Here is a 57,080-nt window from a genome sequence, read left to right on the forward strand (position 1 = left end):
GCCAGCCGCCAGCAACAAGCGTAGTTCGCCCTGCTCCAGGCCGCTGAAGTCCAGCCCGGCAAAATCGTCCAGCAGCACGGCCTGCAGATCGGCGCCAAGCACGGTTTCCACCGCCAGCTCCCAACCCGGCTCCACGCGCAGGCCCTCCGCCAGGCGCGGGCGCTGCTCCAGGCCTTGCTCGCGCAACCAGTCGGCGGCGCCGACGCCCGGTTCCAGCGCGGCCTGCTGCAGCGCCTCCAACGAGGCCAGGCGACCACCGAGGCGCTGCAGGTCGCCCTGCTGCTGTTGCTGGGCACTGGTCGCTTGCTGCAGTTGCTCGCGCACGCTTTCCAGGCGCTCGACCACCTGCTCCTCCGACAACTGCAACTCTTCGAGCAGCATCTCGCTGCTGGCCAGTTGCTCGGAGAGATCGAGCAGAGCGGCATCCTGTGGCTCCACACCCAGTTGCTCGCCTTCCTCGACCAGCTTGCGCTGTCGCTCGGCCAGGCGCTCCAGGCTGGTTTCCAGCTGCTGCAGGCGCGCCTGCTGCACTTCGGCCTGGCGCCGTGGCTCGGCGGAGCGGGTATTGAAGCCGTCCCACTGCTCCTGCCAAGCGTGCATGCCCAGCTCGGCCTCTTCGAGGGTAGCGGCGGACTCCTCGGCGGCGGCCAGGGTCAGTTCCTGCTCCGGCTCGAGCATGGCCAGCTCTTCACCCAGGGTAGCCAGCAGGGTGCGGTCATGGCCCAGGTGCGATTCGGTTTCCTGACGGGTGCGCTCGGCTTCCTTGAGGTCATCCTGCAACTGGCGCAGGCGCTGCTGGCCGTGCTGGATGCTCTGCTCCACCCGGGCGATGTCACCGGCCACCGAATAGAAGCGACCCTGCACCTGGTTGAAACGTTCGGATAACTCATGGTGGCCGTCACGCAGGCGCTCGATGCTGGCATCGGCGTTGCGCTGCTCGGCAACCAGCGCCTCGTGGGCGATGTCCTGATCGCCGATCGCCGTCTCGCGCTGCCGCACCCGCTCGTCCAGGTCACGCCAGCGCAATGCCGACAAGCGCGCCTTGAGCTGGCGTTCCTGGGCCTTGTATTCGCGATATTTCTCGGCGGCCTGGGCCTGGCGGTGCAAGCGTTCGAGCTGGCGCTCCAGCTCTTCGCGCAGGTCGGTCAGCCGCGCCAGGTTCTCCTGGGTGCGGCGGATGCGGCTTTCGGTCTCGCGGCGGCGCTCCTTGTACTTGGAGATGCCGGCCGCTTCTTCGATGAAGTTGCGCAGTTCTTCGGGCTTGGCCTCGATCAGCTTGGAGATCATGCCCTGCTCGATGATCGAGTAGCTGCGCGGGCCCAGGCCGGTGCCGAGGAAAATGTCGGTAATGTCCCGACGGCGGCATTTGGTGCCGTTCAGGTAATAACTGTTCTGCCCGTCGCGGGTAACCTTGCGGCGGATGGAAATCTCGGCGTAGGCGGCGTATTCACCCAGCAAGGTGGTTTCGCTGTTGTCGAACACCAGCTCGATGCTGGCCTGGCTCACCGGCTTGCGGCTGGTGGAGCCGTTGAAGATGACGTCGGTCATCGACTCGCCGCGCAGGTTCTTCGCCGAACTCTCACCCATCACCCAGCGCACGGCGTCGATGATGTTGGACTTGCCACAGCCGTTGGGGCCGACCACGGCCGCCATGTTGCTGGGGAAGTTGACCGTGGTCGGGTCGACGAACGACTTGAACCCGGCCAGGCGAATGCACTTCAGGCGCATCGGTCAGCCCCGGGCCAGCGCCGCCAGCACCAGTTCGCAGCTGCGCTGGCCATAAGCGGTGAGCACCTCGCGGATGCGCGGCAGGTCACGGGCAACCACGGCTTCGAGCAGGCGGGCGAACAGGTCGAGATAGTCGTCCATGTTGGCCTGGCGCTGGTCCAGGGCCAGGTAATAAGCACGGCTCATGGCTGGCTGCAGGTTTTCTACGGTTTCCTGCAGGTAAGGGTTGTCAGCGAAGGGGTAGGCAGCGCGCATCACCGCAAAGCTCTCGGCGACGAACACCTTGATGTCCTGGCGATCGCGGGAATGCTGCAGACGCTGCTGGATGTCCAGAAACGGGCGCAGGTCGGCTTCCAGGCGCCATTTCTGGGCAACGGCGTTGCCGAGCAGGATATAGAACTCGCCCATCAGAGTGCACAGGCTGCGCACGCTGCGCTCGTCCAGTTCGGTGACATGGGCGCCACGTCGCGGCAGGATCGCGATCAGATGGCGACGTTCGAGGATCAACAGCGCTTCGCGCACCGAGCCGCGGCTGACGCTGAGGGCCTGGGTGACCTTCTGCTCCTGGATCCGCTCACCGGGCGCAAGCTCGCCACGAATGATGCGTTCGGCCAGGTAGTCGGCAATCTGCTCGGAGAGGCTGTCCGGCGCCTTGAACGTCATGGTTTTCCTTCAAAATCATTGAACTGGGCACAAGGGAGCGATTGTAGCGCACTTGCCCAGCCCACGCGCAGAGGGGCATGGCGCTTTATTTGAGCTGCCAGACAGCCAGCCACACGGCGCGATCTATGCTTGTGATAGGGGCACTGTGTTCGGCTGGGCGTCGACATACGCATTTTCCTGACCTTTGAGTCAGAAAAATATTGACCACTGCGACAGGTCTGCTTATTGTCCGCCCAACAACAATAAAACCATTGCGAGGCCATCCCCGTGATCCAGTTTCTCGTCAACCAGGAGCTGCGTAGTGAGCATGCCCTGGACCCGAACATGACGGTGCTGCAGTACCTGCGTGAGCACCTGGGCAAACCCGGCACCAAGGAAGGCTGCGCCAGTGGCGACTGCGGCGCCTGCACCGTGGTGGTCGGCGAGCTTGTCCAGAATGAAGACGGCGAGGACAGCCTGCGCTACCGCAGCCTGAACGCTTGCCTGACGTTCGTTTCCTCCTTGCACGGCAAGCAACTGATCAGCGTCGAAGGCCTCAAGCACAACGGGCAACTGCACAGCGTGCAGCAGGCCATGGCCGATTGCCATGGCTCGCAATGCGGCTTCTGCACCCCCGGTTTCGTCATGTCGCTGTTCGCCCTGCAGAAGAACAGCCAGGGCGCCGACCTGCACCAGGCCCAGGAAGCCCTGGCCGGCAACTTGTGCCGTTGCACCGGTTACCGCCCGATCCTCGACGCCGCCGAGCAAAGCTGCCGCCTGCCCTGCCGCGACCAGTTCGACGCTCAGCAGGGGCAGACCATCGCCCGCCTCAAGGCCATCGCCCCGACCCAGACCGGCGAGCTCAACAGTGGCGACAAGCGCTGCCTGGTGCCGCTGACCGTAGCCGACCTGGCCGACCTGTACAGCTCGCACCCTGAAGCCCGCCTGCTGGCCGGTGGTACCGACCTGGCGCTGGAAGTCACCCAGTTCCACAAGACCCTGCCGGTAATGATCTACGTCGGCCATGTCGCCGAACTCAAGCGGATCGACAAGACCGCCAGCCACCTGGAAATCGGCGCCGCCACCCCGCTCACCGACTGCTACGGCGCACTCAACGAGGAATTCCCGGACTTCGGCGACCTGCTGCACCGCTTCGCCTCGCTGCAGATTCGCAACCAGGGCACCCTCGGCGGCAACATCGGCAACGCCTCGCCCATCGGCGACTCGCCACCCCTGCTGATCGCCCTCGATGCGCAGGTGGTGCTGCGCCAGGGCGAGCGCCAGCGGGTCATGCCGCTGGAAGACTACTTCATCGACTACCGCATCACGGCCCGCCAGGACAGCGAGTTCATCGAGAAGATCATCGTGCCACGCGCCAGCAACGACTGGGCTTTCCGTGCCTATAAAGTGTCCAAACGCCTGGACGACGATATCTCCGCCGTGTGCGGCGCCTTCAACCTGAGCATCGAAGACGGTGTGGTCAGCGGCGTGCGCATTGCCTTCGGCGGCATGGCGGCCATCCCGAAACGCGCCCGTGCCTGCGAAGCCGCCTTGCGCGGCAAGCCGTGGAACCAGGCCAACGTCGAACGCGCCTGCCAGGCCCTGGCCGAAGACTTCACCCCGCTCAGCGACTTCCGCGCCAGCAAGGAATACCGCCTGCTGACCGCGCAGAACCTGCTGCGCAAGTACTTCATCGAACAGCAAACGCCCTACATCGAGACCCGGGTGACCGACTATGTCTAACCATCACGTAGCCAAGAGCCAGGCCGAGATGGCCGAACTGTTCAGCCAGGACCTGACCACCGGGGTCGGCCGCAGCGTCAAGCACGACAGCGCCGACAAACATGTGTCGGGCGAAGCGCTGTACATCGACGACCGCCTGGAATTCCCCAACCAGCTGCATGTCTATGCGCGCACCGCAGACCGTGCCCATGCGCGCATCCTGCGCATCGACACCACGCCCTGCTACGCCTTCGAAGGCGTGCGCATCGCCATCACCCACGAAGACATCCCGGGCCTGAAGGACATCGGCCCGGTGGTCGCCGGCGACCCGCTGCTGGCCATCGACAAGGTCGAGTTCTTCGGCCAGCCGGTGCTCGCCGTGGCGGCCCGCGACCTGGATACTGCGCGCCGTGCGGCCATGGCTGCCATCGTCGAGTACGAAGACCTGGAGCCGGTGCTGGACGTGGTCGATGCCTTGCGCAAGAAGCACTTCGTGCTCGACAGCCACACCCACCAGCGCGGCGATTCGGCCGCCGCCCTGGCCAGCGCCCCGCACCGCCTGCAAGGCACCCTGCACATCGGCGGCCAGGAGCACTTCTACCTGGAAACCCAGATCTCCTCGGTGATGCCCACCGAGGACGGCGGCATGATCGTCTACTGCTCCACGCAGAACCCCACCGAAGTGCAGAAGCTGGTCGCCGAAGTACTCGACGTGCCGATGAACAAGGTGGTGCTGGACATGCGCCGCATGGGCGGCGGCTTCGGCGGCAAGGAAACCCAGGCGGCCAGCCCGGCCTGCCTGTGCGCAGTGGTCGCGCGCCTGACCGGCCAGCCGACCAAGATGCGCCTGCCACGGGTCGAAGACATGACCATGACCGGCAAGCGCCACCCGTTCTATGTAGAGTACGACGTCGGCTTCGACGACGATGGCCGCCTGCACGGCATCAACCTCGACCTGGCCGGCAACTGCGGCTACTCGCCCGACCTGTCCGGCTCGATCGTCGACCGCGCCATGTTCCACTCCGACAACGCCTACTACCTGGGCGATGCCACCGTGCACGGCCACCGCTGCAAGACCAACACCGCCTCCAATACTGCCTACCGGGGCTTCGGCGGCCCGCAGGGGATGGTCGCCATCGAACAGGTGATGGACCACATCGCCCGCCACCTGGGCCGCGACCCGCTGGCCGTGCGCAAGGCCAACTATTACGGCAAGACCGAACGCAACGTCACCCACTACTACCAGACCGTCGAGCACAACATGCTCGAGGAGATGACCGCCGAACTGGAAGCCAGCAGCGACTACGCCGAGCGCCGCGAGTCGATCCGCCGCTTCAACGCCAACAGCCCGGTCCTGAAAAAGGGCCTGGCGCTGACGCCGGTCAAGTTCGGTATCTCGTTCACCGCCACCTTCCTCAACCAGGCCGGTGCGCTGATCCACATCTACACCGACGGCAGCATTCACCTGAACCATGGCGGCACCGAGATGGGCCAGGGCCTGAACACCAAGGTGGCACAGGTGGTGGCGCAGGTGTTCCAGGTCGATTTCAGCCGCATCCAGATCACCGCCACCAACACCGACAAAGTGCCCAACACTTCGCCGACCGCCGCTTCGAGTGGCGCCGACCTGAACGGCAAGGCTGCCCAGAACGCTGCCGAGATCCTCAAGAAGCGCCTCACCGAGTTTGCCGCACGGCACTATCAGGTGACCGAGGAAGACGTCGAATTCCGCAACGGCCATGTGCGCGTGCGCGACCAGATCGTCAGCTTCGAGCAACTGGTGCAGCAGGCGTACTTTGCCCAGGTGTCGCTGTCGACCACCGGTTTCTACCGCACGCCGAAGATCTACTACGACCGCAGCCAGGCACGCGGCCGGCCGTTCTACTACTTCGCCTTCGGCGCTGCCTGCGTGGAAGTGATCGTCGACACCCTGACCGGCGAGTACAAGATGCTGCGCGCCGACATCCTGCATGACGTAGGCGATTCGCTGAACCCGGCCATCGACATCGGCCAGGTCGAAGGCGGCTTCATCCAGGGCATGGGCTGGCTGACCACCGAAGAGCTGGTGTGGAACGCCAAGGGCAAGCTGATGACCAACGGCCCGGCCAGCTACAAGATCCCGGCGGTGGCCGACATGCCGCTGGACCTGCGGGTGAAGCTGGTGGAAAACCGCAAGAACCCGGAAGACACCGTGTTCCACTCCAAGGCCGTGGGCGAGCCGCCGTTCATGCTTGGCATCGCTGCCTGGTGTGCGCTCAAGGACGCCGTGGCCAGCATCGCCGACTACCGCGTGCAGCCACAGGTGGATGCGCCGGCGACGCCGGAGCGGGTGTTGTGGGGATGCGAGCAGATGCGCAAGGCGGTGGCTGCAGCGCAGCCGACTCAACAGGAACTGGAAATCGTCACTCAGTAACACCGTAGGACCGCTTTTTTGTGGGAGCGGCCTTGCGTCGCGAAAGGGTCGCGAAGCGGCCCCGGGATGTGTGCTGCAACATAGAGTTTTGGGGCTGCTGCGCAGCCCTTTCGCGACGCAAGGCCGCTCCCACACAAAGCGGGCCGTGTTGATCTGAAGAGGATCTGAATCATGCACCAATGGATCAACGCCCTCGCCGACCACCAGTCCCGCGGCGAAGCCTGCGTGCTGGTGACCATCATCGAGGAGCGCGGCTCGACCCCGCGCAACGCTGGCTCGAAGATGGTCGTCAGCGCCACCGGCCTGTTCGACACCATCGGCGGCGGCCACCTGGAATACAAGGCCCTGCACATCGCCCGGCAGATGCTCGAGGAACACCGCAACACCCCGCACCTGGAGCGCTTCAGCCTCGGCGCCAGCCTCGGCCAGTGCTGCGGCGGTGCCACCGTGTTGCTGTTCGAGCCGATGGCTGCGGTGCAGGCCGAGATCGCCGTGTTCGGCGCGGGCCATGTCGGCCGTGCTCTGGTACCCTTGCTCGCCGCGCTGCCCTGCCGGGTGCGCTGGATCGACTCGCGTGAACAGGAATTCCCCGAACTCATCCCCAACGGGGTGAGCAAGGTCGTCAGTGAAGAACCGGTCGACGAAGTCGCGGACCTGCCGCCAGGCAGCTACTGCATCGTCATGACCCACAATCACCAGCTCGACCTGGAACTGACCGCCGCCATTCTCAAGCGCAACGATTTCACCTGGTTCGGCCTGATTGGCTCGAAGACCAAGCGGGTCAAGTTCGAGCACCGCCTGCGCGAGCGCGGCTACGACGATGCCGTGCTGGCGCGCATGCGCTGCCCGATGGGCCTGCCCGAGGTCAAGGGCAAGCTGCCGATCGAGATTGCCGTGTCCATCGCCGGCGAAATCATTGCCACCTACAACGCCTGCTTCGGCCAGCACGACGCTGCCGCCAACGCTGGCCCCATTGCCCAGTTGCTGCCGCCCTCCCGGCGCAGCCAAGCCATTTGACGAGTGTGTTATGACCGTTACCCGCAAAGCCTACCGTGCCGCCATCCTGCACAGCATCGCCGACCCGGCCGAGGTAGGCCTGGACGCTTCCCATGAGTACTTCGAGGACGGCCTGCTGGTGATCGACGATGGCCGCATCAGCGCCGTTGGCCCGGCCAGCGAGCTGCTGCCGAGCCTGGCAGCCGACATCGAGGTGGTGCATTACCAGGACGCACTGATCACCCCGGGCTTCATCGATACCCACATTCACTTCCCGCAGACCGGCATGATCGGCTCGTACGGCGAGCAACTGCTGGACTGGCTGAATACCTACACCTTCCCTTGCGAAAAGCAGTTCGCCGACAAGGAGCACGCCGACAAGGTGGCGAAGATCTTCCTCAAGGAACTGCTGCGCAACGGCACCACCACCGCCCTGGTGTTCGGCAGCGTGCACCCGCAGTCGGTCAACGCCCTGTTCGAAGAAGCCGAGCGCCTGGACCTGCGGATGATTGCCGGCAAGGTGATGATGGACCGCAACGCCCCGGACTACCTGACCGACACCGCCGAGTCCGGTTACACCGAAAGCAAGCAGCTGATCGAGCGCTGGCATGGCAAGGGCCGCCTGCACTACGCAGTGACCCCACGCTTCGCCCCGACCAGCACGCCGGAACAACTGGCCCTGGCCGGTCAGTTGCTGAAGGAATACCCGGGCCTTTACCTGCACACCCACCTGTCCGAGAACCTCAAGGAAATCGACTGGGTGAAAGAACTGTTCCCCGAGCAGAAAGGCTACCTGGACGTCTACGACCACTTCGAGCTGCTCAGCGAGCGCTCAGTGTTCGCCCACGGCGTGCACCTGTGCGACAGCGAATGCCAGCGCCTGGCGGAAACCGGCTCGGCCGTGGCCTTCTGCCCGACCTCCAACCTGTTCCTCGGCAGCGGCCTGTTCAACCTGCCCCAGGCCGAGCGCTTCAAGGTCAACGTGGGCCTGGGCACCGACGTCGGCGCCGGCACCAGCTTCTCGCTGCTCAACACCCTGAACGAGGCGTACAAGGTGATGCAGCTGCAAGGCGCGCGCCTGCACCCGTATAAGTCGCTGTACCTGGCCACCCTCGGCGGCGCTCGCGCCTTGCGCCTGGACGACCGTATCGGCAGTCTGCGCCCGGGCAACGATGCCGACTTCGTGGTGCTCGACTACAAGGCCACGCCGCTGCTGGACTACCGCATTCAGCAGTCCAGCAGCATTGAAGAAACCCTGTTCGTACTAACCACCCTGGGCGACGACCGCACCGTGCGCGAAACCTACGCCGCGGGGCGTTGCGTGCACCAGCGCTAAGGTTCTTTCGCCAGCCCCCGGTACAGCGCGCCGCCGATCGCAGCCCCGATCAGCGGCGCCACCCAGAACAGCCACAGCTGCTGCAAGGCCCAGCCGCCGACGAACAAGGCCGGCCCCGTGCTACGTGCGGGGTTGACCGAGGTATTGGTCACCGGGATCGAGATCAGGTGGATCAGGGTCAGGGCCAGGCCGATGGCAATCGGCGCGAAACCTGCCGGGGCACGGGCGTCAGTGGCGCCCATGATCACCACCAGGAACATGGCGGTCATCACCACTTCACTGACAAAGCCCGCGCCCAGCGTGTAGCCGCCAGGCGAATGGTCGGCGTAACCGTTGGACGCCAGGCCCGAGGACAGCTCGAAGCCGGCCTTGCCGCTGGCGATGAGATAGATCACGCCAGCGGCCAGGATGGCGCCGATCACCTGGGCGATCACATAGGGCAGCAGCTCTTTGGCCGGGAAGCGGCCACCGACCACCAGCCCGAACGACACGGCGGGGTTGAGATGACAACCGGAGATATGACCGATGGCAAAGGCCATGGTCAGCACGGTAAGACCGAAGGCGAAGGCGACACCGAGCACACCGATGCCGACGGGAGAACTGGCTGCGAGTACGGCACTGCCACAACCACCAAGAACCAACCAGAAGGTGCCGATCAGCTCGGCCCCCATCCGTGTACCCAGAGACATGGTCATCGACCTTTCCTCAAGTAGTGGAACGCAATGGATGCGCAAGCCCAACTGCTTGATGAAGGTTTGCTCACAAGAATTTAGCAGAGGTTTGGCTATTGGCCAGTAACGACGAAGGGCTGCAAATGCAGCCCTTCGGTCACATCAGGCAAACGATCAACCCTTGGCCGACACCTTGGGCTTTTTCAGCAGGTGCGAGAACACGGCATGCAGGTCGTCCGAGGCGCTTTCCTCGTCCAGGTTCAGCTTGCTGTCGATATGGTCCATGTGGTGCATCATCAGGCTCACCGCCTGCTCGGCATCACGCGCCTCAATCGCATCGATCAGCTGCATGTGCTCGTCATACGAGCAGTGCGAGCGGGTGCCAGTTTCATACTGGGCGATGATCAGCGAAGTTTGCGACACCAGGCTGCGCTGGAAGCTGACCAGCGGGGCATTGCCAGCGGCTTCAGCCAACTTCAGGTGAAACTCGCCGGACAGGCGGATACCGGCGCCGCGGTCGCCACGGGAGAAGCTGTCGCGCTCCTCGCGCACCATCTGACGCAGTTCGTTGAGCTGCTCCAGCGTCGCGTGCTGCACGGCCAACTCGGTGATGGCACGTTCGACCATGCGCCGCGAGAAGAACACCTGACGTGCCTCTTCAACCGTCGGGCTGGCCACCACCGCACCGCGATTGGGCCGCAGCAGCACCACGCTTTCATGGGCCAGGCGCGACAGGGCGCGGCGGATGATGGTGCGGCTGACGCCAAAGATCTCGCCCAGCGCTTCCTCGCTCAACTTGGTGCCCGGCGCCAATCGCTGCTCGAGAATCGCCTCGAAGATGTGCGCGTAGACGATGTCGTCCTGGGTACCACTGCGGCCGGCCTTGCCAGTACGCGCAGGTTTTTTCAGAGGTTGCAGCTGTTCGTTCATGGGCTCTCGAGGCACGAAGAGAAAGTATGGCGCCATTGTACACAGGCTGAGGCGATTCCGCAGGGGGCGTTTTACCTATATAGCCGTTGTACGACGCATTGCGCACACAAAAGATAAAACATTATTTGCATTCTTTGTACACAAAAGCATAATCCATCGGGCAACATCTTGACCCGTGAGTCAACAAAACGCGTCAGACGTCTGCCTTCCCTCGCGGAGCCACCAAGTGCATTGCTCAGGACCCTGGCTCCAACAACAACAAGAAAGACTTGAGGAGTACTCGCTGTGGAAAGCCGCAAATCCGAAGCCCCTACGCTGGATCTCGCGCCGCCGCTCGAAACGAGTTGGCTGGAACGGATTTTCAAACTCAAGCAACACGGCAGCACTGTCAAAACCGAGCTGATCGCCGGGGTGACCACCTTCATCACCATGGCCTACATCATCTTCGTCAACCCTAACATCATGGCCGACGCCGGCATCGACCATGGTGCCGCCTTCGTCGCCACCTGCATCGCCGCCGCACTGGGCTGCCTGCTGATGGGCCTGTACGCCAACTGGCCGGTGGGCCTGGCGCCGGGCATGGGGCTGAATGCCTTCTTTACCTACACCGTGGTCGGCACCATGGGCTACAACTGGGAAACGGCGCTGGGGGCGGTGTTCGTCTCGGGCGTGCTGTTCATGTTCCTGACCTTGTCAAAAGTGCGCGAATGGCTGCTCAACAGCATCCCGGTCAGCCTGCGCCATGCCATGGGGGCCGGCGTCGGATTGTTCCTCGGGCTGATCGGCCTGAAGACCGCCGGCATCATCGTCGACAGCCCCGCCACGCTGATCAAGCTGGGCTCGCTGCATGAGCCGGGGCCACTGCTGGCGGCGCTGTGCTTCCTGCTGATCGCCATCCTCAGCTACAAGCGGGTGTTCGGGGCGATCCTGATCAGCATCATCGGCGTCACTCTGGCGGGCTGGGGCCTGGGCCTGGTCAAGTTCGGCGGGGTGATGTCGATGCCGCCGAGCCTGGCACCGACCTGGATGGCCATGGACGTGGCTGGCGTGTTCAACGTCAGCATGATCAGCGTGGTGCTGGCCTTCCTGTTCGTGCACATGTTCGACACTGCCGGCACCCTGATGGGCGTGGCGCAGCGGGCGAACCTGGTGGCACCTGATGGCCGCATCGAGAACCTGTCCCGTGCGTTGAAGGCCGACAGTGCTTCCAGCGTGTTCGGTGCTGTGGTCGGCGTGCCACCGGTGACCAGCTATGTAGAAAGTGCCGCTGGTGTAGCAGCAGGTGGCCGTACTGGTCTGACTGCAGTGGTGGTGGGCATTCTGTTCGTCGCCGCGATGTTCTTCGCGCCATTGGCTGGAATGATCCCGGCTTACGCAACTGCCGGCGCGCTGATCTACGTGGCGATGCTGATGATGGGCAGCATGGCGCACATTCATTGGGACGAAGCCACCGACAGTATTCCGGCGATCGTCACGGTAATCATGATGCCGCTGACCTTCTCCGTCGCCGACGGTATCGCCCTGGGCTTCATCAGCTATGTGGCATTGAAGGCAGGGACCGGCAAGTACAAGGAGATCTCGGCCAGCCTGTGGGTGCTGTGCGCGATCTTCATTGCCAAGTTCGTGTTCCTCTGACCCTCACCGCACCAACCAAGGGCGCTTCGGCGCCCTTTCTTTATTTCTATAGCCTGTACCGGCCCTTTCGCGGGCAAGCCCGCTCCCACAGGAGTTCTTGTGATCCTGTGGGAGCGGGTTTATCGAGGCGTCGAACCGCCGCGAAGAGGCCAGCACAGCTACGACAAAACCAGCAGACGAAAAAAAGCCCGCCAGTGTGGGAGCGGGCCAAAGGACCTACGAAGATTCTTCTAGCGACCAACTAGCTTCCGCGATAGGTCGAATAGCTGTACGGCGAGATCAGCAGCGGCACGTGGTAGTGCTCCTGCTTTTCATCAATGCCGAAACGCAGCACGACAACATCCAAAAACGCCGTGTCCGGCAGCTGCACGCCGCGGGCACGGTAATAGGCGCCAGCGCTGAACTGCAGCTGGTAGACGCCGGTACGGTAATCGTCACCCTGCAGCAGCGGCGCGTCGACACGGCCATCACTGTTGGTCAGGGCAGTATTCACCAGCTCCAGCTGCTGGCCTTCGACGCGATACAGCTCGACCTTGATCGAGCTGCCTGGGCAGCCATGCGCGGCATCCAGTACGTGTGTGGTCAAACGTCCCATCTGCTTGTCGCCTCTTGTTCAATCTATGGGCAAAAAATACACAGCCAACGCCCCAACTTAGGGCCTGCGATGTGCGGGAATGACGCCATTAAGACATTTCACCGCCAGATTGTACACAATTTTTTAATCCCTTCCGTCGCAGCCCCGGCAAACCGGCCATCAGTCGCAAATACAGACGCTGTGCAGAGCCTGATGTCATTAACTGACCATTCAGGCAGGTTTCTTGCAACACGTTCTCATGCGACAAAAGGGAAGAAATGCGGAAAAACAGGCTTACAAAAGATTTCAGAAGTTGTATACAATCAGCCCATCCGGTGGTGCGACATCCCGACGCGGCCCGCCCACCCCGCACCAACACACAAGAAGGAAGACTGCAGTGAGTGCTGACTACCCTCGCGACCTGATCGGTTACGGCAACAACCCTCCTCACCCGCAATGGCCGGGCAACGCTCGCATCGCGCTGTCTTTCGTCCTCAACTACGAAGAAGGCGGCGAACGCAACATCCTGCACGGTGACAAAGAGTCCGAAGCCTTCCTGTCCGAGATGGTAGCCGCCCAGCCTCTGCAGGGTGCGCGCAACATGAGCATGGAATCGCTGTACGAGTACGGCAGCCGCGCCGGCGTGTGGCGCCTGCTCAAGCTGTTCAAGGACAGCGGCGTCCCACTGACCATCTTCGCCGTGGCCATGGCCGCCCAGCGCCACCCCGATGTGATCCGCGCCATGGCCGAAGCCGGTCACGAGATCTGCAGCCACGGCTACCGCTGGATCGACTACCAGAACATGGACGAGGCCCAGGAGCGCGAGCACATGCTCGAAGCCATCCGCATCCTCACCGAACTCACCGGTGAACGCCCAGTGGGCTGGTACACCGGCCGCACCGGCCCGAACACCCGCCGCCTGGTGATGGAGGAAGGTGGCTTCCTCTATGACAGCGACACCTACGACGACGATCTGCCCTACTGGGAACCGAACAACCCGACCGGCAAGCCGCACCTGGTGATCCCGTACACCCTCGACACCAACGACATGCGCTTCACCCAGGTGCAGGGCTTCAACTGCGGCGAGCAGTTCTTCCAGTACCTGAAAGACGCCTTCGACGTGCTCTACGCAGAAGGCGCCGAAGCACCGAAGATGCTCTCCATCGGCCTGCACTGCCGCCTGGTCGGCCGCCCGGCGCGCCTGGCTGCGCTCAAGCGCTTCGTCGATTACGCCAAGAGCCACGACCAGGTCTGGTTCGCCCGTCGCGTGGACATCGCCCGCCACTGGCACGCCACCCACCCGTACAAGAAAGAGAACGCCTGATGACCGCCTTCAAAACCCTCAAGCCATCCGCCCTGGACCGTGACGCTTTCGTCAAGGTGTTCGCCGACATCTACGAGCACTCGCCGTGGGTCGCCGAAAAAGCCTACGACCTGGGCCAGCTGGGCGAACTGGACGAGATCGAGGCGCTGCACCAGCGCATGAGCGACATCCTGCTCAGCGCCAACCATGCCGACCAGCTGGCGCTGATCAACGCTCACCCGGACCTGGCCGGCAAGGCCGCCATCCAGGGCGAGCTGACCGAATCGAGCACCAACGAACAGGCCGGCGCCGGCATCCACGAGTGCACCGCCGAAGAGTTCGCCCGGTTCACCGAACTGAACGACGCCTACAAGGCCAAGTTCCAGTTCCCGTTCATCATGGCGGTCAAGGGCAGCAACCGGCACCAGATCCTCGCCGCCTTCGAAAAACGCATCCACAACGATACCGATGCCGAATTCAAGGAAGCCCTGGCGCAGATCAACCTGATCGCCCTGTTCCGCCTGCTGCAGCTGTAAGCACCAGCCGAACCCATATTCAGAAAAACGAACAATAGAAGAGATAACCGCATGCGCACCCTGATGATCGAGCCCCTGACCAAAGAAGCCTTCGCCGAATTCGGAGACGTGATCGAAACCGATGGCAGCGACCACTTCATGATCAACAACGGCTCGACCATGCGCTTTCACAAGCTCGCCACGGTCGAGACCGCCGAGCCTGAAGACAAGGCGATCATCAGCATCTTCCGCGCCGACGCGCAGGACATGCCGCTGACCGTGCGCATGCTGGAGCGCCATCCGCTGGGCAGCCAGGCTTTCATCCCGCTGCTCGGCAACCCCTTTCTGATCGTGGTCGCGCCCGTTGGCGATGCACCTGTATCAGGCTTGGTCCGTGCCTTCCGTAGTAACGGCAGGCAGGGCGTTAATTACCATCGCGGCGTCTGGCACCACCCGGTGCTGACGATCGAAAAGCGGGATGACTTCCTGGTGGTTGATCGCAGTGGTTCTGGCAACAACTGCGATGAGCATTACTTCACCGAGGAACAGATGCTGATCCTCAATCCCCACCAATAAGAAAAGGTCGGTCATCGTTCACGGTGATCGGCAGAGGTACATACTGTGGAAGCACACCTTCACGAATGGCTGAACCTGAGCATTCGCTGGGTTCACATGATCACCGGTGTCGCCTGGATCGGTGCATCGTTCTACTTCGTCTGGCTGGAGAACCACCTGAACCGAAGCAACCCGCGCGATGGGTTGTCGGGTGATCTCTGGGCGATTCACGGCGGTGGTATCTACCACCTGGAGAAATACAAGCTCGCACCCCCGAAAATGCCCGAGAACCTGCACTGGTTCAAATGGGAAGCCTACTTCACCTGGATGTCCGGTATCGCCCTGCTGTGCGTGGTGTTCTACTGGAACCCGAGCCTGTACCTGCTGGCACCCGGCAGCACCCTGAGCGGTGCCGAAGGCGTGGCCATCGGTATCGGTTCGCTGGTCGCCGGCTGGTTCATCTACGACTTCCTGTGCGACTCGCCGCTGGGCAAGCACCCTGCCCTGCTCGGCGCCGTGCTGTTCGTCCTGATCATCGCCGCCTGCTTCGGCTTCAGCCTGGTGTTCAGTGGCCGTGGTGCATACCTGCACACCGGTGCGATCATCGGCACCATCATGGTCGGTAACGTGTTCCGCATCATCATGCCGGCCCAGCGCCAGCTGGTGGCGGCGATCGAGAACAACCAGACCCCGGACCCGGTACTGCCGGCCAAGGGCCTGCTGCGCTCGCGTCACAACAACTACTTCACCCTGCCGGTGCTGTTCATCATGATCAGCAACCACTTCCCGAGCACCTACGGTAGCCAGTACAACTGGCTGATCCTGGCAGGCATCGCAGTAGCCGCGGTTCTGATCCGCCACTACTTCAACACCCGTCACGACAGCAACAAGTACGCCTGGACCCTGCCGGTCGGCGCCCTGGCGATGATCTGCCTGGCCTACGTCACCGGTCCCAAGCCGATGGCCGTCAGCCCTGAGCAGGCCGCAGCCAAGGTCGAGTACCAGCCGCTGCCAGCCACCGCCGTCGGCGGCAAGACCGCTGCCGAGCTGCGCGCCGAGGAAGCCGCGAAGGCCGCCGAAGCCCCAGCCGCGCCAGCCGAGGCTCCGGCCCAGGCGACCGCACAGGCTGCCGGTGGCGACTTCGACAAGATCCACAAAGTCATCCAGGAACGCTGCAGCGTGTGCCACTCGTCGAAACCGACCAGCCCACTGTTCAGCGCAGCCCCTGCCGGCGTGATGTTCGACACCCCGCAGCAGATTCAGGCCCAGGCCGCGCGCATTCAGGCGCAAGCGGTTGCCAGCCAGATCATGCCGCTGGGCAACATCACCCAGATGACCGCCGAAGAGCGCAAGCTCGTCGGTGACTGGATCGCCAAAGGCGCCCAGGTCAACTGATCCATCGGGCGCCCCGCTCTCCCTGTGGGAGCGGGCTTGCCCGCGAAGAGGCCGGTAAACCCGGCCTCTGCTTCAAGACATACGCAACAAGCAAGCATCGAGCGTTCGACTGCTGGCGGGAAACCCGGGCTGCCTTGGCCTGCCGCTTGCGACCTGCGCTTGGATCCGAGAATAAAAACAAAACTCGAGGTGCTGCATGTCCGAGTCACGCAAGGCGTACATTCCAGTTGCGCCGCCGCGACAGCCTCTGCCCCTGTTCCAACTGTTCCTGGTTGGCCTGCAACATGTACTGCTGATGTACGGGGGTGCGATTGCCGTCCCTCTGATCATCGGCCAGGCCGCTGGCCTGTCCCGTGAAGAAGTCGCTTTCCTGATCAACGCCGACCTGCTGGTCGCCGGTGTCGCCACCATCATCCAGTCGTTCGGTATCGGCCCGGTCGGGATCCGCATGCCAGTGATGATGGGTGCCAGCTTCGCTGCCGTCGGCAGCATGGTGGCCATGGCCGGCATGCCGGGCGTGGGCCTGCAGGGGATCTTCGGCGCAACCATCGCTGCCGGGTTCTTCGGCATGCTGATGGCGCCGTTCATGTCCAAGGTCGTGCGTTTCTTCCCGCCACTGGTCACCGGTACGGTGATCACCTCGATTGGCCTGTCGCTGTTCCCGGTGGCAGTCAACTGGGCCGGTGGCGGCGAGAACGCCGCGACCTTCGGTTCGCCGATCTACCTGCTGGTGGCTGGCCTGGTGCTGGCTGTCATCCTGTTGATCAACCGCTTCATGCGCGGCTTCTGGGTCAACGTGTCGGTGCTGGTGGGCATGGGCCTTGGCTACATCCTGGCCGGTTCCATCGGCATGGTCGACCTGTCGGGCCTGGGCGACACGCCGTGGCTGCAAGTGGTGACCCCACTGCACTTCGGCATGCCGACCTTCAGCCTGGCGCCGATCCTGTCGATGTGCCTGGTGGTGGTGATCATCTTCGTCGAGTCGACGGGCATGTTCCTCGCCCTTGGCAAGGTGACTGATCGCGAAGTTACCCCTGGGATGCTGCGTCGCGGCCTGTTGTGCGATGCCGGTGCGTCGTTCATCGCCGGCTTCTTCAACACCTTCACCCACTCCTCGTTCGCCCAGAACATCGGCCTGGTGCAGATGACGGGCGTGCGTTGCCGCTACGTCACGATCACGGCAGGTGCACTGCTGATCGTGCTCAGCCTGCTGCCCAAGGCGGCCTTCCTGATCGCTTCGATTCCGCCTGCAGTACTGGGCGGCGCGTCCATTGCCATGTTCGGCATGGTCACCGCCACCGGGATCAAGATCCTCCAGGAAGCCGATATCGGCGACCGTCGCAACCAGCTACTGGTGGCAGTGAGCGTCGGCTTTGGCCTGATCCCTGTGGTCAAGCCGGAGTTCTTCGCGCAGATGCCGCAGTGGATGGAACCCATCACCCACAGCGGGATCGCCATGGCCACGGTCAGTGCCCTGGTGCTCAACGTGCTGTTCAACATCCTCGGTGGTGCCGAGCGCGCCGTGCATAACGACGCCTGCCACCAGCATTGAGCCACAGGCGGGGCGGCGCAGTTTGCCGCCCCTGCTCACTTTCCGCAGTAACCGCATCACCGTCGACCCGCCGGAATGGGCCGCTCGGGGCGCCTGCGCGCCGAAAAAACCGCCAACAAAAACAATAAGTCCGGGAATCACAACATGAAGCGCATCACCTCGTCCCTGCTGCTGGGCAGCAGCCTGCTGGCCACCCTCCCCGCCCATGCAGGCGATTGGCTGCTGTGGCACGGCGAAAGCCTGACGTACTTGTACGGCAAGGACTTCAAGATCAACCCCGATATCCAGCAGACCATCACCTTCGAACACGCCAACAAATGGAAGTACGGCGACACGTTCTTCTTCGTCGACAAGATCTTCTACAACGGCAAGGCCGACCCCGGCAAAGGCGAAGACACCTACTACGGCGAGTTCAGCCCACGCCTGTCGTTCGGCAAGATCTTCGACCAGAAGCTCGCCTTCGGCCCGATCAAGGACGTGCTGCTGGCGATGACCTACGAACGTGGCGAAGGCGACAACGAGGCCTACCTGATCGGCCCCGGCTTCGACCTGGACATTCCCGGCTTCAACTATTTCACCCTGAACTTCTACGTGCGCAACACCGAGGGCGACCGCCCCGGTGACAACGTCTGGCAGATCACCCCCGGCTGGTCGTACACCATTCCTGTGGGCAAGTCCGACATCCTGATCGACGGCTACATGGACTGGGTCACCGACAACGACCAGAACCACCGCGGCACCTACCACGCCAACCTGCACTTCAACCCGCAGGTCAAATACGACCTGGGCAAGGCCCTGAATATCGGTGCCAAGCAGCTCTACGTCGGCTTCGAGTACAGCTACTGGAAGGACAAGTACGGCATCGACAGCCGCGGCAACCTGGACAGCAATCAGAGTGTCGCCAGTGCGCTGATCAAGGTACATTTCTAAAAACCTGATCAAACGCCCAGGTTTGAATCACGGTGCTCCAGGACGGAGCACTTGAGGCGCGGCGCGCAAGCCAGTAATCTGCGCGCCCCCTCGATCACGGCAGGATGGATTCTGCCGGCGTTTACTGACCGCTCAGTCAATGAATTCGGGCGGTTGGCCAACGTGTTGCCAGCCTGAAACACCCATTTTCATCCGTTCAGAACGAGTCGAGCAGGAAGGTAGCAGCTAACCCCGAAAAGTTGGCGCAGCTCTTGCCAAACAACTGTGGCCAATCGAAAAAAGCTGACTCAAAAGACAAAAAAGCGCCGTCGAGCGCTGACAACAGATCAATCAAGGGAGCGACACTCGCAATGCGTACCATCAATAGCCTGATTCTCGCGGGCGGCCTGCTGGCCTGCGGCACCACCTTTGCCGGCGACCTGCTGCAGTGGCAGAACAACAGCCTGACCTACCTGTGGGGCAAGAACTTCAAGGTCAACCCCGATACCCAGCAGACCTTCACCTTCGAGCACGCCGATGGCTGGAAGTACGGCGACAACTTCTTCTTCGTCGACAAGATCTTCTACCAGGGCAAGAAGGACGCCAGCAACGGCCCCAACACCTACTACGGCGAGTTCAGCCCGCGTCTGTCGTTCGGCAAGATCTTCGACCAGAAGCTCGAGTTTGGCCCGGTCAAGGACGTGCTGCTGGCTGCTACCTATGAGTTTGGCGAGGGTGACGTCGAGTCGTACCTGATCGGCCCAGGCTTCGACCTGAACATTCCGGGCTTCGACTACTTCCAGCTGAACTTCTACAACCGCATGCCTGAAGGCAGCCGCGCGGGCAACAATGTCTGGCAGATCACTCCGGTCTGGTCCTACACCATTCCGGTCGGTGACTCCGATGTGCTGATCGACGGCTTCATGGACTGGGTCGTCGACAACGACGAGAACCGTCACGGTACCTACCACGCCAACCTGCACTTCAACCCACAGATCAAGTACGACCTGGGCAAGGCCCTGCACCTGGGCGAGAAGCAGCTGTATGTGGGTGTCGAGTACGACTACTGGAAGGACAAGTACGGCATCAAGGACAGCGATGGCTTCACCACCGACCAGAACACCATGAGTTTCCTGGTGAAAGTGCACTTCTGATCGGCTTGAACGTGAAAGCGCCGCCCTGGGGCGGCGCTTTCATAATCACGACTTGTAAGTTAAGGCTTACAACTTTTTAAGACCTATCTTACTTAAAACCAAAATTGCCTTATAAGTCAAAAACAGGGCCGATGGCAGTGCCATGCCAAAACCCATCAATATCAGCTCCACTTCCTGGTGCGGGATGACCCGGAAGATATCCAACACCAACACTCCTGCATTGATCACCAATGCCAGGCCGAACATCGCACAGCACTTGTAAAGCGCCTGAGCGTCGGCGCTACGCAGCAGGAAGCCAAAGCCCAGAGCCCCCCACGCCAGCGCCGTGAGCAGGTAGAGCGCCAGGTGGTAGGCGTCGTACGTCAGTACACCGAACATGTGGCATGTCCTCCCGATCAAGTCTGAAATGGCAAGTTACGACTATAAAGCCATCGCCTTCGCTTGCACTGCAAATTTTTGACATTATTTTTGCAAGTTTTCGACTAGACTCGTCGCCCTCGCACAACCAAGAAAGAAAACAGGCCAACTTGATGCGTACTCCCCTCGCCGCGCCATGGCGCTATCTGCTGCTACTCTGTTCAACCTGGTTCGGCATCTTCCTGCTGACACGTTTCATATTGCTGGCCACACACCTGGATGAGGTCAGCGGTAATTATTTCTCGATCTTCTTCGACGGTGCCCTCTACGACCTGAGCTTCCTCATCTACACCGCCCTGCCACTGGGCGTGTACCTGGTCCTGTGCCCGAATGCCTTGTGGCGTTCGCGTGCTCACCGCTGGCTGCTCGCCGGCTTGTGGGTGGTCAGCCTGTTCGTGATGCTGTTCGTCGCCGTGGCCGAGTGGCTGTTCTGGGACGAGTTCGGCGTACGCTTCAACTTCATCGCTGTCGACTACCTGGTCTATTCCAAGGAAGTGCTGGACAACATCCGCGAGTCCTACCCACTGCCCACGCTGCTCAGCAGCATCGCAGTGGCCGCGGTCCTGCTCGCCCTGGTACTGCGCAAGCCGCTGGCCCAGGCCCTCGCCGCCCCCGCCGCCACCTCGCGCCAGCGCTGGTCCGGGCTGGGCGTGCTGGCGGTGCTGGTCGGCCTGAACATCCTGGTGATCGACCAGCAGTTCCCGCGCGGCCAGGGCGGCAACGCCTACCAGCGCGAACTGGCCAGTAACGGCCCGTACCAGTTCTTCGCCGCCTTCCGTAACAACGAACTGGATTACACCCAGTTCTACGCCAGCCTCGGCGCCGGCGAAGTCGGCGCGCAGATGCACCAGGAGCTGGCCGAACCCAACGCCCGCTTCCAGGGCCAGGAGCCTCAGGACATCCGCCGCCACATCAGTGCCAGCGGTGAACAGCGCACCCCGAACATCATCCTGGTGACCATCGAGAGCTTCAGCGCCAAGTACATGGGCAGCAACGGCGATGCGCGCAACCTCACGCCAAACCTCGACGCCCTGCGCCGCGAGAGCCTGTACTTCAACAACTTCTACGCCACCGGCACCCGCACCGACCGCGGCCTGGAAGCCATCACCCTGTCGATCCCGCCGACCCCGGGCCGTTCGATCGTCAAGCGCATCGGCCGCGAAAGCGGCTACGCCAGCCTTGGCCAGCAACTCACCGCCAAAGGCTACGACGCCGTCTTCGTCTACGGCGGGCGCGGCTACTTCGACAACATGAACGCGTTCTTCAGCGGCAATGGCTACCGCATCGTCGACCAGAGCAGCGTCGATGAAAGCGAAATCAGCTTCAAGAATGCCTGGGGCATGGCTGACGAGGACCTGTACCGGCAGACGCTCAAGCTGGCCGATGCCGATTTCGCCCAGCAGAAGCCGTTCTTCCTGCAGCTGATGACCACCTCGAACCACCGCCCCTACACCTACCCGGACGGCCGCATCGACATCCCGTCAGGCGACGGCCGCGAAGGCGCGGTGAAGTACACCGACCATGCCATCGCCCAGTTCCTCAAGGAAGCCAAGGGCAAGCCGTGGTTCGACAACACCCTGTTCGTCTTCGTCGCCGACCACACGGCCGGCAGCGCCGGGGTCGAGGACCTGCCGGTGAACAACTACCAGATCCCGCTATGGATCTACGCACCGAAAATGATCGAGCCCCGCGAAGACAGCAAGCTGGCCAGCCAGATCGACCTGGCGCCGACCCTGCTGGGCCTGCTCAACTTCGACTACACCTCGACCTTCTTCGGTCGCGACCTGCTCAAGGAAGACGACCTGCCACCTCGCGTGCTGATCGGCAATTACCAGCACCTGGGGCTGTTCGACGGCAACAACCTGGCCATTCTCAGCCCGCGTGGCGGCATGCGTGTGCATGAGGATGCCCTGGGCAAGAGCCACGAAACCACAGTCGCCAGCGACAACCCGCTGATCCGCCGGGCGATCGCCTATTACCAGAGCGCGGCCTACGGCTTCAGCCAGGGCCTGCTGGCCTGGAAGCCCGAGCAGCAAGGTGTCGCAGCCGGCAAGTAAGCCTGGCCAATGTGGGAGCGGCCTTGCGTCGCGAAAGGGCCGCAAAGCGGCCCCAACAATCTATGCACCAACGCTGATATCTGGGGCCGCGCTGCGGCCCTTTCGCGACGCAAGGCCGCTCCCACAGGAACTGCGCAGCGCTTCAAGTAGCGGGCCGCAGCGCCCGCCACAGTTTCCCCGCAACAGCCACCACTGCCAGTACCACAGCCCCGGCCAGCACACCGGCCACGCCATTGAGCAGGCCGCTTGTCAGCGCCCCTCCGCGCCCTTCGCTGAACGCCTCGATCGCGTGATGCAGCGGCGCCACCCCATGTACCAGAATCCCGCCACCGACCAGGAACATCGCCGCGGTACCGATCACCGACAGGCTCTTCATCATGTAGGGTGCGGCCCGCAGGATGCCGTTGCCGATCGAACGGGCCAGCGCTGAAGATTTCTGGGTCATCCACAGCCCCAGGTCGTCAAGCTTGACGATACCGCCTACCAGCCCATACACACCGATGGTCATGACCACCGCGATGCCCGACAGCACGATGATCTGCTGCGTCAGCGGCGAGTCGGCGACGATGCCCAAGGTAATCGCGATGATTTCCGCCGAGAGGATGAAGTCGGTACGCACCGCGCCCTTGATCTTGGCTTTCTCGAACGCCACCAGGTCGACATTGGCATCGGCCACGGCCTCCTTGCGCGCCTCGTGCTGCAGTTCGTCCTCTTCCTTGCTGTGCAGGAACTTGTGCGCCAGCTTCTCGAAGCCCTCGAAGCACAGGTAGGCGCCGCCAAGCATCAGCAGCGGCGTCACCGCCCAGGGGATGAACGCACTGATCAACAGCGCCGCCGGCACCAGGATCGCCTTGTTCAACAGCGACCCCTTGGCCACCGCCCACACCACCGGAATCTCGCGCTCGGCGCGCACGCCGGTGACCTGCTGGGCATTGAGCGCCAGGTCGTCGCCCAGTACACCTGCGGTCTTCTTCGCCGCGACCTTGGTCATCACCGAAACATCGTCGAGCACCGTGGCGATGTCGTCGATCAGTACCAGTAGACTGCTTCCTGCCATGTTCGCTTGTATCCAAATTAGTCAATGTGCCGGATTCTAGCCCAAAGCCGCTGCCTTGAGCGTCCGTCGGGCGCGGTGCTACCATGCCCGATCCCTCTTAGAGGTGGCCATTATCGAGGAAGATCCCTGACCATGAGCACTATTCGCGAGCGCAACAAGGAACTGATCCTGCGCGCAGCCAGTGAAGAGTTTGCCGACAAGGGCTTCGCCGCCACCAAGACCAGCGACATCGCTGCCAAGGCCGGCCTGCCCAAGCCGAACGTGTATTACTACTTCAAGTCCAAGGACAACCTCTACCGCGAGGTCCTGGAGAGCATCATCGCGCCGATCATGCAGGCATCGACGCCGTTCAATGCCGACGGTGATCCGAAAGAGGTGTTGAGCGCGTACATCCGCTCGAAGATCCGCATTTCGCGTGACCTGCCCCATGCCTCGAAAGTGTTCGCCAGCGAAATCATGCATGGCGCACCGCACCTGTCGCCAAACCAGGTGGAGCAGTTGAACGAGCAGGCCCGGCATAACATCGAGTGCATCCAGCGCTGGATCGACCGCGGGCAGATCGCCCATGTCGATGCCCACCACCTGATGTTCAGCATCTGGGCCGCGACCCAGACCTATGCCGATTTCGATTGGCAGATTTCCGCCGTGACCGGCAAGGCCAAGCTGGCCGACAGCGATTACGACGCCGCGGCCGACACCATCATTCGCATGGTGCTCAAGGGCTGTGAGCCCGAGGCGGCCTGAGCCAGCTATGTAAGCCATTCGCGGGCACGCCCGCTCCCACAGGGATAGCGCTGTACCTGTGGGAGCGGGCGTGCCCGCGAATAGCCCAGAACAGGCAGTAGAGAATTAAGCCGCTACACCCGCATCAGCCTTCAACCCCACCTCTTCGATCGCACTGATCGCGCACTGCTCGTCGATATCCGACGTATCGCCGCTGATCCCCACCGCTCCCAGCACCTTGCCGTCCTGATCACGAATCAGCACACCACCCGGCGCCGGCACCACCGGCCGCTCGCCCAGGCCGTTCAACGCCGCGAAAAACGCCGGCCGCTGTTGCGCATCCAGTGCCAGCAGACGTGAGCCCTTGCCCAGGGCAATCGCACCCCAGGCCTTGCCGGTGGCCACTTCCGGCCGAATCAGGCTGGCGCCGTCCTCGCGCTGCAGCGCCAGCAGATGCCCGCCGGCATCGAGCACGGCCACGGTCAGCGGCGCGGCATTGATCTTGCGGCCCGCCGCCAGCGCGGCGTTCACCAGGCTGACAGCGACTTTCAGGTTCAAAGCGTTCATGGAAAGGTCCTCTTCTTGTTGTGAGAAGCCCTGAGGGCAGGTGAAAAAGCGATAAGCCAATAGAACACAACTGAATCTATTTTTGTATACAATAAATTGAAACGATCGTATGCGAGATCGCAAACCGCCGTTTTCACGGGCGCTCGAACGAAAGCCACCTTGTCCGACGAAAACCCGTTGACCTGAGCGGCCAGCCATGAATACACTCTGGCACAAAGCAAGTTGTATACAATTACAAAATCGATGAGGCACAAACCATGAGCAAAATGAGAGCAATCGATGCAGCCGTTCTGGTCATGCGCCGTGAAGGTGTAGATACCGCGTTCGGCATCCCGGGGGCTGCCATCAACCCGTTGTACTCGGCCCTGAAGAAAGTCGGTGGCATCGATCACGTCCTCGCTCGTCACGTCGAAGGCGCCTCGCACATGGCCGAGGGCTACACCCGTGCCAACCCAGGCAACATCGGCGTGTGCATCGGCACCTCCGGCCCAGCCGGCACCGACATGGTCACCGGCCTCTACAGCGCCTCGGCCGACTCCATCCCGATCCTCTGCATCACCGGCCAGGCACCCCGTGCCCGCCTGCACAAGGAAGACTTCCAGGCCGTCGACATCACCAACATCGTCAAGCCGGTCACCAAGTGGGCCACCACCGTTCTGGAGCCAGGCCAGGTGCCTTACGCCTTCCAGAAGGCCTTCTATGAAATGCGCACCGGCCGCCCAGGCCCTGTGCTGATCGACCTGCCGTTCGACGTGCAGATGGCCGAAATCGAATTCGACATCGACGCCTACGAGCCACTGGCAATCAACAAGCCGTCCGCCACCCGCGTACAGGCCGAGAAAGCCCTGGCCCTGCTCAATGACGCCGAGCGCCCACTGCTGGTAGCCGGTGGCGGCATCATCAACGCCGACGCCAGCGACAAGCTGGTCGAGTTCGCCGAACTGACCGGCGTACCAGTGATCCCGACCCTGATGGGCTGGGGCACCATCCCGGACGACCACGCACAGATGGTCGGCATGGTCGGCCTGCAGACTTCGCACCGCTACGGCAACGCCACCCTGCTGAAATCCGACCTGGTGTTCGGTATCGGTAACCGTTGGGCCAACCGCCACACCGGTTCCGTCGACGTCTACACCGAAGGCCGCAAGTTCGTGCACGTGGACATCGAACCGACCCAGATCGGCCGCGTGTTCACCCCGGACCTGGGTATCGTTTCCGACGCCGGCAAGGCGCTGGACGTGTTCCTCGAAGTGGCCCGCGAGTGGAAAGCCGCTGGCAAGCTGAAGTGCCGCAAGGCCTGGCTGGAAGACTGCCAGCAGCGCAAGGCGAGCCTGCAGCGCAAGACCCACTTCGACAACGTGCCGGTCAAGCCACAGCGCGTCTACGAAGAGATGAACCAAGTGTTCGGCAAGGACACCTGCTACGTCAGCACCATCGGCCTCTCGCAGATCGCCGGCGCGCAGTTCCTGCACGTGTACAAGCCACGCCACTGGATCAACTGCGGCCAGGCCGGCCCGCTGGGCTGGACCATCCCTGCCGCGCTGGGTGTAGTGAAGGCCGATCCAAAGCGCAAGGTCGTCGCACTGTCGGGTGACTACGACTTCCAGTTCATGATCGAAGAACTGGCGGTGGGCGCGCAGTTCAACCTGCCCTACGTCCACGTGCTGGTGAACAACGCCTACCTGGGCCTGATCCGTCAGGCACAGCGTGGCTTCGACATGGATTACTGTGTACAACTGGCGTTCGAGAACATCAACTCGACCGACGCTGCCACCTACGGTGTCGATCACGTCGCCGTGGTCGAAGGCCTGGGCTGCAAGGCCATCCGCGTGTTCGAGCCGGCCGAGATCGCCCCTGCCCTGCTCAAGGCACAGAAGATGGCCGAAGAGTTCCGCGTGCCGGTCGTGGTCGAAGTGATCCTCGAGCGTGTGACCAACATTTCCATGGGCACCGAGATCAACGCGGTCAACGAGTTCGAAGACCTGGCCCTGGTCGGCAACGACGCGCCAACCGCCATCTCGCTGCTGGACTGATCGCCTGACGCCCCCAGGCTAGCCCTGGGGGCCTTCATCGCAAGGAGACAACCCATGCCTCGCTTCGCTGCCAACCTGTCCATGCTGTTCACCGAACAGGACTTCCTGGCCCGCTTCAAGGCTGCCGCCGACGCTGGCTTCAGCGGCGTCGAATACCTGTTCCCGTACGACTTCAGCGCTGCCGAAATCAAGCAACAGCTGGACGCCCACGGCCTGACCCAGGTGCTGTTCAACCTGCCGGCAGGCGACTGGGCCAAGGGTGAGCGCGGTATCACCTGCCACCCTGACCGCGTCGAAGAATTCCGCGCTGGCGTAGACAAGGCCATCGAGTACGCCAAGGTCCTGGGCAACACCCAGGTCAACGCCCTGGCCGGCATTCGCCCACAAGGCCTGCAGTGCGCCGACGTGCGCAAGACCTTCGTGGAAAACCTGCGCTACGCCGCCGACAAGCTGAAAGCTGCCGGGATCCGTCTGGTCATGGAAATGATCAACACCCGCGACATCCCGGGCTTCTACCTGAACACCACCAAACAGGCCCTGGAAATCCAGGCCGAAGTCGGCAGTGACAACCTGTTCCTGCAGTACGACATCTACCACATGCAGATCATGGAAGGTGACCTGGCTCGCACCATGGAAACCAACCTGAAACTGATCAACCACATCCAGCTGGCCGACAACCCGGGCCGCAACGAACCAGGCACTGGCGAGATCAACTACCGCTTCCTGTTCGAACACCTGGACCGCATCGGCTACCAGGGCTGGGTGGGCGCGGAATACAAACCGCTGACCACCACCGAAGCGGGCCTGGGCTGGCTGAAGACCCACAACGTCATTTAACGGCTGAACACAGATCTCTGTGGGAGCGGGCTTGCCCGCGAACACCGGCGAAGCCGGTGCCATCCACCGAGTTGTCTGCTTCGCGGGCAAGCCCGCTCCCACAGGGGGCCAATGCTTGCTTGAGATATCACAATTACAAAGAGGTAATTTCTCATGGCTAAAATCGGGTTCCTCGGCACCGGCATCATGGGCAAGCCCATGGCGCAGAACCTGCAGAAAGCAGGTCACAGCATCTTCGTTTCCACCCACCACGACGCCGCCCCGGCTGACCTGATCGCCGCTGGCGCAGTGGCCCTGGCCAACCCGAAAGAAGTGGCCCAGGAAGCTGAATTCATCATCGTCATGGTCCCGGACACCCCGCAGGTCGAAAGCGTCCTGTTCGGTGAAAACGGCGTCGCCGAAGGCGTGGGCCCGAACAAGGTGGTGATCGACATGAGCTCGATCTCCCCTACCGCCACCAAAGCCTTCGCCGAGAAGATCAAGGCCACCGGCGCCGCCTACCTGGACGCCCCGGTGTCCGGCGGTGAAGTCGGCGCCAAGGCCGCGACCCTGAGCATCATGGTCGGTGGCTGCCCGAAAGCCTTCGAGCGCGCCCAGCCGCTGTTCGAAGCCATGGGCAAGAACATCACCCGCGTCGGTGGCAACGGCGACGGCCAGACTGCCAAGGTAGCCAACCAGATTATCGTCGCCCTGAACATCCAGGCCGTGGCCGAAGCCCTGCTGTTCGCCGCCAAGAACGGCGCCGACCCAGCCAAGGTGCGTGAAGCCCTGATGGGTGGCTTCGCTTCGTCGAAGATCCTCGAAGTGCACGCCGAGCGCATGATCAAAGGCACCTTCGACCCAGGTTTCCGCATCAACCTGCACCAGAAGGACCTCAACCTGGCCCTGCAAGGCGCCAAGGAACTGGGCATCAACCTGCCCAACACCTCCAATGCCCAGCAAGTGTTCAACACCTGCCAGGCCCTGGGCGGCGGCAACTGGGACCACTCGGCGCTGATCAAAGGCCTGGAGCACATGGCCAACTTCTCGATCCGCGACGACAAGTAAGACCTTACCGGCCTCTTCGCGGGCACGCCCGCGAAGAAGCCAACACCGCTGAACCTGCGACCACAGGCTCAGGGGTGACCCCGAGCAACACCCGCCCCTGGTTCGGCCTGCACGGAGGCAGTTCCAGGGGCGTTTTCGATTCTGCAGAACAACAATAAATGGGAGCCTGCCATGTCGGTCGATCCGCAAAAACTTCTACGCGACCTGTTCGACACAGCCATCGCCGCCGCCCACCCACGCCAAGTCCTCGAACCCTACCTGCCCGCCGACCGTAGCGGCCGGGTCATCGTCATCGGCGCCGGCAAAGCCGCAGCCGCCATGGCCGAAGTGGTCGAAAAAAGCTGGCAGGGCGAAGTCTCCGGGCTGGTCGTGACCCGCTACGGTCACGGCGCCAACTGCCAGAAAATCGAGGTGGTCGAAGCCGCTCACCCGGTCCCCGACGCCGCCGGCCTGGCCGTGGCCAAGCGTGTGCTGGAACTGGTCAGCAACCTCAATGAAGAAGATCGCGTCATCTTCCTGCTGTCCGGCGGTGGCTCCGCCCTGCTGGCACTGCCAGCCGAAGGCCTGACCCTGGCGGACAAGCAACAGATCAACAAGGCGCTGCTCAAATCCGGCGCCACCATCGGCGAGATGAACTGCGTGCGCAAGCACCTCTCGGCGATCAAGGGCGGCCGCCTGGCCAAGGCCTGCTGGCCAGCCACCGTCTACACCTATGCGATTTCCGACGTGCCTGGCGACCTGGCCACCGTCATCGCCTCCGGCCCGACCGTGGCCGACCCGAGCACCTCGGCCGATGCCCTGGCGATCCTCAAGCGCTACAGCATCGAAGCGCCGAAGGCCGTCATCGACTGGCTCAACAACCCCGCCTCGGAAACCGTCAAGGCCGATGACCCGGCCCTGGCCCGCAGCCACTTCCAGCTGATCGCCAAGCCCCAGCAATCGCTCGAGGCCGCCGCAGTGAAAGCCCGCCAGGCCGGTTTCAGCCCGCTGATCCTCGGTGACCTGGAAGGTGAGTCGCGCGAAGTGGCCAAGGTACACGCGGGCATCGCCCGGCAGATCGTGTTGCATGGCCAGCCGCTGAAGGCGCCCTGCGTGATCCTCTCCGGCGGTGAAACCACCGTCACCGTGCGCGGCAACGGCCGTGGCGGGCGCAACGCCGAGTTCCTGCTCAGCCTCACCGAAAGCCTCAAGGGCCTGCCGGGCGTGTATGCCCTGGCCGGTGACACCGACGGCATCGACGGCTCGGAAGAAAACGCCGGCGCCTTCATGACCCCGGGCAGCTACGCCCGCGCCGAAGCCTTGGGCCTGTCGGCCAGCGACGAGCTGGACAACAACAACGGCTATGGCTACTTCGCCGCGCTCGATGCCCTGATCGTCACCGAGCCGACCCGTACCAACGTCAACGACTTCCGCGCCATTCTGATCCTCGAGACTGCCCAATCATGACGCCTGATAAAAAAGTAAAGATCCTCGCCACCCTCGGCCCTGCGATCAAAGGCATCGACGACATCCGCCAGCTGGTCGAAGCCGGGGTGAACATCTTCCGCCTCAACTTCAGCCACGGTGAGCACGCCGACCACGCCCTGCGCTACCAGTGGATCCGCGAAGTCGAGCAGCAGCTGAACTACCCGCTGGGCATCCTCATGGACCTGCAAGGGCCGAAGCTGCGCGTCGGCCGCTTCGCCGAGGGCAAGGTCCAGCTGCAACGCGGCCAGGCCCTGCGCCTGGACCTGGACAAGACCCCAGGCGACAGCCGCCGGGTCAACCTGCCGCACCCGGAAATCATCGCGGCGCTGGAGCCGGGCATGGACCTGCTGCTCGACGACGGCAAGCTGCGCCTGCGCGTAACCGCCAAGCACGATGACGCCATCGACACCGAAGTGCTGAACGGTGGCGAGCTGTCCGACCGCAAGGGCGTCAACGTGCCGCAAGCGGTGCTCGACCTCTCGCCGCTCACCGAGAAAGACCGCCGCGACCTGGCCTTCGGCCTGGAACTGGGCGTGGACTGGGTAGCCCTGTCGTTCGTGCAGCGCCCGGAAGACATCGTCGAAGCGCGCCAGCTGATCGGCGACCGCGCCTACCTGATGGCCAAGATCGAGAAGCCCTCAGCGGTCGAGCAACTGCAAGCCATCGCTGAACTGGCGGACGCGATCATGGTGGCCCGTGGCGACCTGGGCGTGGAAGTGCCGGCCGAAAGCGTGCCGCAGATCCAGAAGCGCATCATCGGCACCTGCCGCCAGCTCGGCAAACCGGTGGTGGTGGCCACGCAGATGCTCGAATCGATGCGTTTCTCGCCAGCACCGACCCGCGCCGAAGTCACCGACGTGGCCAACGCCGTGGCCGAAGGCGCCGACGCGGTGATGCTGTCGGCCGAGACCGCATCCGGTGACTACCCGCTGGAAGCCGTGCAGATGATGAGCAAGATCATCCGCCAGGTGGAGAACGGCCCGGACTACCAGGCCCAGCTCGACGTCGGCCGTCCGAAGGCCGAGGCCACCGTATCGGACGCCATCAGCTGCGCGATCCGCCGTATCAGCGGCATCCTGCCGGTGGCGGTGCTGGTCAACTACAGCGAGTCGGGGGCCTCGACCCTGCGCGCCGCCCGCGAGCGGCCACGGGCGCCGATCCTCAACCTGACGCCGAACCTGGCCACCGCCCGCCGCCTGAGCGTGGCCTGGGGTGTGCACTCGGTGGTCAACGACCGCCTGCGCCAGGTCGACGAGGTGGTGTCCACCGCCCTGGAAATCGCCCAGGCGCAAGGCATGGCCAGCCGTGGCGACACCCTGCTGATCACCGCCGGTGTGCCTTTCGGCAAGCCGGGTTCGACTAATACCTTGCGGATCGAGACCCTGGTCTGAGATCGCCGGGGGCGCTTTGCGCCCCTTTCGCGACACAAGGCCGCTCCTACAAGGGACCGCGCCAAGGCATGGATACACGGCCCCTGTGGGAGCGGCCTTGTGTCGCGAAAGGAGGGCAACGCCCTCCCATTACACCGAACCTGCGGAAAACCGAGGCCCAAAGAGGCCCACCGCTCCCCCATCAACCTCGCTGACTGCCCATGTACACCAAGAATTTCGTCAACCCGTGCCCCGACTGGGCCACGGCGCTGCTCAACGGCTTCAGCCAGGTGCTGCTGCTGCGCAACCCGCTGTGCGGCCTATGCTGCCTGCTGGCCATCCTGCTGACCGCCCCCGACCTGGTCGGCGGCGCCCTGCTTGGCGCCCTCGCCGGCCTGCTCACCGCCCAACGCCGCGGCTACGACCGCGCCGACCGCCAGGCCGGGCTGTACTGCTACAACGGCGTGCTGATCGGCATCCTGATCAGCGCCGTGCTGCCCTGGTCGGTCATCCTCCCGCCGCTGATCATCGCCGCCGGCGGCCTGTCGAGCATCATCACCCACCAATGGCGCAAGCGCGGCGGCAAGCTGCTGGTCGCCTACACCGCACCCTTCGTGCTGCTCGGCTGGGTTGCCCTGCTGTTCGCAAGCCCCGCGCCCAGCGGCTTCGTCGAGGCGGAACCTGCGTATGCCCTGGCACGTGGCGTGGGGCAGATCTTCCTGCTCGACCAGCCGCTGGCCGGTTTGCTGATCATCGTCGGAATGTTCATTGCCAACCCCTATGCGGCGATGTGGGCCGTGCTCGGTTCGGCCATTGGCGGTGGCGTGGCACTGCTCGCCGACCAGGCGCAAGCCGCATGGTTGGGCTTGTTCGGCTTCAATGCCGCGCTGGCAGCGCTGGCCTTCAGCCGCCAGGGTGAAAAACCTTGGGTGACGTTGCTGGCCATTGCCCTGGCCCTGCTGCTGCAACCGTTGTTCAAGCTGTTGCCTGTCGCCGGATTGACTGCGCCCTTCGTCGCTGCTTGCTGGCTGATGCACCTGGGCAGCCACCTGGCCCAGCACCGGCAGCGCAACCCCAGCCGCTTGCACAGCTGAAACACAGCCCCTAGGCTCTGCCCATCGCAATTGTGGAACGAGCCAATGAACAACCCTGCGAGCCTGCGCGAGCAGCTCTACGTCATCGTCTTCCAGACCGACACCGTGGCTGGAAGACGCTTCGACAAGATCCTCCTGCTGATCATCCTGGCCAGCCTGGTCACGGTGATCCTCGACAGCATCGACGATGTGCACCAGGGCTACGCCGGCCTGCTGGCCGCCATCGAATGGGGCTTCACCGCGATCTTCCTGGCCGAGTACCTCACCCGCCTGTACTGCTCGCCCAAGCCCTTGCGCTATGCCTTCAGCTTCTACGGCCTGGTCGACCTGCTGGCGATCGTGCCGGGGATCATCGCCCTGTACTACAGCGACGCCCAGTACCTGCTGATCATCCGGGTGATCCGGATGTTGCGGATCTTCCGTGTGCTCAAGCTCAGCCCCTACCTGAAGCAGGCGCACTACCTGATGGATGCGTTGCGTGGCAGCAAGCAGAAGATCATCGTGTTTCTGGTCACCGTTTCCACCCTGGTGACGGTGTTCGGCACCCTGATGTATGTGATCGAAGGGCCGGAGCATGGCTTTACCAGCATTCCCAAAGGGATCTACTGGGCCATCGTCACGCTGACCACGGTGGGCTTTGGCGACATCGTGCCGAAGACGCCGCTGGGGCAGGTGCTGTCGTCGTTGGTGATGATCACCGGTTACTCGATCATCGCCGTTCCAACCGGGATCTTTACCGCCGAACTGGCCAACGCGATGCGCGGCGAGCAGCTGCAACATGACTGCCCAACCTGCCACAAGAAGACGCATGAACATGCCGCTGCGTTCTGCTCGCGATGCGGCAATGCGCTGTTCGCTAAAACTGAATAAGCAAAGCGCCATTCGGTCTTTAAACGCCCAAGAACCAAACGTTATAGTCGCTGGCACATTGCCAAACATTTGAACCAGAACAAGGAAGCAACGTGAAAAAACTCTTCACCGCCTCGCTGCTCGCCGCCGGCCTGGCCTTGGGCAACCTGGCCCAGGCTGCCCCTACCCTGCTGAACGTTTCCTATGACGTGATGCGCGATTTCTACAAGGACTACAACCCGGCCTTCCAGAAGCACTGGGAGGCCGAGCACAACGAGAAGGTCAATGTGCAGATGTCCTTCGGCGGCTCGAGCAAGCAGGCGCGTGCGGTGATCGATGGCCTGCCGGCCGATGTCATCACCATGAACATGGCCACCGACATCAACGCCCTGGCCGACAATGGCAAGCTGGTGCCGGACAACTGGGTGACCCGCCTGCCGAACAACAGCGCGCCGTTCACCTCGGCCACTGTATTCATCGTGCGCAAGGGCAATCCGAAGGCGCTGAAGGACTGGCCCGACCTGCTCAAGGATGGCGTGCAGGTGATCGTGCCCAACCCCAAGACTTCGGGTAACGGCCGCTACACCTATCTGTCGGCCTGGGGCTATGTGCTCAAGCAGGGCGGCGATGAAACCAAGGCCCGCGAATTCGTCGGCAAGCTGTTCAAGCAGGCGCCAGTGCTCGACACCGGTGGCCGTGCCGCCACCACCACCTTCATGACCAACCAGATCGGCGACGTACTGGTCACCTTCGAGAACGAAGCCGAAATGATCGCCCGCGAGTTTGGCCGCGATCAGTTCGAAGTGGTCTACCCGAGTGTGTCGGCCGAGGCCGAGCCACCGGTGAGCGTGGTCGACAAGGTGGTGGCCAAGAAAGGCACCCAGGCCGTCGCCGAGGAATACCTGAAGTACCTGTGGTCGCCAGAGGCCCAGGAAATCGCCGCGCAGAACTACCTGCGCCCGCGGGATGCGACCGTCCTGGCCAAGTACACCGACCGCTTCCCGAAAGTCGACTTCCTGTCGGTGGAGAAGACCTTTGGTGACTGGCGTACCGTGCAGAAGACCCACTTCAATGATGGTGGGGTGTTTGACCAGATCTACACCAACCAATAATTGATGTGGCCTGTACCGGCCTCTTCGCGGCTAAAGCCGCTCCCACAGGCTCGCCACAGCGCCTGTAGGAACGGCTTTAGCCGCGAAGAGGCCGACACAGGTAACGCACTTCCTCGAACTTTCTTTCCCAGCTCACAATCAGTTTCTTGAGTAACCCTGCCCAAGGAGTACTCCAGTGCTGCGCTTTTTCTCCACCCTGCTGCTCGGCTGCCTGCTGAGCACCCACCTGCTGGCCGCAGACCCTGCCCCCACCGAAGACCAACCCGCCGAACCGGAACCGGTACTGCAAGGCGGATTGCTCGACCTGGGCATCAACGTCGCGCCATTGCTGGCCGGTGCCGGGGTGATCGGCCTGGCCATCGGCTTTGGCACGCAGCAACTGGTGCAGGATGTGATCACCGGGTTGTTCATCCTGATCGAGGACACCATCTCGATCGGCGACTGGGTGGTGCTCGACTCCGGCCATGCCGGTACCGTCGAGAGCCTGACCATCCGCACCCTGCGCCTGCGCGACGGCAAGGGCTTCGTGCACTCGGTGCCCTTCGGCCAGATCAAGGCGGTCACCAACCAGTCGCGGCAGTTCGCCTATGCGTTTTTTTCGGTGCAGTTCACCTACGACAGCGACGTCGACGAGTCGTTGGGGCTGATTCATGAGGTGGGGCAGTCGATCAGCGAAGACCCGCTGCTGCGCATCAACCTGCAGGGGCCGCTGCAGGTGTTCGGGGTCGATCGGATGGACTTGAACGGGTTTGTGCTGACGGCGCAGTTCCGCACCATTTCCGGTGGGCAGTATGCGGTGAGCCGGGCGTTCAATGAACGGCTGAAGAAACGCGTGGACCAGACTGACAATGTGAGTTTTGCCCAGGTGTATCCCATGCCGGTGCGGGGGATCTCAGCCTGATGTCGCCTGTAATGGCCTCTTCGCGGGCAAGCCCGCTCCCACAAGGACCGCGCAATCTTCAGGCCTTGCGCCGTACCTGTGGGAGCGGGCGTGCCCGCGAAGAGGCCGGCACAGGCAACATCACACCTGGCGGAATACCAAGGCCTTCAAGCCCCCCGCAGGGTCCACATCGGGAAACTCCGGCGGGTTCTCCAACCGCTCGAAGAAGGCCAGCCCAGGCGCCTGCTCGGCCATCCCCTCGATCAGAAACTCCGGCCCGATCCCCGGGTCGTTGACGCAGGCCAGCACCGTACCACCCTCACTCAGCAATTCCGGCAGTCGCCGCAGGATCTTGGCGTAATCCTGGGTCAGCACGAAGCTGCCACGCTGGAAGGTCGGTGGGTCGATGATGATCAGGTCGTAAGGCCCGTACTTGCGTACCTTGCCCCACGACTTGAACAGCTCATGCCCCAGGTAGGCGACCCGCGACGCATCGTGCCCGTTCAGCCGGTGGTTATCACGCCCCCGCGACAGCGCCGACTTGGCCATGTCCAGGTTCACCACCTGTTCGGCACCGCCAGCAATCGCTGCCACGGAGAAGCCGCAGGTATAGGCGAACAGGTTGAGCACGCGCTTGCCCGCCGCCTGCTCACGCACCCAGCGCCGGCCATAGCGCATGTCGAGGAACAGGCCATTGTTCTGCCGCACGCCCAGGTCGAGCAGATAGGTCAGGCCATCCTCGACCACCTCGCGCTGTTGGCAGGGCTCGCCCAGCAGCCACTGGCCCGGGCTGTCGGGCAGGTAACGGTGCTGGATGAGGATCGCCTGGCCTGTCCATTGCGGGCGTTCGGCCAGGTTGCGCAGCATCGCTTCCAGTTCGGCCAACTGGCCCTCGGGCGGTTCGCGGAACAGTGCCACCGACAGCACACCCTGCAGCCAGTCCACCGTGACCTGCTCCAGGCCCTCCCAGCAACGGCCGCGGCCATGGAACAGGCGGCGGGTTTCGGCCGGGGCAGGATCAAGGGCAGCGAGCAGGTGCTGTTCGAGGGTGTGGATCGGCGAAGTCATGGCGGGTCGCAAGCAAGTGAAAGGCCGCCATTCTACCCCTTGGCCGGCACTTGTGCAGAACGGAACCACCAACCTTGCTGCATGCCCGCTGCCGCCAGCAGGATCAACGCCACCCCCAGCCACTGCAACGGCGCCAGGCGGTGCCCGAAGGCCACCCAGTCGACCAGGATCGCGGCAATCGGGTAGATGAACGACAGCGCACCGGTCAACGCCGTGGGCAGGCGCTGGATGGCGCTGTACAGCAGCACATACATCAAGCCGGTGTGGACCATGCCCAGGGTCACCAGGCTGGCCAGCGCCGACGGGGCGCCCGGCAGCCCGCCCAGCTTCACCCACGGCGCCAGCAGCAGCACTCCGGTGGCGACCTGGATCAGCGCGATCAGGTGCGGTGGCGTACCTTTCAGGCGTTTGATGATCAACGCGGCGATTGCATAGAGGAACGCAGCGCCCAGCGCCAGGGCAATGCCCTGCAAGTAGTCCTCACCATTGGCCTGGCCCGCGCCATGGGCGCTGACGATCGCCAGCATGCCCAGGAACGCCACGCTCAGCCAGGTGACCTTGGCGGCGGTGATCTTCTCGCCCAGGAACAGCGCCGCCAGCCCCACCAGCATGAACGGCTGGACGTTGTACACCGCCGTGCCGATGGCAATCGACGCCCGCGAGTAAGAGGCGAACAGCAGCACCCAATTGCCGACGATGGCCACGCCACTGCCGATGGCCAGCAGGAACGCGGTACGGGTTATCACACCCGGCTTGAGAAAGCCGAACGCCGCGCAGATCACCAGCAAGGTGCCGGTGCCGAACACGCAGCGCCAGAACACCACTTCCAGCACGGGCTGCCCCGACACCAGCACGAACCAGCCGATGGTCCCGGAAATCAGCATGGCGGCGACCATTTCCAGCGAGCCACGGCGCAAAGAACTGTCCATCTCACACCTCCCTTGGATGATGGCCATAGTATGCGGAGGGTCGCCGTGCACCTTCCAGCGGATATCCAAGGCAGATCAGCCAGTTTACCTTTACTATCAAGGCAACTTTCTCGATTTGCCTGATGAGGTAAGCATGACTGACGCCATCGACCAACTGCTGATCAATGCCTTGATGGAAGACTCGCGCCGCTCGCTCAAGGCCCTGGCGCAGATCAGCGGCCTCTCTGCCCCCAGCGTCAGCGAGCGCCTGCGCCGCCTGGAAGAACGCGGCGTGCTGCGTGGCTACACCGTGGATATCGACCCGCGCAGCTTCGGCTACCAACTGCAGGCAATCGTACGCATTCGTCCGCTGCCGGGGCAGTTGCAGGAAGTGGAGCGGCAGATCATCGCCATCCCCGAGTTCACCGAGTGCGACAAGGTCACCGGCGAGGACTGCTTCATCGCACGGCTGCATGTGCGCTCGATGGAGCAGCTAGACACCCTGCTCGACCGCATCAATGTGCTGGCCGAAACCAACACCGCGATCATCAAAAAGAGCCCGGTGAAGCGGCGCTTGCCGCCGATGGACTGAGTGTATCCATTCAAACGGCAAACTGGATAATTTTTGTACACAGGAATGTCACCATAGGTGCCATTTTTGTGTGCACTTTTCCAGGTAACGCCCCAATACGTTACACATCTTGTGCAACTAATTCTGACCAAATGATCAACTAATCAGCCAACTAAAAAATTAAACCTGTTCATTTGGTCAATTTATATTTCCTTTATTTCATCAACTTAATTTTCAAATGCTTAGATTCAAATTAGTGGCTACCTGAGACTCGCTTTTTCCCTGGCATGGAACTCGCTTTTGTGTGTTCGTGTTTTGTATACAAACCTTACGAAACATAAATACACAAGAACTCGCGACGCCGGCCCAACACCGGCCGCCGCGCCCAGAACCCAGTGATGCCAAGCTGCACCGACGAGATGGCGAGCCCGTGCGCATGCCCGCTCATCGCAGTCCACGTGCATCAGGAGCCTGCCGGAATGAGTACCAGCCTCGACCTTGCCCCTGAACTATCCGTCGCCAGCACCAGCCCCTCTTCCACCCTTGCAGGCGATATGCCGCCACTCGGCTTGAGCCCACGCCTGCATAACCGGGATCTCGCGCCCACTCGTATCGAAGGCCGCCGCTGGGGCCGCTACAGCATCTTTGCGCTGTGGACCAACGATGTGCACAACATTGCCAACTACTCCTTCGCCATGGGCCTGTTCGCCCTTGGCCTGGGCGGCTGGCAAATCCTGCTGTCGCTGGCGATCGGCGCGGCACTGGTGTACTTATTCATGAACCTGTCCGGCTACATGGGGCAGAAGACCGGGGTACCGTTCCCGGTGATCAGCCGCATCGCCTTCGGCATCCATGGCGCGCAGATCCCGGCACTGATCCGTGCGGTGATCGCCATCGCCTGGTTCGGCATCCAGACCTACCTGGCCTCGGTGGTGCTGCGCGTGCTGCTCAGCGCCGTGTGGCCGCAGGTTGCCGCCTACGACCACGACAGCATCCTCGGCCTGTCGAGCCTGGGCTGGGTGTGCTTCGTGGCGATCTGGCTGGTGCAGCTGGTGATTCTCGCCTACGGCATGGAGATGGTGCGCCGCTACGAGGCCTTCGCCGGCCCGGTGATCCTGCTTACCGTGGCCAGCCTGGCGGTGTTCATGTACTTCAGGGCCGATGCGCGCATCGCCTGGTCGGTGGCCGAGCCGCTGACCGGCTATGAGATGTGGCGCAACATCTTCGCCGGTGGCGCCCTGTGGCTGGCGATCTACGGCACCCTGGTGCTGAACTTCTGCGACTTCGCCCGCTCCTCGCCGTGCCGCAAGACCATCCGCGTCGGCAACTTCTGGGGCCTGCCGGTGAACATCCTGGTGTTCGCCATGATCACCGTGGTGCTGTGCGGCGCGCAGTTCCAGATCAACGGCCAGATCATCGACAGCCCGACCCAGATCGTCGCCAGTATCCCCAGCACCCCGTTCCTGGTGCTCGGCTGCCTGGCCTTCCTGATCGTCACCGTGGCGGTGAACATCATGGCCAACTTCGTCGCGCCGGCGTTCGTGCTGAGCAACCTGGCGCCCCGCCACCTCAACTTCCGCCGCGCCGGGCTGATCAGCGCGACCCTGGCGGTGCTGATCCTGCCGTGGAACCTCTACAACAGCCCGCTGGTGATCGTGTACTTCCTGTCCGGCCTGGGCGCCCTGCTCGGCCCGCTGTACGGGGTGATCATGGCCGACTACTGGTTGCTGCGCAAAGGCCGCATCAACGTGCCGGAGCTCTACACCGAGCACCCGACCGGTGCCTACCACTACAGCAAGGGCATCAACCTGCGCGCCGTGGCCGCCTTTGTGCCCGCTGCACTGCTGGCCATCATCCTGGCGCTGGTGCCGAACTTCCATGGCATTGCGCCCTTCTCGTGGCTGATCGGCGCCGGTATCGCCGCCGCGGTGTACCTGTTGATCGCCCCGCGCAACCGCCAATACCACGATGTCAGCGGCGAGTGCATCGCCGTCGACCACAGCAGCCATTGATCAAGGAGGACTGCCCATGCGTATTCTGATCGCCAACGTCAACACCACCGAAGCCATCACTGAGGCCATCGCCGAGCAGGCGCGCAGCGTTGCGGCGCCCGGCACGGAAATCATCGGCCTGACCCCCTGGTTCGGTGCCGAGTCGGTGGAGGGCAATTTCGAGAGTTACCTGGCCGCCATCGCCGTGATGGACCGCGTACTGGCCTACGACGGCCCATACGATGCGGTGATCCAGGCCGGCTACGGCGAACATGGCCGTGAAGGTCTGCAGGAGTTGCTCAACGTACCGGTGGTGGACATCACCGATGCCGCCGCCAGCACCGCCATGTACCTGGGCCACGCCTACTCGGTGGTGACTACCCTGGACCGCACCGTGCCGCTGATCGAAGACCGCCTGAAGCTGTCCGGGCTGTATGACCGTTGTGCCTCGGTACGGGCCAGTGGCCTGGCGGTGCTGGAGCTGGAAGAAGACCCGCTACGCGCGGTGGAGGCCATCGTCGAGCAGGCCGAGCGTGCCGTGCGTGACGACAAGGCCGAGGTGATCTGCCTGGGCTGCGGCGGCATGGCCGGGCTGGATGAGCAGATCCGCCAGCGTACCGGGGTGCCGGTGGTCGATGGTGTGAGCGCGGCGGTGACCATTGCCGAGTCGCTGGTGCGGATGGGGCTCAGCACCTCCAAGGTGCGTACCTATGCCACACCGCGAGTGAAGAAAGTGGTGGGCTGGCCGATGAAGTTCGGGCGCTGATACTGCTTCGCTTGTTCCGGCTTCTTCGCGGGCACGCCCGCGAAGAGATCAACACAGTAATCGAGCCAACCGCTCCCCGCTGCCACAAGCCAAGGTAAACCCCAAAGCCCCATGCCCCAGGTTCAGCCACAGGTTGCGATAGGCTGAAACCCCCACGATGGGCACACCGGTCGGCGTCGCCGGCCGCATCCCCGCCCATTCCACCGCCCCTGCGTAATCCGCCGCCTGCGGCAACGTCTCCAGCGCCTGCCGACGCATGCTGTCGAGCCTGCGCGCATCCACCGTTTCGTCGTAGCCGACGATATCCACCATCGCCGCTACTCGCATTTGCTGGTCGAGCCGCGCATAGACGATCTTGCGTTCGTAGTCAGTAATGCTTAACTCAGGCGCCCGATGCTCCGCTGTGATCGCTGCCGTCAGGCTGTAGCCCTTGAGCGGGTAGACCGGCAGCCGCAACCCCGGCAGCGCCAGCCCGGCACTTCGATGGCCGGCGCACAACACCAGGCGCTCGACGTCCATTTGCTCGTGCCCCAATTGCAGTGCCACCACCTGATCATCACGGCTGATCAGGCGCGTGACTGGGCTACCCAACAGGAACCGGCACTGCCCGGACGCACGCAAACGCTCCGCCAGGCGCTCGCAGAAACGATGGCAATCGGCGACTTCTTCGTCAGGCGTCAGCACGGCGCCGATAAAAGGCGAATCCGCCAATGCCGGTTCTAGCGCCCTGACTTCGCTGGCGCCGAGCACCCGTTGATTGCCGGGATCGAGCAAGTGTTCACGACCATGGGCGAACGCCCGCTCACTGCGAAAGGCCACCAGCTTGCCGTTCTGCCGCCAGGCAAAGTCGCTCAGGCCATCGTCTTCACGCCAGCGTTTCAGAGTGGCCTGGCTGTGCAAGGCCAACTCCAGCAGCTGTGCGGCGTTACGGCGATTGACGCTGCTGCGGCAAGCCATCACGAACGCCAGCAACCAGCGCCATTGGGCGGGGTCCAGGCGCACGCGCAGGCGCAGCGGCGAGTCGCCCCGCAATAACCAGCCAAGCGCCTGCCACGGCACACCGGCATCGGCCAGCGGCGCTACGTATCGATAGGAAAGTTGCCCGCCATTGGCGAAGCTGGTCACCGAGGCCAACTGGTCTCGCGCCTCGACCAGCACCACCGACAGGCCTTCGCGCACCAGCGCATAGGCCGTCGCCAGGCCGACCACGCCACCACCGATTACCGTCACCCGTTGCGTCATTGCCCTTCCCTGTCCTGGCTTCCTTGCCAGGACAGTAACAGCGGATCAGGTCGGGCAGCTATGGGCACCGCCATTCAGGCCCTGGCGGACGTTGCGGCTGAGCAGGCTGGCCTTGCCGTCGTGCCAGGTCAGGGTGAGGACGTAGAGCGTGTCGAAATCGTCGCCGCTCCAGTCCTTGGTGATCACCCGATCATCGCCCAACGCCTTGCCGGCCACGGCGTTGATCAGCTCCGGCAGGTAGCCATGGGACCAGGCGGTATAGACGGTGGCATTACGGTACTTCTCGCTGAGCAATTCGTCGGCGAGTTCGTCGGTGTCGTTGGCGCCGAAGTCGATATTGACCGGTAATCCCAGGCGAATGGCGCTGGGCGTGATGGTCATCAGCGGGCGGATGTAGCTGTAACTCTGGTCCTGGCTGCCTTCCTCGACGTGCCGCGAGGGGTTGGCGGCGAATACGTAATCCGCCTTGCCGAAACGCTCCGGCAGCAAGGTGGCCAGGTCCAGCGCGCGGTTGAGCCCCTGGCAGTTCAGTTGCCCCAGGCCTTCACCGGGCTTTTCGGCATGGCGCAGGAATACCAGCGTCTGGGTGCCGTCGACCGGTTGAGCACGGCTCTCGACCACTTCCAGTGTCAGCGGCACCGCCGCGGCGACGAGCGCCAGGCTGAGCAACAGGTGGCGGCGACGTCGAATGAAAGAAGGCAACTTCATGAAGGCAGGCTCTTGTGGCAAAAGGTATCTGGATACCCGCCACATTGCCCCGCGGCCTATGCCGCGAGGCATCCGTGTTAGTGATCGCCATCCTTGGCAACGAGCAGGACTCAGAGTGTCCGCAACCCGTTTGGTTCCTCCCTGAGTGTGGATGCCGTTCCCTAGGCAAGGATTACGTTAGAGCAGACGTGTTGCGGAATTATGTCGAGTGCGAATCGGTGATGACTACATCGAAGACCTGCTCGATCACCTGTTTCGGCCCCTGGTTCAGACTCCAGGTAAAGAACACGAGAAACCCGAGCAAGAAGACGAAGAGAACAGAGCCGACGAGACTTTGAGCGACGCCCAGCCAAAATCCCGGTTTGGCATTTCTGATTTCGATGCTGGCCTTTTCGGAGTAGAAGCGATCAAGCTCAGCAGCCTGGGTGGCAATCGATGCGTCCAGAAACCCCTGAACAAGCTGGCTCGCCTGATTTCGATAGCTTTCCAGCTGCGTAGGGCTGTTACTGACATCGTGAAACGGAGCCAAGTCTATGTCTTTTGGCTCCCTGTCATGCTTGACCTTAAAGGACTGGATAAACTCAATTTTCTGTCGTTTGTACAACGAGTAGGCAATGATCCCTAGCGTATCCTGATCACTTTCCACAAGGACCGAGTAGATGTGGTTGTAACAGCCATCGGCCATGAGACTGTTACTCCTTGCGTAAACGTGTGTATGCGCTTTCGAATGCCGCATTCAGCTCCGAACGGGTTTTTCGGGTACTGGTTACAACACCTGCGAGCTCCCGCGGCAAAGGGATTTCCATTCGTCCACCCGAAGCCACCAGCAGAGCGTTCGCTTCACGGATTACTTTCGACGAAAAATGCGGTTTCATGGGCATGCCACCCTCTTGACTCGTTGAGTGCTGCAAGGGTAACCGTCCGCAGAAAGCACCACAATCAGATGCAGGTCAACAGATTGTGTAGTCCTTTTCCGCCCACTGTAGGACGTGAACTACTCAATCATCCCGCGTCAGCACTTCCAGCAATTCGATCTCGAAGGTCAGGTCCGAATTCGGCGGAATAGCCCCCACGCTACGCTCGCCATACCCCAGGTGCGCCGGCACCTGCAGCTTGCGCTTGCCGCCCACGCGCATGCCCATCAGTCCCTGGTCCCAGCCTTTGATGACACGGCCGGTGCCAATCACGCACTGGAACGGTTTGCCGCGCGACCACGACGAGTCGAACTCGCTGCCGTCGGCCAGCCAGCCGGTGTACTGGGTAGTGATCAGGGCGCCTTTGACGGCGGCTTTGCCGTCGCCTTCGACGAGGTCGGTGATCAGCAGTTCGCTGCTCATGGGCATGCTCCAACGCTGAAATTCAAGGGCGCCCTTTTCTCAGGAATGCACCGGTTTGGCAAGTTCACGTGGTGTTCCATGCTGACGCATCGACCACAGTACCCCGCCGATCACCAGAATGATCGCCGCCGCTTCCAGCAGGCTCGGCCCGGCCTGACGCCAGAGGAAGGCATACAGCAGCGCGAACAGGGTCTCGAACACGATCAGCTGCCCGCTCAAGGTCAACGGCAGGCGCTTGGACGCAGCGTTCCACAGCGCCGTGGCCAACCACGAACCCAACACGGCGCAGCCCAGGCATGCGCCCCAGAACAGCCACCAACGCGCCATCGGCGCCTCGACCTGCAGCTGCTGCGGCTGCCACATCGCCAGGACAGCCAGCATCACCAGGCTGCTCAGGCCGGTCAGTACGCCGATCAGCACCGACCACTGGTGGCTGTCGAAATGCCCGCTCTGCTTGAGGCAGCGGCTGTTCTGCACCGCGTACCAGGTCCAGCAGGCTAAAGCGGCCAGGGCATAGAACAGCCCCATGAGCTTGTCGCCAATATCACCCGGGGCGAAGGCGAAGGTCTCCAGGTTGATGCACAACATACCCGCAATGATCAGCGTCAACGGGCCAATCAGCCGCTGGATCGGCACAGCGCCGCTGTCGTTGCGGCCATATAGCGTGATGGTCAGCGGCAATACGCCGACAATCAGCGAGGCCGGTGCCACGCCCAGGCGCTGGATCGCCGCCACCAGGCAGATGAAGTACACCAGGTTGCCGATCACAGCCAGACGCAGCAGCATCCAGCCGTCCGCCAGGGTCAGCTGGCGCAGCTGACGGGCCATGGGCACCGCCAGCAGCAGCGAGATCAGGCCGACAAGCGCATAGCGCACGCTGCTCAGCAGCATCGGGTTGAACTCCGGCAACAGCTCCGGAACCATCAAGACCATGCCCCACAATGCTCCGGCCCCACCGGCATACATCACACCGCGCTTCACGCTTTTCGCTCCTGTTCGTCGATGCGCGCAGGCTACCGCTGTGCGGGGCTGGCGGCAAAGGATCTTTGCGCATGCAGCCATGCCCGTGGGGAATGGCTCAGCTGAACTGCTCGAAGGCCTGCTCGCCGGTCAGCTCCTTGGTCTGGTTGGCGAAGCAATACCAGGCGGGCTTCTGCTCGACAAAGATCTGCAAATCGAAATCCCAGGCCTCGTCGCCGTCCAGCAGGCCTACCGGGACCGCATAGTGGTCCTTGTCCTTGAGGCGGTAATACAGGTGCGTGCCGCAACGGCTGCAAAACCCACGCTGGGCCCACTCGGACGAGTCGTAGACCGCCGGCGCCCGCCCCTCGAACACCGGCGCCTGGCTGCAGTCCACGACCAGCAGCGGGCCGCCGGTCCACTTGCGGCACATGCTGCAATGGCAGGCACTGATGTGGGTATTGTCGACGGTGGCGCGCAGGCGGGTTTCACCGCAGAGGCAGCTGCCGCTTTTTTCCAGGGTCATGATGGGGCTCCTTGCAGGTTGGGCCAGCAAGTATAGATCGGGCCCCATGCCACAGAGCCCGCAGCCCCACCCGTTCGGTCAGATGAACACGTTGCCGCGCAAGTACAGCGCCGCACGCCCGCTGATGATCACCCGGCCAGTACCAGGCACTTCACAGTGCAGCTGCCCCTTGCGGGCCCCGCCCTGCTCGCAGCTCAGCGACGACTTGCCCAGCCGCTCGGCCCACAGCGGCGCCAGCGAGGTATGCGCAGAGCCGGTAACCGGGTCTTCATTGACGCCGACTCGCGGGCCGAACCAGCGGGTGACGAAGTCGAAACCACGGCCAGCGGCAGTGACCGCGATGCCACGCACGTCGAATGCCGACAATGCGACGAAATCGGGCTTCAGCGGGTCGAGCAGCGCGGCGTCATCGACCACCACCACATAGTCGTCAGAGCGGTAGACTGCCTTGGCCTCGCGCAGGCCAAGCGCCTCCAGCAAACCGGCCGGCACGTCCACGGCTTGCGGCTGCTTGGCCGGGAAGTCCATGGCCAGCAGGCCATCGGCGCCACGGCTGACCCGCAGCTCGCCACTGCGGGTGTTGAAGCGCAGCATTTCGGCTTGCTCGCCCAGCTGTTCGAACAGCACGTAGGCCGAAGCCAGTGTGGCGTGGCCGCACAGGTCGACTTCGACAGTGGGGGTGAACCAGCGAAGGTCGAACGTTGCGCCATTGCGCACGAAATAGGCCGTTTCCGACAGGTTGTTCTCTTCGGCGATGCGTTGCAGCACATCGTCCGGCAGCCAGCTTTGCAGGGGGATCACCGCCGCCGGATTGCCACCAAAAGGTTCGGCGGAGAAAGCATCGACCTGGAAGATTTCGAGTTGCATCAAACGCTCCTTGTGATCCGGGCAATGCCGGGGGTTTTGAAAGGGTTATGCGCGGACCGGTGTGAGCACCGGTTCACCGGCAAAGAAGGCCTGCAGGTTGCGCAGCACCAGGCTCACGGTGTCGCGCGCGGCCTCGGGCGACTGGCCGGCCACATGGGGCGTAAGCACCGTATTGGCGAGGGCCTTGAGGGCATCTGGCACGGCGGGTTCGTCATCGAACACATCGAGCGCGGCGCCGGCCAGCCGGCCTTGTTCAAGGGCTGATACCAACGCCTGGGTGTCGACCACGCTGGCCCGGGCGATATTCACCAGGTAACCCTCTGTGCCCAGTGCCTCAAGCACCTGGGCATCGACCAGATGATGGGTATTGGCGCCACCGGGGGTGGCAATGACCAGAATGTCGACGGCCTCGGCCAGGTGCAACGGGCTGTCGTACCAGGTGTACGGCACGTCCGTTCGCGGGGTGCGGCTGTGGTAGCTGATGTTCATGTCGAAGCCCAGGCTGGCGCGCTTGGCGATGGCCTGGCCGACCGCGCCGAGGCCCAGCAGGCCAAGGCGCTTGCCGCTGACCGAAGGGCTGATCACCCGGTTCCACTCGCCACGACGCGTACTGGCGTCGGCACGAGGAATGTCGCGCAACAGCGCCAGCAACATGGCCAGGGTGTGGTCGGCGACGGCCGCGGCATTGGCGCCGGCGCCATTGGTGACAGTGATGCCACGGGCGGCGGCAGCGGCCAGGTCGACCTGCTCGTAGCCAGCACCGATCACGCAGATGATCTGCAGCTTGGGCAAGGCAGCAATTTCAGCAGCGGTCAGGCCTAATGGGCCTCGGGTCAGCACGGCGTCGATCTGGCCGGCATGGCGCTGGATGGCGTCGGCGCGCATTTGCGGGGAGGGGGCACGAATCAGGCGGTAGCCGGCCTTCTCGAGTAATGGCAGATAATCGTCGACGGTTTCTACCAGTACCAGGACTGTCTTGCTCATGCCACCCTTCCTTTGAGTTTCAGAGGGGCATTATGCGGAGTAACTGGCCGGTACAGTCAATGGGAAAAACAGTGGGGAACTGTACTGTATGGGTGGGATGGGGTTTAGGGCGTGTCAGGGCTTACAGGTGTTCGCCTTTAGAGGTTTAGCGCCTGTGAGATCGAGCGCCGCCCACGCGGCGCATCGCGAGCTTTGCTCGCTCCTACGTCTGTTTCGGGCCAATTATTCCTGGGGGATTTGCGCGCGAATGCCTTGGCGCATGGCGCGATATCGAGTCGTACCAACAAGGCGGTCGCGCGCGCCTGCCACAGGCGTTACTGGCCAAAAACAAACGTAGGAGCGAGCAAAGCTCGCGATGCGCCGCGTGGGCGGCGCTCGATCTCACAGGCGCCAAACCTCTAGAGGCGAACGCCCACAAGCCACAAGAAACTATTGCCCGTAAGCACGCCCCAGCCCGCCTGGCACACCACTGCTGTCAGTTTCCTGCCATGGGCCATCCGGGTTCAGCGACCAGCTCCAGCCATTGTCATAGCGGTAGTAGGTACGCTGCCGGTAAAAGACATTGGTCTTGTTCTCCAGCACATACACCCCAAGCTTCGGATCCCAGTGGCTGGCGCCACCCGGTGGTGGTGCGAAGCTGGCGGAGGTGCGTGGCATCGGCTTGGGAATCGCCGTAGGCTTGCTCGGCTGCGTCGATGGCTGCCCGCCCGGCAACGGCTTCACCGCAGGCCCCTGGTGCGGTGGCACGGTCTCGATCGGTGGCGACGGCTGCTCATACGGCTGCTGCGAGGTACACGCGGACAAACCCAGGGCCAGGGTAATCAGGGTCAGGCGGACGGCGCTATGCATGGCGTTGCTCTCTTACTGGTCTGGGCTGTCGATGGTCAGGTGCTGGGTAGCCTGGGTGGTATTGGCCAGGGGCGCGCCCTGGCCGATCCATTCGCCGCGGGTCGGCTGACCGGCTCGCGATACGCGTGCAACCAGTTGGACTTCGGCGAACTGGGACAGTTTCATCTGCGGCAGCATAGCGTCAGCGTCGGACAATTCCACTTCCAGCGGCAATTGCGCCACGGTAACCCGTTTGGCCGCCAGCGGCATGGGCGGGCCATTGCTGGCACGGGCGAAGATGAACACGGTGTCGTCAGGCTTGACCTTGTCCTTGAGCGCCGCCGCCAGTTCCACCCGCACCTTCAGCCGGACTACCGCCGAGGCCTGCGGTTTGGCACCGTTACCACCCAGGCGCTCCGCCGCACGGTCGATGCCGCCTTGCAGTGCCGCCCGCGAGGCATCGCCTTCGGGCAGCTGCGCCAATAGGCGGTTCCAATAGTCGATGGCTTCCTGGTAGCGCTCGCCCTCGAAGGCGGCAATGCCCCGCAAGCCAAGGCTGGTGACCTCGTTCGGGTCGGCCTTGAGCGCTTCGTCGGTCAGCGCCTGCACCTGTGGGCTCCATTTCTTGTCTGCCGCGAAGTACAGCGCCTGGGCCCACTGGCCGAGCAGTTCGGGCTGGCGGCCGGCCAGGGCGACGGCGCGCTCGTAAGCCCGCGCCGCATCGGCCGGGCGTTGCTGGGCCATATAGGCGCGGCCAAGGAAGTACAGGCCTTCGGCCGAGTCCGGCTGGGCCTGCACGGCACGTTCGAGGCGCGTGGTCATTTCGTCCATGGTCTTCGGTGCGGCGGCGAACTCCTGGGTCAGCTCGACCTTGTCCGCTGCGCCAAAGTGCAGGTACAGCCCCAGTGCCATTGCTGGCACCAGTACGGCCGCCAGCAATGGCAGGGCCTTGCCAAGATGACCCTGGCGCGCGGGTTCCGCGCCTTCGGTGTCGGCCAGCAGCTCACGGGCCGCCTCATCGCGGCCCTTGGCCATTTGCGCCTGGTCGAGCACGCCAGCGGCCTGCTGGGCGGCCAGTTCGGCGACGCGCTCCTGGTACAGGGCGACGTTCAACGCGGTGCGGTCTTCTTCCTGCTGCTGGCGACGGCCACGCAGGATCGGGATCAGCAGAAAGCCGAGGGCGGCGAGCAGCAGCAGGCCCGCGCTAAGCCAGAATTCAGTCATGGGTCTGTTCTTTTTCCAGCAGTTTGGCGAGACGCTCGCGTTCTTCGACGGACAGTTCCTGTGCAGCCTGGCTTGCCGGGCCACGGCGACGGCGGACGATCACCGCCAGCACCACGAAACCACCGGCCAGCAGGATGCCCGGCCCGAACCACAGCAGCCAGGTGCGGCCGCTGAGCGCCGGCTTGTAGCGCACGAAATCGCCATAGCGATCGACCATGAAGTCGACGATCTGCTGGTTGCTCTTGCCTTCGCCGAGCATGCGGAAGATTTCGCGACGCAGGTCGGCGGCGATCGGTGCGTTGGAGTCGGCGATATCCTGGTTCTGGCACTTGGGGCAGCGCAGTTCCTTGGTCAGTTGCTGGTAACGCTCGCGCTCGGCGTCATCGCGGAACTGGTAGGTATCGATGGCCGCCTTGGCCACGCCGGCCAGGCTCATGCCCAGCACGGCGGCTGCCAGCCAGCGCCTCATGGCTTGGCCTCGTCGACCAGGCCCTGGTACAGCGGCGCCAGCTGCTGACGCCACACATCGGCATCGACGATACCGACGTGCTTGTAGCGGATGATGCCCTTGGCGTCGATGAGGAAGGTTTCCGGCGCGCCATACACGCCCAGGTCCAGCCCCAGGCTGCCCTGCTCGTCACGGATATCCAGCTGGTATGGGTTGTGGAACTCGGCCAGCCACTTCTGCGCGGCGGCGTTGTCGTCCTTGTAGTTGATGCCGTGGATCACCACGCCCTGCTGGGCCAGCTGGTTCAGGTACGGGTGCTCGATCTTGCACGACGGGCACCAGGTGGCCCACACGTTGACCAGCGCTGGCCGGCCGTGCAGGTCGGCCTGGGTCAGGTTGCGGTCACCCTGGGTCGACGCCAGGGCAAACGCCGGGAACGGCTTGCCGATCATCGCCGACGGCAGCTCATCGGGCTTGAGGAACAGCCCCTTGTAGAGGAAAACCGCCATCAGCAGGAATACCGCCAGTGGCACGACCATGATCCAACGCTTCATGCAGCAGCTCCAGACACGCCCAGGGCTTCACGCACCCGAGTCTTGACCTTGACGCGATAGCGCCGGTCGAAGGCCGCCAGCAACCCGCCCAGGCCGGTCAGCAGACCGCCCAGCCAGATCCAGCGGACATAAGGCTTGATATGCACGCGCACCGCCCAGGCGCCGTTCTCCAGCGGCTCGCCCAGGGCAACGTACAGGTCACGGGTGAAACCGGCATCGATGCCGGCCTCGGTCATCATCGACTGCTGCACGGTGTACAGGCGCTTTTCCGGGTGCAGGGTGGTCACTTCTCGGCCGTCGCGGGTGACCACGATGGTGCCCTTGTCGGAGATGAAGTTCGGCCCCTCGAAGTGCTTGGCACCCTCGAACAGGAAGTGGTACCCGCCCAGCTCGACGCTCTCACCCGGCGCCATGCGCAGGTCGCGCTCGGCGCTGTTGTTGCTCGACAGCACCACGCCCAAGGCACACACCGCCAGGCCCAGGTGCGCCAGCTGCATGCCCCAGTAGCTGCGGGAAAGGCCTTGCACGCCCTTGGCGAGGCCCTTGTGGCGGGTCTTGTCGACGATGTCCCGCAACCCGCCGAGCACCACCCAGGCCGCCAGGGCGAAGGCGCTGAGGACCGGCCAGTCGAGGTCGTCGACGATGAAGCCAGCGACCGGCGCCAGCACCGCGCTGCCGATCAGCACCGGGGTCATCATGTTCGCCAGCCATTTGCCGGGGGTGTCCTTCCAGCGCACCACCACACCCACGCTCAGCACCACCATCAGCAACGCCATCAGTGGCAGGAACAGGGCATCGAAGTAAGGCGGGCCGACCGACAGCTTGGCCCCGGTCAGGGCGTCGAGCACCAGCGGGTACAGCGTGCCCAGGAGGATCATCGAAGCCGCTACCACCAGGATCAGGTTGTTGGCCAGCAGCAGGGTTTCGCGCGACCACAGGGCAAAGCCGACCTGGCTCTTGACCACCGGGGCGCGCAGGGCGAACAGGGTCAGCGAGCCACCCACCACGAACAGCAGGAAGATCAGGATGAACACGCCACGCGCCGGGTCGGCAGCAAACGCGTGCACCGAGGTCAGCACGCCGGAACGCACCAGGAAGGTCCCCAGCAAGCTCAGCGAGAACGCGGCAATCGCCAGCAGCACGGTCCAGCTCTTGAATACCCCGCGCTTTTCCGTCACCGCCAGCGAATGGATCAACGCAGTGCCCACCAGCCACGGCATGAACGAGGCGTTTTCCACCGGGTCCCAGAACCACCAGCCGCCCCAGCCCAGTTCGTAGTAGGCCCACCACGAGCCCAGGGTGATACCCACGCCGAGGAAGGCCCAGGCGACGATGGTCCAGGGCCGCGACCAGCGTGCCCAGGCCGCGTCCAGGCGGCCGCCGAGCAGCGCGGCGATGGCAAAGGCGAAGGCCACCGAGAAGCCGACATAGCCCATGTACAGCATCGGCGGGTGAACGATCAGGCCGAAGTCCTGCAGCAACGGGTTGAGGTCACGGCCGTCGGTCGGCACCTGCGGCAGCAGGCGCTGGAACGGGTTGGAGGTGATGATCAGGAAGCTCAGGAAGCCGACGCTGATCATGCCCATCACCGCCAGCACACGGGCCAGCATCACTTGCGGCAACTGGCGCGAGAAGATCGACACGGCAAAGGTCCAGCCGCCGAGGATCAGCGCCCACAGCAGCAGCGAGCCCTCGTGGGCGCCCCACACCGCACTGAACTTGTAGTACCACGGCAAGGCGCTGTTGGAGTTGCTGGCCACGTAGGCGACCGAGAAGTTGTCGGTCATGAAGGCGTGGGTCAGGCAGGCGAAGGCAAACACCAGGAAGGTGAACTGGCCCCAGGCGGCCGGGCGCGCCAGGCTCATCCACAGGCTGTCGCCCCGCCAGGCACCGAGCAGCGGCACCGTGGCCTGCACGGCGGCAAAGCAGATCGCCAGGATCATCGCCAGCTGGCCGAGTTCGGGGATCACCAGTGCCGCGTTCATGGCTTGGCCCCCGCACCGTTGGCCGCCTGGCCGCTTTCCTTCAGGGCCTTGGTGACCTCAGGTGGCATGTACTTCTCGTCGTGCTTGGCCAGCACTTCGTCGGCCACCACCACGCCGTCACCGTTGAGCTTGCCGAGGGCAACGATGCCCTGCCCTTCACGGAACAGGTCCGGCAGGATGCCGCGGTAGGTGATCGGCACCGACTTGTTGAAGTCGGTGACCACGAAACGCACGTCGAGCGAATCGGAGGAACGCTGCACCGAGCCCTTCTCGACCATGCCGCCGGCACGAATGCGCGTGTCCAGCGGCGCCTCGCCATTGGCGATCTGGGTCGGGGTGTAGAACAGGTTGATGTTCTGCTGCAGGGCGCTCAAGGCAAAGCCGACGGCAACCGCAACCCCGACCAGCAGGCCGAGGATAATGAACAGGCGTTTCTTGCGCTGCGGATTCACTGGTGGTTCTCCCGGCGCAAACGGCGCGCCTCATCTTGCAGGTAGCGACGGCGGGCCAACAACGGTGCAGCGACATTCAGCGCCAGCACCGCCAGGCAGATGCCATAGGCCGACCAGACATACAGGGCATGGTGGCCCATGGCGAGAAAATCGCCGAAGGAAGCGAAACTCATCGCGCGGCCCTCCGCCCCAGGCTGTTCAACACTTCATCCTTGACCCAACTGGCGCGTGCCTCGCGCTTGAGCACTTCGAGGCGCATGCGCAGCAGCAGCACGGCACCGAAGAAGCAGTAGAAGCCCAGCGCGGTGCACAGCAGCGGCAGCCACATTTCGGCCGGCATCGCCGGTTTTTCGGTGAGGGTGAAGGTCGCGCCCTGGTGCAGGGTGTTCCACCATTCTACCGAGTACTTGATGATTGGAATGTTGATCACACCGACGATGGCCAGCACCGCACAGGCCTTGGCCGCGCTGTCGCGGTTGCTGATGGCCTGGCCCAGGGCAATGATGCCGAAGTACAGGAACAGCAGGATCAGCATCGACGTCAGCCGTGCGTCCCAGACCCACCAGCTGCCCCAGGTCGGCTTGCCCCAGATGGCCCCGGTGACCAGCGCCACGGCGGTCATCCAGGCACCGATGGGCGCTGCGCATTGCAGGGCGACATCGGCCAGTTTCATCTTCCATACCAGCCCCACCACACCGACAACCGCCAGCAGTACATAGCAGGACTGCGCCAGCATCGCCGCCGGCACATGGATATAGATGATGCGGAAGCTATTGCCCTGCTGGTAGTCCTCAGGGGCGAAGGCCAGGCCCCAGACCACGCCGGTGACCAGCAGCAACACGGCGGAAACGGCCAGCCATGGCAGCATGCGGCCGCTGATGGCATAGAACCATTTCGGTGAACCCAGTTTGTGGAACCACGTCCAGCTAATTTTCATCAGGTACATCCAGGGTATTAGCCGGGCTTGAGAGCCCGGGACTCGTTATTCACCGACGCTGATCTTCAGCCCGGCCGCTATCGCAAAGGGTGCCAAGGTAACTGCCAGGGCAGTCAGGCTGGCGAGCCAGAGCAGATGGCCGGTGGCAGGCATATTTTGCAATGCCGCCTGCAGCGCACCACTGCCCAGGATCAATACAGGGATATACAACGGCAGAATCAGCAACGCCAGTAACAAACCACCGCGCTTGAGACCGACCGTCAGCGCAGCGCCAACCGCGCCGAGCAGGCTCAACACCGGCGTGCCCAGCAGCAGTGAGCCAAGCAGCACTGGCAGGCAGTGGCTGGGTAACCCCAGCATCAGCGCCAGCAATGGCGCCAACAATACCAGCGCCAGCCCGGAAAAGATCCAGTGTGCCAGCACCTTGGCCAGCACCAGCAGGGCCAGCGGGTGCGGTGACAGCACCCACTGCTCCAGCGAACCGTCCTCGAAATCGCTGCGAAACAGGCCGTCGAGCGACAGCAGCACGGCCAGCAAGGCCGCGACCCAGACCAGTCCAGGCGACAAGGTTTGCAACAATTGGCTTTCCGGCCCCACCGCCAGCGGGAACAGCGCCACGACGATGGCAAAGAACACCAGCGGGTTGGCCAGCTCGGCCGGGCGGCGAAACAGCAGGCGCGCTTCACGGCGCAGCAACAGGATGAATACGCTCATGCCGCCCATTGCCCCAGATTGAGTTCCCGGTAGCCGGACGGCTTGCGTTCCAGCGTGTGATGCGTGGTCAGCACCACCGTGCCGCCCTGTTCGCAGTGGGCGGCCAGGTGCGCTTCGAGCTGGGCCACGCCCTGCTTGTCGAGGGCGGTGAACGGTTCGTCGAGAATCCACAACGGCGGGCTGTCCAGATGCAGCCGGGCCAGAGCCACTCGGCGCTGCTGGCCGGCGGACAGGGTATGGCAAGGTACATCTTCGAAACCGCGCAGCCCGACCGCTTCAAGTGCCGACCAGATGGCTTCAGGGGTGGCAGGTTGGTGCAGCGCACAGAGCCAGGTGAGGTTCTCTTCAGCCGTGAGCAGGTCCTTGATGCCGGCAGCGTGGCCGATCCACAACAGGATGCTGGCCAGGGCGTGGCGCTGCTCGTCGAGCGGCTGACCACCCAGCAGGATCTGCCCGGCAGTCGGCTGCATCAGCCCGGCCAACAGGCGCAGCAGGCTGGTCTTGCCGCTGCCGTTGGGGCCGCTGATCTGCAGCATGTCGCCGGGGCGCAGCTCGAAATCGAGGTGCTCGAACAGCAGGCGCCAGTCGCGCTCGCAGGCCAGGCCCACGGCTTGGAGGTGAAGGGTCACGGATTCGCCTTATCTATATGCTTCTCAAGTCGCCCAACTCGCTGCCGTTATACTGGCAGTGACAGGCGGCAGGCATTATTACATGTGCTGCCACGCTGCCAAGAGGGCGGGCTCCACAGGTTGTATACAATCATGACTGAAATCAATAGTCTCGGCGCACAAACCGCCATCAATCCGCAGGCGATCAAGGCCCAGCTGACCGGTGAGCTGCTCAACCTGACCCAGGCCCAACCCGGCCTGCTCAAGCCCGGCGAAACCGCTCAGGCCGAAGTGCTGACCATGCGCCAGAGCGGCAGTACCTTCCAGCTGGTGCTGCAAGTGATTCAAGCCAGTGGCAGCCAGACCCAGGTCCAGGCCACTGCCAGCCAGCCGTTCGCGCAAGGCAGCCAGTTCACCATCAGCCAGCCAGAGAGCAACCGTCTGGCCGTCATGGTGCAGCAGGCCAGTGCCAGCAACGTCGCCACCCTCACCCAGCTCGATACCAGCAAGGTGCCAGTCGGCACCCTGCTGCAGGGCAAGGTTCTTACCAACCAGCCGCTGCCACAAGCGCCGGGCGAAGTGGCCAGTTTCCGCTCGCTGGTCAGCCTGCTCAACACTGCCCAGGCCGGCGCCACGCTAACCATCGACAGCCCGCGCCCGCTGCCGATCGGCAGCCTGCTCAGCGCCCTGGTACAAGGCGACCAGTCACTGCGTTTCGTGCCGCTCAGCGGGCGCCAGGAACAATTGAACATCGCCCAGCAACTACTGGCCCAACAGGGTCGACAGGCTTCCCTGCCCAGCCTGCTCAGCGCGCTGCAGCAGATTGCCAACAGCCCGTCCAGCGACGGCGAACTGCGCAGTACCGCCAGCAGCCTGCTGGCCAGCCTGCCGGACGCCCGCCAGCTCAGTGACGGCAAAGCGCTCGCCCAGGCCCTGGGCAACAGCGGTGCCTTCCTCGAGGCCAAGCTGCTTGGCGGCCTCACTGCCAGCGTGGCCACCGACCTCAAGGCACAGCTGGTGCGGCTGGTGGCACAGGCCTCGGTGAATGCGCCCGCCAACCCGGTCATTGCCACCAGCACGCTGACCCAGGCCCTGCCGGCCATGGCCCGCAGTGCCCTGGGCATGCTCGACCGGGTCAGCCCAAGGACACCGCCGGGTGCCTTTCCCCTGCCTTCAAGGCTGCTGCAGGCCATGGAAAACGAAGGTGACCTGCAACAACTGCTGCGCCTGGCCGCCGCCGCCATCTCGCGCCTGCAGAGCCACGCCCTGAGCAGCCTGCAGCAGTCCGGCACACTGGATAACGGCAACTTGCAGACCACCTGGCAGACCGAAGTGCCGATCCGCCACGGCCAGGAGTTCATTCCCCTGCAGGTGAAGCTGCAGCGCGAAGAAACCCCGGAGCAACAGGCCGAACGCCAGCAGCGTGAGCAGCAAGACCCGCTGCAGGCGCTATGGCGGATCGACCTGGCGTTCGACCTGGCGCCGCTGGGCCCCTTGCAGGTCCAGGCGCAACTGAGCCAAGGGCGTCTGTCGGGTCAGTTGTGGGCCGAGCGCGAGCAGACCGTGCGGCTGATCGACAGCCAGCTCGGCGCCCTGCGCGAACGCCTGCTGGCCCGCGGCCTGGATGTCGGCGACCTGGAATGCCACATTGGCATTCCGCCACAGGGCCCGCGCACGCGGGTGGAACAACGCTGGGTGGATGAAACTGCATGATCGACAAGCAACCGCGCCAGGCCATCGCCCTGAACTACGACGGCCAGCAGGCCCCGACGCTGACTGCCAAGGGCGACGACGAACTGGCCGAGGCGATTCTGGCACTGGCCCGCGAGCACGAAGTGCCGATCTACGAAAACGCCGAACTG

At 63.4% G+C, this 57,080-nt stretch carries 55 protein-coding genes and 1 pseudogene (2 of these 56 cut by a window edge); 28 read left to right on the forward strand and 28 right to left on the reverse strand.

Annotated features, from left to right (window positions below):
* Together smc and N430_RS10150 are read right to left on the reverse strand one after the other, a co-directional pair.
* Positions 1–1,728, reverse strand: the beginning of a protein-coding gene (gene smc / locus N430_RS10145; RefSeq protein ID WP_110636707.1) for a chromosome segregation protein SMC. 1,761 nt of this gene lie to the left of the window's left edge; the window shows 1,728 of its 3,489 coding nt (coding positions 1–1,728); the start codon lies at positions 1,726–1,728; its stop codon lies beyond the left edge, outside the window.
* A 3-nt stretch (positions 1,729–1,731) separates the two neighbouring features.
* The gene (locus tag N430_RS10150; protein ID WP_110636704.1) at positions 1,732–2,391 is read right to left on the reverse strand and encodes a GntR family transcriptional regulator; all 660 of its coding nucleotides are present in this window, start codon (positions 2,389–2,391) and stop codon (positions 1,732–1,734) included.
* Between the two features lie 267 nt (positions 2,392–2,658).
* Here N430_RS10150 and xdhA point away from each other — a divergent pair, with 267 nt between their 5' ends.
* From xdhA to guaD, 4 genes are all read left to right on the forward strand, one after another.
* Entirely contained in the window at positions 2,659–4,113 is a 1,455-nt protein-coding gene (gene xdhA / locus N430_RS10155) for a xanthine dehydrogenase small subunit (RefSeq protein WP_110636701.1), read from the forward strand.
* Entirely contained in the window at positions 4,106–6,505 is a 2,400-nt protein-coding gene (gene xdhB, locus N430_RS10160; RefSeq protein ID WP_110636698.1) for a xanthine dehydrogenase molybdopterin binding subunit, read from the forward strand. Before xdhA ends, xdhB begins: the two co-directional genes overlap by 8 nt.
* 171 nt (positions 6,506–6,676) lie before the next feature.
* Positions 6,677–7,522, forward strand: coding sequence for a xanthine dehydrogenase accessory protein XdhC (gene xdhC / locus N430_RS10165; protein WP_110636696.1), 846 nt, complete (start codon positions 6,677–6,679; stop codon positions 7,520–7,522).
* Positions 7,523–7,532: 10 nt separating this feature from the next.
* Positions 7,533–8,837 carry a guanine deaminase gene (gene guaD, locus N430_RS10170; RefSeq protein WP_110636693.1) on the forward strand — a complete coding sequence of 435 codons (1,305 nt, stop codon included), beginning with the start codon at positions 7,533–7,535 and terminating at the stop codon, positions 8,835–8,837.
* Here the strand turns inward: guaD and aqpZ are convergent.
* Both aqpZ and N430_RS10180 read right to left on the reverse strand, forming a co-directional pair.
* Positions 8,834–9,532 carry an aquaporin Z gene (aqpZ, locus tag N430_RS10175; protein ID WP_110636690.1) on the reverse strand — a complete coding sequence of 233 codons (699 nt, stop codon included), beginning with the start codon at positions 9,530–9,532 and terminating at the stop codon, positions 8,834–8,836. The genes guaD and aqpZ overlap by 4 nt on opposite strands.
* Positions 9,533–9,682: 150 nt before the next feature.
* Positions 9,683–10,438, reverse strand: a complete 756-nt coding sequence (locus tag N430_RS10180; RefSeq protein ID WP_110636686.1) for a GntR family transcriptional regulator — start codon at positions 10,436–10,438, stop codon at positions 9,683–9,685.
* A gap of 285 nt (positions 10,439–10,723) precedes the next feature.
* Here N430_RS10180 and N430_RS10185 point away from each other — a divergent pair, with 285 nt between their 5' ends.
* Positions 10,724–12,073, forward strand: a complete 1,350-nt coding sequence (locus N430_RS10185; protein WP_116583640.1) for an NCS2 family permease — start codon at positions 10,724–10,726, stop codon at positions 12,071–12,073.
* 241 nt (positions 12,074–12,314) lie between these two features.
* Here the strand turns inward: N430_RS10185 and uraH are convergent, their stop codons facing one another.
* Positions 12,315–12,668, reverse strand: a complete 354-nt coding sequence (gene uraH, locus N430_RS10190; protein WP_054884130.1) for a hydroxyisourate hydrolase — start codon at positions 12,666–12,668, stop codon at positions 12,315–12,317.
* Positions 12,669–13,044: 376 nt separating this feature from the next.
* On the opposite strand from uraH, the gene puuE reads away from it, so the two are divergent.
* From puuE to N430_RS10225, 7 genes are all read left to right on the forward strand, one after another.
* Positions 13,045–13,971, forward strand: coding sequence for an allantoinase PuuE (puuE, locus tag N430_RS10195; protein ID WP_027921250.1), 927 nt, complete (start codon positions 13,045–13,047; stop codon positions 13,969–13,971).
* Positions 13,971–14,486 (forward strand): 2-oxo-4-hydroxy-4-carboxy-5-ureidoimidazoline decarboxylase, encoded by a 516-nt coding sequence (gene uraD / locus N430_RS10200; RefSeq protein ID WP_103446552.1) that lies wholly within the window; start codon positions 13,971–13,973, stop codon positions 14,484–14,486. The genes puuE and uraD overlap by 1 nt, the downstream gene beginning before the upstream one ends.
* Before the next feature lie 51 nt (positions 14,487–14,537).
* Positions 14,538–15,041: an ureidoglycolate lyase gene (locus tag N430_RS10205; protein ID WP_054884133.1), complete on the forward strand. Its 504-nt coding sequence runs from the start codon at positions 14,538–14,540 to the stop codon at positions 15,039–15,041.
* Between the two features lie 45 nt (positions 15,042–15,086).
* On the forward strand, positions 15,087–16,415 hold the full coding sequence (locus N430_RS10210) for a urate hydroxylase PuuD (protein ID WP_027921247.1): 1,329 nt from the start codon (positions 15,087–15,089) through the stop codon (positions 16,413–16,415).
* Between the two features lie 196 nt (positions 16,416–16,611).
* Positions 16,612–17,967 carry a nucleobase:cation symporter-2 family protein gene (locus N430_RS10215; protein WP_110636683.1) on the forward strand — a complete coding sequence of 452 codons (1,356 nt, stop codon included), beginning with the start codon at positions 16,612–16,614 and terminating at the stop codon, positions 17,965–17,967.
* A 144-nt stretch (positions 17,968–18,111) separates the two neighbouring features.
* Positions 18,112–18,897 (forward strand): outer membrane protein OmpK, encoded by a 786-nt coding sequence (locus tag N430_RS10220; RefSeq protein ID WP_110636820.1) that lies wholly within the window; start codon positions 18,112–18,114, stop codon positions 18,895–18,897.
* A gap of 350 nt (positions 18,898–19,247) precedes the next feature.
* Complete coding sequence (locus tag N430_RS10225) at positions 19,248–20,030, forward strand: outer membrane protein OmpK (protein ID WP_110636680.1); 783 nt, start codon at positions 19,248–19,250, stop codon at positions 20,028–20,030.
* A gap of 66 nt (positions 20,031–20,096) precedes the next feature.
* Here the strand turns inward: N430_RS10225 and N430_RS10230 are convergent, their stop codons facing one another.
* Positions 20,097–20,408 carry a hypothetical protein gene (locus N430_RS10230; protein ID WP_110636677.1) on the reverse strand — a complete coding sequence of 104 codons (312 nt, stop codon included), beginning with the start codon at positions 20,406–20,408 and terminating at the stop codon, positions 20,097–20,099.
* 152 nt (positions 20,409–20,560) lie between these two features.
* Between N430_RS10230 and N430_RS10235 the strand changes: the two genes are divergently transcribed.
* Positions 20,561–22,504, forward strand: a complete 1,944-nt coding sequence (locus tag N430_RS10235) for an LTA synthase family protein (protein ID WP_110636674.1) — start codon at positions 20,561–20,563, stop codon at positions 22,502–22,504.
* Positions 22,505–22,646: 142 nt separating this feature from the next.
* On the opposite strand, the gene N430_RS10240 is transcribed toward N430_RS10235, so the two are convergent.
* The gene (locus N430_RS10240) at positions 22,647–23,561 is read right to left on the reverse strand and encodes a DUF808 domain-containing protein (protein ID WP_110636671.1); all 915 of its coding nucleotides are present in this window, start codon (positions 23,559–23,561) and stop codon (positions 22,647–22,649) included.
* Between the two features lie 132 nt (positions 23,562–23,693).
* On the opposite strand from N430_RS10240, the gene N430_RS10245 reads away from it, so the two are divergent.
* Complete coding sequence (locus tag N430_RS10245) at positions 23,694–24,305, forward strand: TetR/AcrR family transcriptional regulator (protein ID WP_110636668.1); 612 nt, start codon at positions 23,694–23,696, stop codon at positions 24,303–24,305.
* A 105-nt stretch (positions 24,306–24,410) separates the two neighbouring features.
* Here N430_RS10245 and N430_RS10250 read toward each other — a convergent pair whose 3' ends face one another.
* On the reverse strand, positions 24,411–24,851 hold the full coding sequence (locus N430_RS10250; protein WP_008091653.1) for a heme-binding protein: 441 nt from the start codon (positions 24,849–24,851) through the stop codon (positions 24,411–24,413).
* A 257-nt stretch (positions 24,852–25,108) separates the two neighbouring features.
* Between N430_RS10250 and gcl the strand changes: the two genes are divergently transcribed.
* The 9 genes and pseudogenes from gcl to N430_RS10300 form a co-directional block, all read left to right on the forward strand.
* Positions 25,109–26,884, forward strand: a complete 1,776-nt coding sequence (gene gcl / locus N430_RS10255) for a glyoxylate carboligase (RefSeq protein ID WP_054884142.1) — start codon at positions 25,109–25,111, stop codon at positions 26,882–26,884.
* 54 nt (positions 26,885–26,938) lie between these two features.
* Positions 26,939–27,721, forward strand: a complete 783-nt coding sequence (hyi, locus tag N430_RS10260) for a hydroxypyruvate isomerase (protein ID WP_110636664.1) — start codon at positions 26,939–26,941, stop codon at positions 27,719–27,721.
* A gap of 153 nt (positions 27,722–27,874) precedes the next feature.
* A complete protein-coding gene (locus N430_RS10270) occupies positions 27,875–28,768 on the forward strand; it encodes a 2-hydroxy-3-oxopropionate reductase (RefSeq protein WP_103446540.1) in 894 nt (297 codons plus the stop codon).
* A 171-nt stretch (positions 28,769–28,939) separates the two neighbouring features.
* On the forward strand, positions 28,940–30,214 hold the full coding sequence (locus N430_RS10275) for a glycerate kinase (RefSeq protein ID WP_110636660.1): 1,275 nt from the start codon (positions 28,940–28,942) through the stop codon (positions 30,212–30,214).
* Positions 30,211–31,626, forward strand: a complete 1,416-nt coding sequence (pyk, locus tag N430_RS10280) for a pyruvate kinase (RefSeq protein ID WP_110636657.1) — start codon at positions 30,211–30,213, stop codon at positions 31,624–31,626. The genes N430_RS10275 and pyk overlap by 4 nt, the downstream gene beginning before the upstream one ends.
* 200 nt (positions 31,627–31,826) lie before the next feature.
* Positions 31,827–32,699 carry an urea transporter gene (locus tag N430_RS10285; RefSeq protein ID WP_110636653.1) on the forward strand — a complete coding sequence of 291 codons (873 nt, stop codon included), beginning with the start codon at positions 31,827–31,829 and terminating at the stop codon, positions 32,697–32,699.
* Between the two features lie 45 nt (positions 32,700–32,744).
* Positions 32,745–33,569: an ion transporter gene (locus N430_RS10290; RefSeq protein WP_110636650.1), complete on the forward strand. Its 825-nt coding sequence runs from the start codon at positions 32,745–32,747 to the stop codon at positions 33,567–33,569.
* Between the two features lie 92 nt (positions 33,570–33,661).
* Entirely contained in the window at positions 33,662–34,660 is a 999-nt protein-coding gene (locus N430_RS10295; protein ID WP_110636647.1) for a sulfate ABC transporter substrate-binding protein, read from the forward strand.
* A 295-nt stretch (positions 34,661–34,955) separates the two neighbouring features.
* Positions 34,956–35,561: pseudogene (locus tag N430_RS10300) on the forward strand (mechanosensitive ion channel family protein); the annotation flags it as partial.
* Positions 35,562–35,681: 120 nt separating this feature from the next.
* Here N430_RS10300 and N430_RS10305 read toward each other — a convergent pair.
* Entirely contained in the window at positions 35,682–36,608 is a 927-nt protein-coding gene (locus N430_RS10305; RefSeq protein WP_110636644.1) for a class I SAM-dependent methyltransferase, read from the reverse strand.
* A gap of 32 nt (positions 36,609–36,640) precedes the next feature.
* Positions 36,641–37,537, reverse strand: a complete 897-nt coding sequence (locus tag N430_RS10310) for a DMT family transporter (RefSeq protein ID WP_110636643.1) — start codon at positions 37,535–37,537, stop codon at positions 36,641–36,643.
* 133 nt (positions 37,538–37,670) lie between these two features.
* On the opposite strand from N430_RS10310, the gene N430_RS10315 reads away from it, so the two are divergent.
* From N430_RS10315 to N430_RS10325, 3 genes are all read left to right on the forward strand, one after another.
* Positions 37,671–38,108 (forward strand): Lrp/AsnC family transcriptional regulator, encoded by a 438-nt coding sequence (locus N430_RS10315; RefSeq protein WP_079230586.1) that lies wholly within the window; start codon positions 37,671–37,673, stop codon positions 38,106–38,108.
* A gap of 458 nt (positions 38,109–38,566) precedes the next feature.
* On the forward strand, positions 38,567–40,099 hold the full coding sequence (locus N430_RS10320) for an NCS1 family nucleobase:cation symporter-1 (protein WP_110636640.1): 1,533 nt from the start codon (positions 38,567–38,569) through the stop codon (positions 40,097–40,099).
* A 16-nt stretch (positions 40,100–40,115) separates the two neighbouring features.
* Positions 40,116–40,844 (forward strand): aspartate/glutamate racemase family protein, encoded by a 729-nt coding sequence (locus N430_RS10325; RefSeq protein WP_110636637.1) that lies wholly within the window; start codon positions 40,116–40,118, stop codon positions 40,842–40,844.
* A 48-nt stretch (positions 40,845–40,892) separates the two neighbouring features.
* Here the strand turns inward: N430_RS10325 and N430_RS10330 are convergent, their stop codons facing one another.
* From N430_RS10330 to ccmA, 18 genes are all read right to left on the reverse strand, one after another.
* On the reverse strand, positions 40,893–42,086 hold the full coding sequence (locus tag N430_RS10330) for a D-amino acid dehydrogenase (protein WP_110636634.1): 1,194 nt from the start codon (positions 42,084–42,086) through the stop codon (positions 40,893–40,895).
* A 45-nt stretch (positions 42,087–42,131) separates the two neighbouring features.
* Positions 42,132–42,794, reverse strand: coding sequence for a histidine phosphatase family protein (locus N430_RS10335; protein WP_110636630.1), 663 nt, complete (start codon positions 42,792–42,794; stop codon positions 42,132–42,134).
* 199 nt (positions 42,795–42,993) lie between these two features.
* Positions 42,994–43,479 (reverse strand): hypothetical protein, encoded by a 486-nt coding sequence (locus tag N430_RS10340; RefSeq protein ID WP_110636627.1) that lies wholly within the window; start codon positions 43,477–43,479, stop codon positions 42,994–42,996.
* Between the two features lie 313 nt (positions 43,480–43,792).
* On the reverse strand, positions 43,793–44,131 hold the full coding sequence (locus N430_RS10345) for an FKBP-type peptidyl-prolyl cis-trans isomerase (RefSeq protein ID WP_110636624.1): 339 nt from the start codon (positions 44,129–44,131) through the stop codon (positions 43,793–43,795).
* A gap of 39 nt (positions 44,132–44,170) precedes the next feature.
* Complete coding sequence (locus tag N430_RS10350) at positions 44,171–45,112, reverse strand: DMT family transporter (protein ID WP_110636621.1); 942 nt, start codon at positions 45,110–45,112, stop codon at positions 44,171–44,173.
* A gap of 97 nt (positions 45,113–45,209) precedes the next feature.
* Entirely contained in the window at positions 45,210–45,617 is a 408-nt protein-coding gene (locus tag N430_RS10355) for a GFA family protein (protein WP_110636618.1), read from the reverse strand.
* Between the two features lie 78 nt (positions 45,618–45,695).
* Positions 45,696–46,484, reverse strand: a complete 789-nt coding sequence (locus tag N430_RS10360) for a PhzF family phenazine biosynthesis protein (protein WP_110636615.1) — start codon at positions 46,482–46,484, stop codon at positions 45,696–45,698.
* A gap of 45 nt (positions 46,485–46,529) precedes the next feature.
* Positions 46,530–47,468, reverse strand: a complete 939-nt coding sequence (locus N430_RS10365) for a 2-hydroxyacid dehydrogenase (protein ID WP_110636614.1) — start codon at positions 47,466–47,468, stop codon at positions 46,530–46,532.
* A gap of 429 nt (positions 47,469–47,897) precedes the next feature.
* On the reverse strand, positions 47,898–48,317 hold the full coding sequence (locus N430_RS10370; RefSeq protein WP_110636611.1) for a hypothetical protein: 420 nt from the start codon (positions 48,315–48,317) through the stop codon (positions 47,898–47,900).
* A 12-nt stretch (positions 48,318–48,329) separates the two neighbouring features.
* The gene (ccmI, locus tag N430_RS10375; protein ID WP_110636608.1) at positions 48,330–49,520 is read right to left on the reverse strand and encodes a c-type cytochrome biogenesis protein CcmI; all 1,191 of its coding nucleotides are present in this window, start codon (positions 49,518–49,520) and stop codon (positions 48,330–48,332) included.
* Positions 49,513–49,989, reverse strand: a complete 477-nt coding sequence (locus N430_RS10380; protein ID WP_103446521.1) for a cytochrome c-type biogenesis protein — start codon at positions 49,987–49,989, stop codon at positions 49,513–49,515. The genes ccmI and N430_RS10380 overlap by 8 nt, the downstream gene beginning before the upstream one ends.
* Positions 49,986–50,522 carry a DsbE family thiol:disulfide interchange protein gene (locus N430_RS10385; RefSeq protein ID WP_110636604.1) on the reverse strand — a complete coding sequence of 179 codons (537 nt, stop codon included), beginning with the start codon at positions 50,520–50,522 and terminating at the stop codon, positions 49,986–49,988. Before N430_RS10385 ends, N430_RS10380 begins: the two co-directional genes overlap by 4 nt.
* Positions 50,519–52,492, reverse strand: a complete 1,974-nt coding sequence (locus tag N430_RS10390) for a heme lyase CcmF/NrfE family subunit (RefSeq protein WP_178083382.1) — start codon at positions 52,490–52,492, stop codon at positions 50,519–50,521. Before N430_RS10390 ends, N430_RS10385 begins: the two co-directional genes overlap by 4 nt.
* Before the next feature lie 11 nt (positions 52,493–52,503).
* Entirely contained in the window at positions 52,504–52,959 is a 456-nt protein-coding gene (gene ccmE / locus N430_RS10395) for a cytochrome c maturation protein CcmE (RefSeq protein WP_103446518.1), read from the reverse strand.
* Entirely contained in the window at positions 52,956–53,132 is a 177-nt protein-coding gene (gene ccmD, locus N430_RS10400; RefSeq protein ID WP_103446517.1) for a heme exporter protein CcmD, read from the reverse strand. Before ccmD ends, ccmE begins: the two co-directional genes overlap by 4 nt.
* Entirely contained in the window at positions 53,129–53,896 is a 768-nt protein-coding gene (locus N430_RS10405; protein WP_110636816.1) for a heme ABC transporter permease, read from the reverse strand. The genes ccmD and N430_RS10405 overlap by 4 nt, the downstream gene beginning before the upstream one ends.
* A 45-nt stretch (positions 53,897–53,941) precedes the next feature.
* A complete protein-coding gene (ccmB, locus tag N430_RS10410; protein ID WP_013973563.1) occupies positions 53,942–54,619 on the reverse strand; it encodes a heme exporter protein CcmB in 678 nt (225 codons plus the stop codon).
* Complete coding sequence (ccmA, locus tag N430_RS10415) at positions 54,607–55,239, reverse strand: cytochrome c biogenesis heme-transporting ATPase CcmA (protein WP_110636598.1); 633 nt, start codon at positions 55,237–55,239, stop codon at positions 54,607–54,609. Before ccmA ends, ccmB begins: the two co-directional genes overlap by 13 nt.
* 132 nt (positions 55,240–55,371) lie before the next feature.
* Between ccmA and N430_RS10420 the strand changes: the two genes are divergently transcribed.
* Positions 55,372–56,931, forward strand: a complete 1,560-nt coding sequence (locus tag N430_RS10420; protein WP_110636595.1) for a flagellar hook-length control protein FliK — start codon at positions 55,372–55,374, stop codon at positions 56,929–56,931.
* Positions 56,928–57,080 carry the 5' portion of an EscU/YscU/HrcU family type III secretion system export apparatus switch protein gene (locus tag N430_RS10425; protein WP_110636592.1) on the forward strand. It continues 189 nt past the right edge of the window, so only the first 153 of its 342 coding nucleotides appear in the window; the start codon lies at positions 56,928–56,930; its stop codon lies beyond the right edge, outside the window. The genes N430_RS10420 and N430_RS10425 overlap by 4 nt, the downstream gene beginning before the upstream one ends.

Origin of the sequence: Pseudomonas sp. CC120222-01a (assembly GCF_003097235.1) — a bacterium.
Lineage (GTDB): Bacteria > Pseudomonadota > Gammaproteobacteria > Pseudomonadales > Pseudomonadaceae > Aquipseudomonas.

Coding starts and splice junctions, on each gene's coding strand:
- N430_RS10380 (WP_103446521.1), bottom strand. CDS start 49,989: ATGAGGCGCTGGCTGGCAGCCGCCGTGCTGGGCATGAGCCTGGCCGGC.
- N430_RS10250 (WP_008091653.1), bottom strand. CDS start 24,851: ATGAACGCTTTGAACCTGAAAGTCGCTGTCAGCCTGGTGAACGCCGCG.
- pyk (WP_110636657.1), top strand. CDS start 30,211: ATGACGCCTGATAAAAAAGTAAAGATCCTCGCCACCCTCGGCCCTGCG.
- uraH (WP_054884130.1), bottom strand. CDS start 12,668: ATGGGACGTTTGACCACACACGTACTGGATGCCGCGCATGGCTGCCCA.
- N430_RS10275 (WP_110636660.1), top strand. CDS start 28,940: ATGTCGGTCGATCCGCAAAAACTTCTACGCGACCTGTTCGACACAGCC.
- N430_RS10225 (WP_110636680.1), top strand. CDS start 19,248: ATGCGTACCATCAATAGCCTGATTCTCGCGGGCGGCCTGCTGGCCTGC.
- N430_RS10325 (WP_110636637.1), top strand. CDS start 40,116: ATGCGTATTCTGATCGCCAACGTCAACACCACCGAAGCCATCACTGAG.
- ccmI (WP_110636608.1), bottom strand. CDS start 49,520: ATGACTGAATTCTGGCTTAGCGCGGGCCTGCTGCTGCTCGCCGCCCTC.
- N430_RS10360 (WP_110636615.1), bottom strand. CDS start 46,484: ATGCAACTCGAAATCTTCCAGGTCGATGCTTTCTCCGCCGAACCTTTT.
- N430_RS10215 (WP_110636683.1), top strand. CDS start 16,612: ATGTCCGAGTCACGCAAGGCGTACATTCCAGTTGCGCCGCCGCGACAG.
- xdhC (WP_110636696.1), top strand. CDS start 6,677: ATGCACCAATGGATCAACGCCCTCGCCGACCACCAGTCCCGCGGCGAA.
- hyi (WP_110636664.1), top strand. CDS start 26,939: ATGCCTCGCTTCGCTGCCAACCTGTCCATGCTGTTCACCGAACAGGAC.
- N430_RS10405 (WP_110636816.1), bottom strand. CDS start 53,896: ATGAAAATTAGCTGGACGTGGTTCCACAAACTGGGTTCACCGAAATGG.
- N430_RS10340 (WP_110636627.1), bottom strand. CDS start 43,479: ATGGCCGATGGCTGTTACAACCACATCTACTCGGTCCTTGTGGAAAGT.
- N430_RS10305 (WP_110636644.1), bottom strand. CDS start 36,608: ATGACTTCGCCGATCCACACCCTCGAACAGCACCTGCTCGCTGCCCTT.
- N430_RS10365 (WP_110636614.1), bottom strand. CDS start 47,468: ATGAGCAAGACAGTCCTGGTACTGGTAGAAACCGTCGACGATTATCTG.
- N430_RS10245 (WP_110636668.1), top strand. CDS start 23,694: ATGAGCACTATTCGCGAGCGCAACAAGGAACTGATCCTGCGCGCAGCC.
- N430_RS10230 (WP_110636677.1), bottom strand. CDS start 20,408: ATGTTCGGTGTACTGACGTACGACGCCTACCACCTGGCGCTCTACCTG.
- xdhB (WP_110636698.1), top strand. CDS start 4,106: ATGTCTAACCATCACGTAGCCAAGAGCCAGGCCGAGATGGCCGAACTG.
- N430_RS10335 (WP_110636630.1), bottom strand. CDS start 42,794: ATGAAGTTGCCTTCTTTCATTCGACGTCGCCGCCACCTGTTGCTCAGC.
- N430_RS10270 (WP_103446540.1), top strand. CDS start 27,875: ATGGCTAAAATCGGGTTCCTCGGCACCGGCATCATGGGCAAGCCCATG.
- uraD (WP_103446552.1), top strand. CDS start 13,971: ATGACCGCCTTCAAAACCCTCAAGCCATCCGCCCTGGACCGTGACGCT.
- N430_RS10320 (WP_110636640.1), top strand. CDS start 38,567: ATGAGTACCAGCCTCGACCTTGCCCCTGAACTATCCGTCGCCAGCACC.
- N430_RS10330 (WP_110636634.1), bottom strand. CDS start 42,086: ATGACGCAACGGGTGACGGTAATCGGTGGTGGCGTGGTCGGCCTGGCG.
- N430_RS10370 (WP_110636611.1), bottom strand. CDS start 48,317: ATGCATAGCGCCGTCCGCCTGACCCTGATTACCCTGGCCCTGGGTTTG.
- N430_RS10420 (WP_110636595.1), top strand. CDS start 55,372: ATGACTGAAATCAATAGTCTCGGCGCACAAACCGCCATCAATCCGCAG.
- N430_RS10290 (WP_110636650.1), top strand. CDS start 32,745: ATGAACAACCCTGCGAGCCTGCGCGAGCAGCTCTACGTCATCGTCTTC.
- N430_RS10235 (WP_110636674.1), top strand. CDS start 20,561: ATGCGTACTCCCCTCGCCGCGCCATGGCGCTATCTGCTGCTACTCTGT.
- gcl (WP_054884142.1), top strand. CDS start 25,109: ATGAGCAAAATGAGAGCAATCGATGCAGCCGTTCTGGTCATGCGCCGT.
- N430_RS10315 (WP_079230586.1), top strand. CDS start 37,671: ATGACTGACGCCATCGACCAACTGCTGATCAATGCCTTGATGGAAGAC.
- N430_RS10150 (WP_110636704.1), bottom strand. CDS start 2,391: ATGACGTTCAAGGCGCCGGACAGCCTCTCCGAGCAGATTGCCGACTAC.
- N430_RS10180 (WP_110636686.1), bottom strand. CDS start 10,438: ATGAACGAACAGCTGCAACCTCTGAAAAAACCTGCGCGTACTGGCAAG.
- N430_RS10220 (WP_110636820.1), top strand. CDS start 18,112: ATGAAGCGCATCACCTCGTCCCTGCTGCTGGGCAGCAGCCTGCTGGCC.
- guaD (WP_110636693.1), top strand. CDS start 7,533: ATGACCGTTACCCGCAAAGCCTACCGTGCCGCCATCCTGCACAGCATC.
- N430_RS10345 (WP_110636624.1), bottom strand. CDS start 44,131: ATGAGCAGCGAACTGCTGATCACCGACCTCGTCGAAGGCGACGGCAAA.
- aqpZ (WP_110636690.1), bottom strand. CDS start 9,532: ATGACCATGTCTCTGGGTACACGGATGGGGGCCGAGCTGATCGGCACC.
- N430_RS10285 (WP_110636653.1), top strand. CDS start 31,827: ATGTACACCAAGAATTTCGTCAACCCGTGCCCCGACTGGGCCACGGCG.
- ccmB (WP_013973563.1), bottom strand. CDS start 54,619: ATGGGCGGCATGAGCGTATTCATCCTGTTGCTGCGCCGTGAAGCGCGC.
- N430_RS10205 (WP_054884133.1), top strand. CDS start 14,538: ATGCGCACCCTGATGATCGAGCCCCTGACCAAAGAAGCCTTCGCCGAA.
- ccmD (WP_103446517.1), bottom strand. CDS start 53,132: ATGAGTTTCGCTTCCTTCGGCGATTTTCTCGCCATGGGCCACCATGCC.
- N430_RS10310 (WP_110636643.1), bottom strand. CDS start 37,537: ATGGACAGTTCTTTGCGCCGTGGCTCGCTGGAAATGGTCGCCGCCATG.
- N430_RS10240 (WP_110636671.1), bottom strand. CDS start 23,561: ATGGCAGGAAGCAGTCTACTGGTACTGATCGACGACATCGCCACGGTG.
- N430_RS10355 (WP_110636618.1), bottom strand. CDS start 45,617: ATGACCCTGGAAAAAAGCGGCAGCTGCCTCTGCGGTGAAACCCGCCTG.
- N430_RS10385 (WP_110636604.1), bottom strand. CDS start 50,522: ATGAAGCGTTGGATCATGGTCGTGCCACTGGCGGTATTCCTGCTGATG.